This window comes from Cytobacillus praedii (assembly GCF_001439605.1).
In the GTDB taxonomy this organism is placed as follows: domain Bacteria; phylum Bacillota; class Bacilli; order Bacillales; family Cytobacillaceae; genus Cytobacillus; species Cytobacillus praedii.
This window is the reverse complement of sequence record NZ_LMBX01000004.1, coordinates 90,677-148,347: the sequence shown is the minus strand read 5'-3', so window position 1 is coordinate 148,347 and position 57,671 is coordinate 90,677. Positions and strand designations below refer to the sequence as shown.

The 57,671-nt window shown below is 35.5% G+C and carries 62 protein-coding genes, 1 pseudogene, 1 riboswitch and 1 other annotated feature (1 of these 65 cut by a window edge); of the genes and pseudogenes, 23 read left to right on the top strand and 40 right to left on the bottom strand.

The window, feature by feature from the left end:
• From ASU02_RS06205 to ASU02_RS06190, 4 genes are all read right to left on the bottom strand, one after another.
• Positions 1-105, bottom strand: the start of a protein-coding gene (locus ASU02_RS06205) for a helix-turn-helix transcriptional regulator (RefSeq protein WP_057762054.1). Its footprint begins 135 nt before the window's first position; the window shows 105 of its 240 coding nt (coding positions 1-105); the start codon lies at positions 103-105; its stop codon lies beyond the left edge, outside the window.
• A gap of 379 nt (positions 106-484) precedes the next feature.
• Complete coding sequence (locus tag ASU02_RS06200; protein ID WP_232426173.1) at positions 485-1,009, bottom strand: hypothetical protein; 525 nt, start codon at positions 1,007-1,009, stop codon at positions 485-487.
• 5 nt (positions 1,010-1,014) lie between these two features.
• Positions 1,015-1,488: an RNA polymerase sigma factor gene (locus ASU02_RS06195; protein ID WP_057762050.1), complete on the bottom strand. Its 474-nt coding sequence runs from the start codon at positions 1,486-1,488 to the stop codon at positions 1,015-1,017.
• Positions 1,489-1,999: 511 nt separating this feature from the next.
• Positions 2,000-2,884, bottom strand: coding sequence for a LysR family transcriptional regulator (locus ASU02_RS06190; RefSeq protein WP_057762048.1), 885 nt, complete (start codon positions 2,882-2,884; stop codon positions 2,000-2,002).
• Between the two features lie 242 nt (positions 2,885-3,126).
• Between ASU02_RS06190 and ASU02_RS06185 the strand changes: the two genes are divergently transcribed.
• Together ASU02_RS06185 and ASU02_RS06180 are read left to right on the top strand one after the other, a co-directional pair.
• Positions 3,127-3,465, top strand: a complete 339-nt coding sequence (locus ASU02_RS06185; RefSeq protein ID WP_057762046.1) for a VOC family protein — start codon at positions 3,127-3,129, stop codon at positions 3,463-3,465.
• Between the two features lie 218 nt (positions 3,466-3,683).
• Positions 3,684-4,598 carry an NADP-dependent oxidoreductase gene (locus ASU02_RS06180; protein ID WP_057762043.1) on the top strand — a complete coding sequence of 305 codons (915 nt, stop codon included), beginning with the start codon at positions 3,684-3,686 and terminating at the stop codon, positions 4,596-4,598.
• A gap of 413 nt (positions 4,599-5,011) precedes the next feature.
• On the opposite strand, the gene ASU02_RS06170 is transcribed toward ASU02_RS06180, so the two are convergent.
• The 9 genes from ASU02_RS06170 to ASU02_RS06125 form a co-directional block, all read right to left on the bottom strand.
• Positions 5,012-5,452: a CoxG family protein gene (locus ASU02_RS06170; protein ID WP_057762039.1), complete on the bottom strand. Its 441-nt coding sequence runs from the start codon at positions 5,450-5,452 to the stop codon at positions 5,012-5,014.
• 561 nt (positions 5,453-6,013) lie between these two features.
• On the bottom strand, positions 6,014-6,424 hold the full coding sequence (locus ASU02_RS06165; protein ID WP_057762036.1) for a hypothetical protein: 411 nt from the start codon (positions 6,422-6,424) through the stop codon (positions 6,014-6,016).
• Positions 6,421-6,639, bottom strand: coding sequence for a helix-turn-helix transcriptional regulator (locus ASU02_RS06160; RefSeq protein ID WP_057762035.1), 219 nt, complete (start codon positions 6,637-6,639; stop codon positions 6,421-6,423). The genes ASU02_RS06165 and ASU02_RS06160 overlap by 4 nt, the downstream gene beginning before the upstream one ends.
• Before the next feature lie 316 nt (positions 6,640-6,955).
• Positions 6,956-7,243 carry a hypothetical protein gene (locus ASU02_RS06155; protein WP_057762034.1) on the bottom strand — a complete coding sequence of 96 codons (288 nt, stop codon included), beginning with the start codon at positions 7,241-7,243 and terminating at the stop codon, positions 6,956-6,958.
• 232 nt (positions 7,244-7,475) lie between these two features.
• On the bottom strand, positions 7,476-8,531 hold the full coding sequence (locus ASU02_RS06150; RefSeq protein WP_057762033.1) for an alpha/beta hydrolase: 1,056 nt from the start codon (positions 8,529-8,531) through the stop codon (positions 7,476-7,478).
• Between the two features lie 547 nt (positions 8,532-9,078).
• Positions 9,079-9,333 (bottom strand): hypothetical protein, encoded by a 255-nt coding sequence (locus ASU02_RS06145; protein ID WP_057762032.1) that lies wholly within the window; start codon positions 9,331-9,333, stop codon positions 9,079-9,081.
• A gap of 244 nt (positions 9,334-9,577) precedes the next feature.
• Positions 9,578-10,411 (bottom strand): CPBP family intramembrane glutamic endopeptidase, encoded by an 834-nt coding sequence (locus ASU02_RS06140; RefSeq protein ID WP_057762030.1) that lies wholly within the window; start codon positions 10,409-10,411, stop codon positions 9,578-9,580.
• 291 nt (positions 10,412-10,702) lie between these two features.
• Positions 10,703-11,497: a MerR family transcriptional regulator gene (locus ASU02_RS06130; RefSeq protein WP_057762026.1), complete on the bottom strand. Its 795-nt coding sequence runs from the start codon at positions 11,495-11,497 to the stop codon at positions 10,703-10,705.
• Positions 11,498-11,680: 183 nt separating this feature from the next.
• The gene (locus tag ASU02_RS06125; RefSeq protein ID WP_057762024.1) at positions 11,681-12,217 is read right to left on the bottom strand and encodes a GNAT family N-acetyltransferase; all 537 of its coding nucleotides are present in this window, start codon (positions 12,215-12,217) and stop codon (positions 11,681-11,683) included.
• A gap of 643 nt (positions 12,218-12,860) precedes the next feature.
• Between ASU02_RS06125 and ASU02_RS06120 the strand changes: the two genes are divergently transcribed.
• The 3 genes from ASU02_RS06120 to ASU02_RS06110 all read left to right on the top strand — a co-directional run bounded on the left by ASU02_RS06120 (position 12,861) and on the right by ASU02_RS06110 (position 14,130).
• A complete protein-coding gene (locus tag ASU02_RS06120) occupies positions 12,861-13,010 on the top strand; it encodes a hypothetical protein (protein ID WP_157684486.1) in 150 nt (49 codons plus the stop codon).
• A gap of 297 nt (positions 13,011-13,307) precedes the next feature.
• A riboswitch (guanidine-I (ykkC/yxkD leader) is annotated at positions 13,308-13,405 on the top strand.
• 69 nt (positions 13,406-13,474) lie between these two features.
• A complete protein-coding gene (locus tag ASU02_RS06115; RefSeq protein ID WP_057762020.1) occupies positions 13,475-13,816 on the top strand; it encodes a DMT family transporter in 342 nt (113 codons plus the stop codon).
• Positions 13,816-14,130, top strand: a complete 315-nt coding sequence (locus tag ASU02_RS06110) for a DMT family transporter (protein WP_057762018.1) — start codon at positions 13,816-13,818, stop codon at positions 14,128-14,130. The genes ASU02_RS06115 and ASU02_RS06110 overlap by 1 nt, the downstream gene beginning before the upstream one ends.
• A 169-nt stretch (positions 14,131-14,299) precedes the next feature.
• Here the strand turns inward: ASU02_RS06110 and ASU02_RS06105 are convergent, their stop codons facing one another.
• Entirely contained in the window at positions 14,300-14,773 is a 474-nt protein-coding gene (locus ASU02_RS06105; RefSeq protein ID WP_057762016.1) for a GNAT family N-acetyltransferase, read from the bottom strand.
• A 448-nt stretch (positions 14,774-15,221) separates the two neighbouring features.
• Between ASU02_RS06105 and ASU02_RS06100 the strand changes: the two genes are divergently transcribed.
• Together ASU02_RS06100 and ASU02_RS06095 are read left to right on the top strand one after the other, a co-directional pair.
• Complete coding sequence (locus ASU02_RS06100; RefSeq protein WP_057762014.1) at positions 15,222-15,581, top strand: ArsR/SmtB family transcription factor; 360 nt, start codon at positions 15,222-15,224, stop codon at positions 15,579-15,581.
• A gap of 3 nt (positions 15,582-15,584) precedes the next feature.
• Positions 15,585-16,583: an NADP-dependent oxidoreductase gene (locus ASU02_RS06095; RefSeq protein WP_057762012.1), complete on the top strand. Its 999-nt coding sequence runs from the start codon at positions 15,585-15,587 to the stop codon at positions 16,581-16,583.
• Between the two features lie 327 nt (positions 16,584-16,910).
• Here the strand turns inward: ASU02_RS06095 and ASU02_RS06090 are convergent, their stop codons facing one another.
• Both ASU02_RS06090 and blaOXA read right to left on the bottom strand, forming a co-directional pair.
• Complete coding sequence (locus tag ASU02_RS06090; protein WP_057762010.1) at positions 16,911-17,327, bottom strand: VOC family protein; 417 nt, start codon at positions 17,325-17,327, stop codon at positions 16,911-16,913.
• A gap of 299 nt (positions 17,328-17,626) precedes the next feature.
• Positions 17,627-18,397 (bottom strand): class D beta-lactamase, encoded by a 771-nt coding sequence (gene blaOXA / locus ASU02_RS06085; RefSeq protein ID WP_095396690.1) that lies wholly within the window; start codon positions 18,395-18,397, stop codon positions 17,627-17,629.
• A gap of 183 nt (positions 18,398-18,580) precedes the next feature.
• Between blaOXA and ASU02_RS06080 the strand changes: the two genes are divergently transcribed.
• The gene (locus tag ASU02_RS06080; RefSeq protein ID WP_232426172.1) at positions 18,581-19,921 is read left to right on the top strand and encodes an aminotransferase-like domain-containing protein; all 1,341 of its coding nucleotides are present in this window, start codon (positions 18,581-18,583) and stop codon (positions 19,919-19,921) included.
• Between the two features lie 206 nt (positions 19,922-20,127).
• Here ASU02_RS06080 and ASU02_RS06075 read toward each other — a convergent pair whose 3' ends face one another.
• Positions 20,128-21,465: a carboxylesterase family protein gene (locus ASU02_RS06075; RefSeq protein ID WP_057762006.1), complete on the bottom strand. Its 1,338-nt coding sequence runs from the start codon at positions 21,463-21,465 to the stop codon at positions 20,128-20,130.
• Positions 21,466-22,035: 570 nt separating this feature from the next.
• Between ASU02_RS06075 and ASU02_RS06070 the strand changes: the two genes are divergently transcribed.
• Positions 22,036-22,311, top strand: a complete 276-nt coding sequence (locus ASU02_RS06070; protein WP_198317409.1) for a transporter — start codon at positions 22,036-22,038, stop codon at positions 22,309-22,311.
• Positions 22,312-22,385: 74 nt separating this feature from the next.
• On the top strand, positions 22,386-22,877 hold the full coding sequence (locus ASU02_RS06065; protein WP_057762005.1) for a hypothetical protein: 492 nt from the start codon (positions 22,386-22,388) through the stop codon (positions 22,875-22,877).
• Positions 22,878-23,251: 374 nt separating this feature from the next.
• Here the strand turns inward: ASU02_RS06065 and ASU02_RS26330 are convergent, their stop codons facing one another.
• The 4 genes from ASU02_RS26330 to ASU02_RS06050 form a co-directional block, all read right to left on the bottom strand.
• Positions 23,252-23,395, bottom strand: a complete 144-nt coding sequence (locus tag ASU02_RS26330; RefSeq protein ID WP_157684485.1) for a hypothetical protein — start codon at positions 23,393-23,395, stop codon at positions 23,252-23,254.
• Between the two features lie 251 nt (positions 23,396-23,646).
• Complete coding sequence (locus tag ASU02_RS06060) at positions 23,647-23,955, bottom strand: DUF4870 domain-containing protein (protein WP_057762003.1); 309 nt, start codon at positions 23,953-23,955, stop codon at positions 23,647-23,649.
• Positions 23,956-24,671: 716 nt separating this feature from the next.
• Positions 24,672-25,919, bottom strand: a complete 1,248-nt coding sequence (locus ASU02_RS06055) for an MFS transporter (RefSeq protein WP_057762001.1) — start codon at positions 25,917-25,919, stop codon at positions 24,672-24,674.
• Positions 25,920-25,936: 17 nt separating this feature from the next.
• Positions 25,937-26,533, bottom strand: a complete 597-nt coding sequence (locus ASU02_RS06050) for an ArsR/SmtB family transcription factor (protein ID WP_057761999.1) — start codon at positions 26,531-26,533, stop codon at positions 25,937-25,939.
• A gap of 280 nt (positions 26,534-26,813) precedes the next feature.
• Here ASU02_RS06050 and ASU02_RS06045 point away from each other — a divergent pair, with 280 nt between their 5' ends.
• Positions 26,814-27,299 (top strand): DinB family protein, encoded by a 486-nt coding sequence (locus ASU02_RS06045; RefSeq protein WP_057761997.1) that lies wholly within the window; start codon positions 26,814-26,816, stop codon positions 27,297-27,299.
• A 298-nt stretch (positions 27,300-27,597) separates the two neighbouring features.
• On the opposite strand, the gene ASU02_RS06040 is transcribed toward ASU02_RS06045, so the two are convergent.
• The 4 genes from ASU02_RS06040 to ASU02_RS06025 form a co-directional block, all read right to left on the bottom strand.
• Entirely contained in the window at positions 27,598-28,503 is a 906-nt protein-coding gene (locus ASU02_RS06040) for an NAD(P)/FAD-dependent oxidoreductase (protein ID WP_057761995.1), read from the bottom strand.
• A 92-nt stretch (positions 28,504-28,595) separates the two neighbouring features.
• Positions 28,596-28,997: an Rrf2 family transcriptional regulator gene (locus tag ASU02_RS06035; protein ID WP_057761993.1), complete on the bottom strand. Its 402-nt coding sequence runs from the start codon at positions 28,995-28,997 to the stop codon at positions 28,596-28,598.
• A gap of 441 nt (positions 28,998-29,438) precedes the next feature.
• Entirely contained in the window at positions 29,439-30,308 is an 870-nt protein-coding gene (locus ASU02_RS06030) for a PhzF family phenazine biosynthesis protein (protein WP_057761991.1), read from the bottom strand.
• A 412-nt stretch (positions 30,309-30,720) separates the two neighbouring features.
• Complete coding sequence (locus ASU02_RS06025; protein ID WP_057761989.1) at positions 30,721-31,104, bottom strand: MerR family transcriptional regulator; 384 nt, start codon at positions 31,102-31,104, stop codon at positions 30,721-30,723.
• A gap of 231 nt (positions 31,105-31,335) precedes the next feature.
• On the opposite strand from ASU02_RS06025, the gene ASU02_RS06020 reads away from it, so the two are divergent.
• From ASU02_RS06020 to ASU02_RS05995, 6 genes and pseudogenes are all read left to right on the top strand, one after another.
• Positions 31,336-32,091 (top strand): SDR family NAD(P)-dependent oxidoreductase, encoded by a 756-nt coding sequence (locus tag ASU02_RS06020; protein WP_057761987.1) that lies wholly within the window; start codon positions 31,336-31,338, stop codon positions 32,089-32,091.
• Positions 32,092-32,785: 694 nt separating this feature from the next.
• On the top strand, positions 32,786-34,060 hold the full coding sequence (locus ASU02_RS06015; RefSeq protein ID WP_057761986.1) for a right-handed parallel beta-helix repeat-containing protein: 1,275 nt from the start codon (positions 32,786-32,788) through the stop codon (positions 34,058-34,060).
• Positions 34,057-34,593 carry a nitrous oxide reductase accessory protein NosL gene (locus tag ASU02_RS06010; RefSeq protein ID WP_057761984.1) on the top strand — a complete coding sequence of 179 codons (537 nt, stop codon included), beginning with the start codon at positions 34,057-34,059 and terminating at the stop codon, positions 34,591-34,593. Before ASU02_RS06015 ends, ASU02_RS06010 begins: the two co-directional genes overlap by 4 nt.
• Positions 34,594-34,688: 95 nt before the next feature.
• The gene (locus tag ASU02_RS06005) at positions 34,689-35,501 is read left to right on the top strand and encodes an ABC transporter permease (protein ID WP_057761982.1); all 813 of its coding nucleotides are present in this window, start codon (positions 34,689-34,691) and stop codon (positions 35,499-35,501) included.
• Positions 35,498-36,193, top strand: a complete 696-nt coding sequence (locus ASU02_RS06000; RefSeq protein WP_057761980.1) for an ABC transporter ATP-binding protein — start codon at positions 35,498-35,500, stop codon at positions 36,191-36,193. The genes ASU02_RS06005 and ASU02_RS06000 overlap by 4 nt, the downstream gene beginning before the upstream one ends.
• 381 nt (positions 36,194-36,574) lie before the next feature.
• Positions 36,575-37,447 (top strand): annotated as a pseudogene (locus ASU02_RS05995) (arsenic resistance protein).
• Positions 37,448-38,006: 559 nt separating this feature from the next.
• Here the strand turns inward: ASU02_RS05995 and ASU02_RS05990 are convergent.
• Complete coding sequence (locus tag ASU02_RS05990) at positions 38,007-38,522, bottom strand: DinB family protein (protein ID WP_057761978.1); 516 nt, start codon at positions 38,520-38,522, stop codon at positions 38,007-38,009.
• Between the two features lie 228 nt (positions 38,523-38,750).
• On the bottom strand, positions 38,751-39,449 hold the full coding sequence (locus ASU02_RS05985) for an MBL fold metallo-hydrolase (protein ID WP_057761976.1): 699 nt from the start codon (positions 39,447-39,449) through the stop codon (positions 38,751-38,753).
• A 394-nt stretch (positions 39,450-39,843) separates the two neighbouring features.
• Between ASU02_RS05985 and ASU02_RS05980 the strand changes: the two genes are divergently transcribed.
• Positions 39,844-40,758, top strand: coding sequence for a helix-turn-helix transcriptional regulator (locus ASU02_RS05980; RefSeq protein WP_057761974.1), 915 nt, complete (start codon positions 39,844-39,846; stop codon positions 40,756-40,758).
• A 78-nt stretch (positions 40,759-40,836) separates the two neighbouring features.
• Positions 40,837-41,337 (top strand): DinB family protein, encoded by a 501-nt coding sequence (locus ASU02_RS05975; RefSeq protein ID WP_057761972.1) that lies wholly within the window; start codon positions 40,837-40,839, stop codon positions 41,335-41,337.
• A gap of 190 nt (positions 41,338-41,527) precedes the next feature.
• On the opposite strand, the gene ASU02_RS05970 is transcribed toward ASU02_RS05975, so the two are convergent.
• Both ASU02_RS05970 and ASU02_RS05965 read right to left on the bottom strand, forming a co-directional pair.
• A complete protein-coding gene (locus tag ASU02_RS05970) occupies positions 41,528-42,550 on the bottom strand; it encodes a DUF3231 family protein (protein WP_057761970.1) in 1,023 nt (340 codons plus the stop codon).
• Between the two features lie 243 nt (positions 42,551-42,793).
• The gene (locus ASU02_RS05965; protein WP_057761968.1) at positions 42,794-43,648 is read right to left on the bottom strand and encodes a helix-turn-helix transcriptional regulator; all 855 of its coding nucleotides are present in this window, start codon (positions 43,646-43,648) and stop codon (positions 42,794-42,796) included.
• A gap of 122 nt (positions 43,649-43,770) precedes the next feature.
• On the opposite strand from ASU02_RS05965, the gene fabF reads away from it, so the two are divergent.
• Positions 43,771-45,006 carry a beta-ketoacyl-ACP synthase II gene (fabF, locus tag ASU02_RS05960; protein WP_057761966.1) on the top strand — a complete coding sequence of 412 codons (1,236 nt, stop codon included), beginning with the start codon at positions 43,771-43,773 and terminating at the stop codon, positions 45,004-45,006.
• Between the two features lie 241 nt (positions 45,007-45,247).
• On the opposite strand, the gene ASU02_RS05955 is transcribed toward fabF, so the two are convergent.
• Positions 45,248-45,574: an antibiotic biosynthesis monooxygenase family protein gene (locus ASU02_RS05955; protein ID WP_057761964.1), complete on the bottom strand. Its 327-nt coding sequence runs from the start codon at positions 45,572-45,574 to the stop codon at positions 45,248-45,250.
• A gap of 715 nt (positions 45,575-46,289) precedes the next feature.
• Between ASU02_RS05955 and catA (ASU02_RS05950) the strand changes: the two genes are divergently transcribed.
• A complete protein-coding gene (gene catA / locus ASU02_RS05950) occupies positions 46,290-46,940 on the top strand; it encodes a type A chloramphenicol O-acetyltransferase (RefSeq protein ID WP_057761962.1) in 651 nt (216 codons plus the stop codon).
• A gap of 118 nt (positions 46,941-47,058) precedes the next feature.
• Here catA (ASU02_RS05950) and ASU02_RS05945 read toward each other — a convergent pair whose 3' ends face one another.
• From ASU02_RS05945 to ASU02_RS05935, 3 genes are all read right to left on the bottom strand, one after another.
• On the bottom strand, positions 47,059-47,559 hold the full coding sequence (locus ASU02_RS05945; RefSeq protein WP_057761961.1) for a GNAT family N-acetyltransferase: 501 nt from the start codon (positions 47,557-47,559) through the stop codon (positions 47,059-47,061).
• A gap of 47 nt (positions 47,560-47,606) precedes the next feature.
• Positions 47,607-47,833 (bottom strand) — a binding site (T-box leader).
• A 378-nt stretch (positions 47,834-48,211) separates the two neighbouring features.
• Entirely contained in the window at positions 48,212-48,889 is a 678-nt protein-coding gene (locus ASU02_RS05940; protein WP_232426171.1) for an LbetaH domain-containing protein, read from the bottom strand.
• A 269-nt stretch (positions 48,890-49,158) separates the two neighbouring features.
• Positions 49,159-49,641, bottom strand: a complete 483-nt coding sequence (locus ASU02_RS05935; RefSeq protein WP_057761957.1) for a nucleoside deaminase — start codon at positions 49,639-49,641, stop codon at positions 49,159-49,161.
• Between the two features lie 519 nt (positions 49,642-50,160).
• Here ASU02_RS05935 and ASU02_RS05930 point away from each other — a divergent pair.
• Positions 50,161-50,538: a hypothetical protein gene (locus ASU02_RS05930; RefSeq protein WP_057761955.1), complete on the top strand. Its 378-nt coding sequence runs from the start codon at positions 50,161-50,163 to the stop codon at positions 50,536-50,538.
• Between the two features lie 171 nt (positions 50,539-50,709).
• Here ASU02_RS05930 and ant(9) read toward each other — a convergent pair whose 3' ends face one another.
• The 6 genes from ant(9) to ASU02_RS05900 form a co-directional block, all read right to left on the bottom strand.
• The gene (gene ant(9), locus ASU02_RS05925) at positions 50,710-51,495 is read right to left on the bottom strand and encodes an aminoglycoside nucleotidyltransferase ANT(9) (protein WP_057761953.1); all 786 of its coding nucleotides are present in this window, start codon (positions 51,493-51,495) and stop codon (positions 50,710-50,712) included.
• A 142-nt stretch (positions 51,496-51,637) separates the two neighbouring features.
• Positions 51,638-52,222 (bottom strand): TetR/AcrR family transcriptional regulator, encoded by a 585-nt coding sequence (locus tag ASU02_RS05920; protein WP_057761951.1) that lies wholly within the window; start codon positions 52,220-52,222, stop codon positions 51,638-51,640.
• A 6-nt stretch (positions 52,223-52,228) separates the two neighbouring features.
• Complete coding sequence (locus ASU02_RS05915) at positions 52,229-52,981, bottom strand: alpha/beta fold hydrolase (RefSeq protein WP_057761949.1); 753 nt, start codon at positions 52,979-52,981, stop codon at positions 52,229-52,231.
• Between the two features lie 312 nt (positions 52,982-53,293).
• Positions 53,294-53,941, bottom strand: coding sequence for a type A chloramphenicol O-acetyltransferase (gene catA / locus ASU02_RS05910; RefSeq protein ID WP_057761946.1), 648 nt, complete (start codon positions 53,939-53,941; stop codon positions 53,294-53,296).
• Between the two features lie 451 nt (positions 53,942-54,392).
• A complete protein-coding gene (locus ASU02_RS05905) occupies positions 54,393-55,022 on the bottom strand; it encodes a DsbA family protein (RefSeq protein WP_057761944.1) in 630 nt (209 codons plus the stop codon).
• A 35-nt stretch (positions 55,023-55,057) separates the two neighbouring features.
• On the bottom strand, positions 55,058-55,696 hold the full coding sequence (locus ASU02_RS05900) for an NAD(P)-dependent oxidoreductase (protein WP_057761942.1): 639 nt from the start codon (positions 55,694-55,696) through the stop codon (positions 55,058-55,060).
• Positions 55,697-55,911: 215 nt separating this feature from the next.
• Here ASU02_RS05900 and ASU02_RS05895 point away from each other — a divergent pair, with 215 nt between their 5' ends.
• Positions 55,912-56,355: an Rrf2 family transcriptional regulator gene (locus tag ASU02_RS05895; protein ID WP_057762311.1), complete on the top strand. Its 444-nt coding sequence runs from the start codon at positions 55,912-55,914 to the stop codon at positions 56,353-56,355.
• 229 nt (positions 56,356-56,584) lie between these two features.
• Here ASU02_RS05895 and ASU02_RS05890 read toward each other — a convergent pair whose 3' ends face one another.
• Positions 56,585-57,118: a hypothetical protein gene (locus ASU02_RS05890; protein WP_057761940.1), complete on the bottom strand. Its 534-nt coding sequence runs from the start codon at positions 57,116-57,118 to the stop codon at positions 56,585-56,587.
• Positions 57,119-57,671 lie beyond the last annotated feature (553 nt).

The window sequence follows — 57,671 nt, the reverse complement described above, 5'->3', positions numbered from 1 at the left end:
TTTGGAAACTCCGACTTTCTCTGCTAATTCTTGCTGCGACATTCTGGCTAGTACACGATATTCATAAACCTTATTGGATATCGAATCACCAAAATCTTTCTTCATGACCATCACCTCTTGAATCAAATTATAAACTAATTTTTTACAAAAAGTAAAGTAAACTTATACATGATAATTAAATACTTTTATTTCATCTTAAATTACTTTGATTGAAAATGTGTCAGAACGCAAAAAGAACCTGACGAAATTCAAGATTCTGTCAGGTTCACATATCGGTCTGGTGTGATTTTTGGTTTTTGGTGGTGCGTTTTATGATATTCAGTGGTGCAATCTTGTAATAATATTCTTCAATGCTGCTCCAAGATCGCGCCCTATTATGGCGTAACTAACCTGTTATTTCAATCTAAAAATTTCATAGGCATGAAAATTTTATTATTATATGTTCATCTCCCAATAAGTTCGAGAATTTACATTTAACAGCACCTTATCGAATAGAATTCTCGAAGTTCCAGTTAGTATAAATGACTGCAGCAGTAACTGGATCTGCCGTCGTGTCTTCCGTGTAACCGCCTATTAGATTGCCCACTCTGAATGTTGGCTCAAATAACTGTTCTTCCTTAGGAGGTGCTGTTGGACCATCAATCCCCAGCTCTGTTTCATCTGTGACCATTACTTTCATTCCGCTATCCAGCGTAAAGCTCATTCCATCTTCTCCAACTTCTGTTATAACTCCTTCGATATTAAGCATGGCCTTTGCAGCAGGACCTGAATGATCCACCACAATTCTCTCCGTCAAATCTATCGTTTCATTCTTGTTTACATTTGTTAAAGCAACGATAGCAGCTACCGCAATTAGGGCACAAGCTACAAAACCACCAGCCATTAATCTTATTTTTTTCATAAAGACCCTCTTTTCTCCTTTTTCATATTCCATCATCTCTTTTTGCATTTTGCTCTTAAATTCCTCGGAAGCATGAATCTGATTCATTACTTTCTTATAAGCACTCATCACACTTAACTCCCTTCTTCTAAAATATTTTTTAGCTTCATTCGTATCCTTCTCAGCTTTGAGCCTACTGTGTTTACTTTCATCTCTAATAGGTCGGCAATTTCCGCAGTCGTGTAGCCTTCATAATAATGCAAATAAACAATGACCCTCTCATTTTGATTTAGCTCAAAAATTTCCGGGAGAACCATCTGTTCCTCTTTTGCGATAAACGTCATCTCTTCTGTTATCGGTACTGTCTTCTTAACGCGAGAAGACTTAAAATAATCCTTGCATTTATTAAAAGTCACTTTGATGAGCCAAGCCTTTAAATGTGCTTCATTATCGAAAAGCTTTTTCTGTCTCATAAGTGTCATAAAAACCTCTTGAACAATATCCTCAGCCTCAGGCATATTTTTTGTCTGCTGCACAGCGATTCTTATTAAGGTATCACTATAAGTTTGAACAATTTCATGAACATGTAAGCCGGCGAACGTTTTCATACTCAACCTCCTTCACTTCATAATACGATTCATTTTCGTTGATTCGTGCAACATATCATTTTTTTCAAAAAAATTTATTCTATAAAAAATTGAATATATTATTATTCATTTCCGCAGCCAAGCTGTCCACTACAAGGGATAAAAAGCATGCCTGTTTTAGGATCGCTATTCTACACACTCTTTTTGAAGAAAAGATTCTTCCCCCATTAAATGACCCTTTTCATAAAGAAAGACGCTTTCCTTATTCAGAAAAGCGCCCTTTGATTTAAAAGTGTTCAATATGTTTCTGGGATATGCCTGCTTATATTATTGTAAAAAAGTGCCGGCATTATTTCATTTAACTATCTAATAATCTCCAATTTTATCAACTACTAGAAAGGAGTCTACTAGTAATCTATGTAAGAGAAGGTGTGATACGTATGAATTCATCATTGGACTGGATGCTATGCCAAGTATAACCTTTTCCCTCCGCGAGCTTTCGACTCATAAAATTCGAATCGAAATTAAAGGTCTATTGCTTTGGAAATTCAGTAAAGCTCTGAACAAAAAACTCCCGAAACTTATGTTCCGCCACGGACATATAGCGCCCTTTAAGCCAGGCAATTTGGTAAGTACGCTGACAAATAGGATTATCGATAGGCACTAAATGAAAGGATGTCTCTATTTTTTCAATTAAGGTTTCCGGCATAAAAGCAATACCAATTCCCATACGGATGAAATGACCTACTGCAGAATGTTCATCGACTTCACATATAATATTCGGAGAAAATCCTGCTTTTTGGCAAAATTCATCCGTCATTTCGCGGAAGGGATTCCCTTGCTTTATACAAATAAAAGGATCATCAGCCACTTCACTTAAGTCTATGCTGCTTCGATTAGCAAATCGATGTGTATGTGGAACAGCCAGTAAGATTTTTTCAGTGAGAAAGGACAATCCCTCTATCCCAGTCTGCTCAATGGGTGGGAAAGTGATGCAGAAATCAATCTCTCCATTTCGGAGCTGTTGCACCTTTTCCCCCTCTGAGGCTTGATTGATTTGAAGTTTGACATCAGGGTGCAAGGATATAAAGGAACCTATTACATCAGAAAAACATTTATGAGTCGTTGTTGCTAAAAATACACGCCCTTTCTCCATTTCCGCAAGGTCCTCAATTTCTCTTCGGCCCTCTTCCAGCAACATGAGTGCCATTTCAACTTTCTTCAGATACACTTTTCCAAATGAGTTGAGTCGAATATTCCTTCCTTTGCGATCAAATAACGGCACACCCAAATCCTCTTCCAGCCTAGCGATAGTTTTGCTAAGAGCAGGCTGAGCGATGCGAAGCTCTTGCGCAGCCTTCGTCATATGCTCCAACTTAGCGACTTTTAGAAAATAATGCAGCTGCAGCAATTCCATGCTCATCACTCCTTCATTCATATACTAGAGTATATATATAGATATATTAATATGTCTTTTTATTTATTAATCATCAATTATAGAATAAAACATGTAAGCAATAAAAGCTTGCAAAGATTTTAGAGGATTATCCTGTTTTGATTATGAGTATTATTGATTAACCACTTCCAGTTTGGGGAGAGCATTTTTAAAAGAAAATATAGGGAGTAAAAGATTCTAACTATAGAGAGGGAGTGTCACCTTTGAAACTAAACCATATCAATCTAACAGTCACTGACGTTAATGCTGCTCGAGAGTTCTTAGAGAAATATTTCGACCTGCAGACGAAGAGCACGCATGGCGATTCATTCGCTGTACTATTAGACGAAGATGGATTATTGCTCGCTTTAATGAAAGGTACTCAGGTCAGTTACCCAAAGTCCTTTCATATAGGTTTTTCGCAGGAGAGCGAAGAACGGGTGAACGAGATCTATCAACACTTGAAGAATGATGGATTTGATGTAAAACCGCCAAAAAGGGCGCATCGCTGGACATTTTATGTTAAAGCTCCAGGTGGATTTACCGTCGAGGTTCTTAGTTGAATGTAGACATTACATGATCATTCAATAGCAGAACATGTAAATTTCGTAAGCTCAGGATTATATTTAAAAATAAATATGAAGGGACAATTACGCATGAACAGAAATCAGAATATTCAATCCCCTAACCTTATCGAACATAAAAAAGAGATTTTAAATTTTAACTGTCTTGATCATTCCATCTTCAGCTGGAACCCCTCCCTCTTCAGGAATGATATAGCATGAAAGCCGCTGCAATTTCTACCTCTGGTCCTCCAAATGTTTTGCAAATAATGGAGTTTGATACTCCTCATGCTGGTGCGGGGCAAGTCCGGGTCCGAGTTAAAGCTGCTGGAATCCAGCCGTTCGACTTGGCGGTGCGCAGTAGTGGCTGGGCACCACCCGGTTTGACTGTGCGGTATCCACAGATTCTCGGTAACGAGTTCGCAGGAATAATTGATCAGGTCGGGGATAAAGTCACAGACTTCTCTGTCGGCAATGAAGTACTTGGATGGGCTTTACTCGCCTGCTATGCAGAATATGTGGTGGTTAGTGTTGACCAGCTTGTGCATAAGCCACAAAGCATGCCTTGGGAGGAGGCTGGTGCCATAACAGCCTCTGGTCAAACCGCTCACACCGCGTTAAAGGAACTTGGCGTTAACGAAGGAGACACCCTATTGATTCATGCCGCAGCTGGTGGAGTTGGTACATTTGCAGTACAGCTGGCCCGTGCATGGGGAGCAACTGTCATCGGCACCGCCAGTGAACGCAACCACGATTACCTTCGAACGCTAGGTGCGATCCCCGTCACTTACGGAGACAATCTAGCCGAGAGAGTCCGTTCCCTAGCACCCGATGGCGTGGACGCAGCCTTCGATGCCGCTGGGAACGACGCTCTGCACGCATCGTTGGAACTTGTTGAAAATAAAGACCGAATCGGCACTATTGTTGCGTTCGACCTTGCAGAGCAGCTTGGTGTTCGCCCAATACGCAGCCAGAGATCCGTGGATCGTCTCGCTGAACTAGTAGAACTATACTCACAAGGGAAATTGCAGATCCATATTAGGAAGGCATTTCCGCTACACCAGGCAGCGGACGCCCATCGAGAGATTGAGAGTGGCCATGGCCGAGGAAAAGTGGTTCTTACAATTAGCTAAGGCGTACTACGGAAATGGATTTAGGGAAATTATGAAGAGGCTCCTCCCACGATTGGGAGGAAGCCTCTTATTATTTAATTCTTTATCATCCTTACACGATCTAAACAAGAGTAGGTTACAATCTGAGGAGAAGGGTAGCTTAAATCCAGTTTCACCTAACTCTATAGCGATTCTATTATTCTCAGCTGTTCAACAACCTTGCCTGTTTCATGAAGAAAGACGCTTTCCTTATTTCAGAAAAGCGCCCAAGCTGAATATTGTTATTAAAGCAAAGCACCCGTTTTAGGACACTCACTTTCCGCTAATATAAAGTTCCCAGTAAAACTATCATTACATTGGTCACTTCAAAATGTTGCCAGCTTTCCTTTTAGAGAAGGCAACTCCAAAATGATCCGGCTTTCATTCTTTGAAAACTATGAGAATACTGCAATTTTACGTGCGATAGATTCTGTTAAACGTGAGGCTACCTTTGGAACAGCCCATTTAATAATTGGTGTTAACACTGCACCCGATATTCCACCTGCATTGACATTCACAGTACAAGTCATTGTTGTTTTCCCATTCACTTCTTCTGCAGTAAAGTGACCGCTCCCTGTAAAATTATCTGATAAACCTTTTAGTTCAAATTTAATATTTGAAGGTTCATTCCATTCAGTAATATCTACCTGTGCTTTTATTGTTTTTCTAATCCCTTTCACACTGCCTTCAAATGTCCAAATAGATTGCTTGTCATTTATAATTTCATGTTCTTTATAGGCAGGTACTGTCGTTGCCCATTTTTCAAGATCACTGACATAGTCCCAAACTGCTTGTACGTCTACTGGAATTTCTACTGTATGTGTTCCTGTTGCCATTATGATTCCTACTTTCCCTATGTATGAATTGTAAATTTGCTTTCTACAAAATTATTATTACATAAAAAAGGTAAACGCACATCAATTATATATCACTTTCCTTCTCCCTATCCCCTGAATATCGAAATAAATCTATATTCATCTTTTAGCTTTTCTGCGATTTCAATAAATGTAAGGGCAGTACCACTGAGTCCATGGAGACAAAATATAAATGACTTTTGCTTATTCCCCCATTCCGTAATAAATACTTTCATTTCTCAGTGATTGACGTAGTATCTCTCCAAGGTATCAACTCCTGATTTTTTAGCTATTACTAAATATCTTTTAGAAACTATTTATTCCTTCCCTAACCATCTATGAAGCTTTATATCATATTTCCATTAGATAACTTCCTAATGAATCAACATATCTGCATATCACAAACTATCGATACATATTCAAATTTCCTTAGATATAGTCTTACGCAATATGGAGCTAAAATAAAAAAATGGCGCTTATCTTGTTCTCAATGATAGCGCCCGATTGCTGATAGGACTTTCTCTACTAAAGCAAATTATTGTATCACAATCTTTTCACTACTAGAGTTCCTAGACCAAGTATTATATACAAACTAAATAGATAAATCATTAATAAGCCTGTTTCAATATATTTGATCCCCATTGCATATACAATAATCAACGCAGCACCACTGCCAAATAAAATAACATAAAGAGAAATCATTAAATACTTCTTTATTAATGACACACTTCGTTCATCAAAATCAGGTACATTTCCGTTTCTTTTTTTCTTTAGCCTAGAAATCGCTAAAAAAATAAGAAACCCTCCAACAGTGCCTATAGTAATTGGAAATAATAACTCATAATCGTAAACTCCAGTTTCCTTGCCAATTAAATAAATAGCCAACAATCCACCTATCAGCATACATCCTATAATTACGATCCAAGAAATAATTTGCAGTCTTTTTACAGTCATTTTATTTCTCCTTTCGTTTCATCTAGATAAAATAATTCTTCAATGGGTACATCAAAATACTTAATAAGCTTCAGTGCTAACTCAAGGCTAGGATTATACTTATTTTTTTCAATCGCATTTATGGTTTGTCTAGTGATTTGTAAATCCTCAGCCATTTGTACTTGTGTAATGCCTTTTTTTAATCGGATTTCTTTGATGTGATTTATTACTTTCAACTGTACACCTCCACAAAACGTAAAGATATCTTTACATATACATTATAATAAAAGCAGTTGTATGTAAAGAAATCTTTACATACAACTGCAAAATATTTCGACTAGGATATTAACATAACTGCCTAAACTTTAACATACATCCTTTATTTAATTGCTCTAGTTAAAAAAATGGCTTTTTTATTTTTAAAAAATGTTTTCCTTATTTCAGAAAAGCTCCCTATTGTTGAATATCGTTAGTGAAATAAAGCCGCCGTTAGTTATACATAAAAACTTACAAAATAATTGCATATTATATAAATGATGTGACAATAAGTCATTATTTCTTACCTTTTCGTTCTAAAAGTATAGGTACTATATTTAGTAAGATAGAAACAATTGTCAAAAACCATAGTGCCCTTTCCATACCAGGTACTACATCCATTAAAGCTGCCCAATCTTCCACTTCTACCCACACCGATACAAGACTGTATTCTGCACAAAGTGTTAATGCTGTAAATGATAGTCCTATCGCCATAGCAAGCTTATAATCCTTTCCCACTCTATACATATAAAGATTTATAAAAGTTGCTACTATTGAAATAACCCCAAATATCATAAATAACATTAGGAACCTCCATATATTTTTATTTTTGTCGTGTAATAATAGACATTAATACGTCAAATCATATTTTATAGTAAATGCTCTTCCTTTCTTATAAAGGGTATTCAACTACTCCTATAAGTGTCTTTATATCACACGCTCTAAAAATCATGCTATCACTCAGGGAATACTCTGATTTATTACTCCTTGTATTTGTTGCTTGTTATATCTTTACTTGACTATCTTCAGACTATTTTTATTTCTTTTTGTATTTAATACCTACGAAAACGATGAGTAAGAACAGCACTCCTAATCCGATAATCATAAGTGGATACATCATGGTACTGTCGTTAGTGTTTTCAGTACGGTTGATTATTCCTTCGGTTTTAGGCGTGGATGTCTGCGCGTCTGTTTTGCCTTCGTCAGGTTTAGGGGTGGATGTCTGCGTTTCAGTTTCGCCTGCATTTTTGTCAAAGGTTTCATTTACAAAACGCATCAAATCGTCTGCCAACTGCCTGCGCTCTTGTTTTTGTTCCTCTGTAGACCCAACCTTGGCGGAATAGCGATCCACATCCGAAAGTAAATCGGTTCCATGTTCATAGCTGGTCAAGAGGTGAAACTCCTTTTGCTCAGAAACGCTGGCGTCATAAAGGGGCTTTACTTCGTCATAGAAATTTCCGACGGGGTCATCGCTCGATACAGCGAAAAAAGCAGGAACGTCTATCTTTGCAACGGCTTCCAATGCGTTTCCCCTTGAATTTTTCGGAGAAGATAATAACGCCAACCCTACCAAGTCGGGAATATGAGGTGCGGCGACAGCCGTGGCGTTACCACCGTCAGACGCCCCCATGCCCAATATTTCAGTGGCGCCTCGCTCTCTTAATACCTGCGCTGCTGCAAGCACATCCAAATCCCAGCGCTGGCTTTCCGATTGAGGGGACGACCCAGACGGGAGAATATTTCTGAATTCCCAAATCATTACCATATACCCCTCATCCACAAGCCGTTCGCCAAAGGGAAGCCAGCTCGAAACCATCCATCCATTTGCGTGGCCAAGCGTGATCCCTTGGTTGCCCTCGCCCAACACATAACCGGACAGCAAAACCCCATCCTCAGTTCGGAATTGGACGGCTTTATCACGGTATTTTTCCGGGAAACGGTATCCCTCCGGCAAATGGTCGTCTGTGGGAACATCCTTCCCAGTCGCTACGATGATGCTTGTTTCATTTTCAGCTTCGGCGTGTGCCAGAGGCGGCAAAAACAATATTCCCACACAAAGCACCATAAGAATACATATAGATGTTTTTTTCAATGAGAATACCTCCGTATATTTATTTCTTGTTGCATATAAATATTACGATAAACATGAACTATGAGTAAGAACAACGTTCCCAATCCGGTAATCAACGGAAATAGATGGTACTTTTCCTAAAACGATAAAAGATGAGAGATCCCTATCATCTGTGTTTAAACCAGCCTGCATTATTTTGTAAGTCCTTAGGTATAGGTTCCTTTAGTGGATGGTTATGTAGGAACTTCCATTTTAACCAATAAAGTGGATTCTGTCTTTTTATTTGTTGTGTAGAAATTATTTGAAGTGAAATTGCTTTTTATGAGTAACGTAAATAAAAGCCTAATTCCTCTTTTATCAAGGAATTAGACTTTTTATCCTCCACAATCTGGCCCTTTTCATGAAGAAAGACGCTTTCCTTATTTCAGAAAAGCGCTCGTTTGTGGAATATGAGAAAAAGCTACAAATAACACCGTAGTTATTGTGCTAAAGTACCTGTTAGTTCAACAAGCACCTTCTCTACTTTTGTTCCATTTGTTCGACCTACGAAGTAAAGGCTTAGTTAAGTTTATTTCCTTTTTCTTTTACCAATCTTCTTCTCATTCCCACGTTTAAAGTTTCCTGTAATTTTAGCCAACAATAACTGGACTTCTATTAGATTATCTTCAACTTGTTTAATTCTTGCTATAAGGCGTTCAGCCTCACTATCCTTTATGATTTTAATTTGTTTACCTTTGTAATAGATTGCTACCGTTCCTTTTTTCGTTGTTTGATAAGTAAAAGGTTCTTCACTTAATCTGTTTCTTTTATCTATTTCGCTCACTACATCATCTCCTGTGTTAAATAAAAAGGTCAAATTAAATGGCCCTTCCAGCTGGAAGGGCATTTATATTCTAATTTCTCTTTTAAACTGGACTTCAATTAGTTAACCATTGTACATTTCTATTTAACTTCTCTACATATTATTAATTTATTTTCATTTCCAATCCCATGGCTCGATATCTACTCCATCCCGATCAACTATCACTTCCAATTGTTTAAGTGTGTAGTTATAGAAACAAACTGTATTAACTCATATAATGCTTTCCATTATTAATATTTGTATCTTCCTTTCCATACAATACTTTCTTGGGGTTAATAACGATGAGAAGAACAGCTGCTGCTAAATATAAAAATGCGTTATACATAATTAAATCGACTAGGTTTTCATTTATTATGCCAATAAAAAAATTAAAGGATTGGTGGATGGCAATGGAGATGATTAAATTCTGATTTAAGTTATAAAATGCGGCTATGATAATCGTAGTGGATAGGATTGAAATCATAAAGAATAGCATATATTTGATTAAATCAATGCCCGTATACCCTGTAGTAAACCAAATAGGCAAATGCCACATGCCCCACCAAAATCCTAGGATGATCGCAGCTTTTAATGGCGAATGCTTTTTTTGAAGCTCAATTTGAGCGAACCCTCTCCACCCTAGTTCTTCTCCTAGTGGCCCTGACAGAAGATTTTTGAAAAAGAAATAGATGAGCATTCCCCATGAAGATTTAGTAAAAATAGGGTCCACTTCACTATTATTAGATACGAAAAACAAAATCAGCAAAAATATGATGACTTGAATCATACTTACCGTAAGAAGCACAGAGAATTTAAGTTTATTCTTGAATTTATCTTTTACAAACTGGATAAAACTCTGCCCCGGATAGATTCTTTTAAATAACACTCCAAAAGCAAAGGTTGAGGACCAAGCTGATATACAGAGCATAATATCAAAGACCCATGCAGGAAATCCTAACATCTTAATAGCTCCAACAAGAAGAAAAAGTGGCCAAAAAATGATATTGGTTAGAAGAATAAAACTTGCTACTGGGTTATTTAGTTTCTTTTCTCTATTCACGTACAAGCCCCCGATTCAAACTAAGTATTTCGTAAATATAATTACACTCATATTTGCGAATACCTTCAGCTTATACCTGGGGGTTACTCACAGGTCAATATATGTCTGCATTATTTTATTCCGCATTAACGAACAGTGAGACTTCCACCTCAAAATTCAGCAAAAGCGAAGATGGCAGGTGGAAATCAACTGCACTTGAAAGCCCGATAAAAATGTTCTTTGAGCTTCAACCCTTAGAAAATATGCAATCATACAAAAATCAGCGGGAGAAGTTCCCCACTGATTAATGTTTCATTTTATAGGTGCATACATTTCTAAAAATACACGTTCGAGTCCATCTTCATAAGTAGTAAGTAATAGATTTATATAAACTACCCCCAAAAGCTCATACCCATTTTCTTTTGCTGCTTTTCTTAAACTAGCCTCCACGTTATCGTCAATATTTTTTCCTCCCGTTGACCATCTTCCATCTTCAATAACGGTATACATACATTTTTGATGAGATACAATTTCACTTTCAATTTTTCTATGATAGTCGTCTACTTTTCTTACAATAATAAACTTATCTTCTAGAACACCTTGATCATTAAATCTGATAACTCTTCTTAAAGAGGTTAGATTAACTGCTTTTTTCAAGCTGTCCATGTTCTCTTTAAGAGCTTCATATTCATCAAATGCATTGAAATGCCCGATTTCTCCTTTAATTTCTAAAGGCTCCATTTCTTTAATTGTGTATTCCCCTAAGAATTGGTTAATTTTTTCGCAATCTTCTTTTACGATCTGAAGCTTTTTTAAAAGAAGCTTTTTATATTCTATTTCTTCTAAAATCTCTTGTTCTTTCTCTTCTAGTAATGATTTTATTCCCTCTATACTCTTGCTTTTTCTTATTTCCTGGATTTTTTTTATTTCAATATCCATCTCTCTATAGAAATTTACTGTGGCTATATCATAGATATCAAAACGATTATATTTTCTATACCCATTCTCAATATTTTGCTTAGGCTTTACTAATTCCTTTTCTTCATAAAATTTCAAGGTATCTCTAGAAACACCTAAAAATTTAGCTACTTGACCAATTGTGTACATCATGCACTCCTTTATCGTTTCCGATAGAATCTAAACCCGCCCATGAACTAGCTGTTCAATAAAAAACTTTTCTTTAGAAAATCAATTTGAACTGCAATAATTCCCTCACGTACTCTCGATTCATAAAAAGCGAAGTGGGAAACCGGATACTGTTTCACCATTACTTTAGCACAATAAGGCAGCTTACGATTTAGAAGAAACCATTAGGTTATGCCATTCCTCCTCTAAAATAGCATAGTAATATTCATCCCACCATTGATCACCATGAGGGATGCATTTTTTAAAATATCCTTCTCTTCTCATGCCGATTTTTTCCATGACACGATAAGATGGAATATTTTCTGGCTGACATGTAGCTATAATTCTATGTAACTTTAAATTCTCAAAACCATATTTTAATATGGCAGAAGCAGCTTCCGAAGCGTATCCTTTATTGTAATACTCAGGGTTAAATACCCACCCGATCTCATATGAATGATCTCCAAAATATTTGAAGAACTCTACATGCCCGATTAAAATATCTTCATCAGCTACTATTACTGGAAATTTCTTAGCTGAATCACCCATATTTCTATTAATTAACTCCTTTGTATCTTTTTCCGTTAAAACACCTTCAGGCATATACTTCATCACACTCTTTTGAGAAGTATACTTATGTACTTCTTTCCAATCGTCTAATTCAAAATTACGTATAATTAATCTTTCTGTTTTTATATACATATTTTTCTCCCTTTAAAAATTCTATTTATCTAATGTCCACCATTCAGCTAATCTCCGCTTTAGTAAGGTGCTATTCCAAGCTCCCCCAGGTGATAGTTGCTTTTGACCATTACAATTATTAAAAGCAATTTAACCTCTAATAAAACCAACTTCTTTTCTAAATATTAACATAAATAACCAATTTCCATAAGTTATTCCATAATCTAGGATGAATGTTTATGGTTTTGTCTTACCTTGTAATTCTTTAATAATAAAATGGGGATTAAATATCAGCTTCGAATGATGATACAAACCATATTAGTATAGGAATGATCAGTGGATATAAAGTGTATTCTTCTAAAAATCATGAAATAGAAACAATTTTTTTCAGAACCAAAGCTCCTGAAAAAGGTAATTACTCATTTAGTATTTTTAGTACAATGGCTGATAGTGTAACCATTGAAAATGGAAGAGTAAACAAAAAAATAAATTAAAAGAAATTTAACCCCTTCCTTTTTGTAAAATATGGATATTAAATCTAATTACGCTATCTTCTTTATATAAAAATACTGAAAACGTATATAAACTTCTAGATGATTATATTTAGAAACAAGTAAACATAGGGTTACGAAAGTTGTCAGTTAGGGCCGACGAGTTAGGTAAGATGTCAACTAGTGAGCTATTTGGGTGTAAAGAGCTTAAGTATAATAAAGACGATATACGGATAATTTATCGAATAGATGAAGATCAGATTGAAATAGTAGATATTTTTGCTACTGTTAATCTTGCAGATGAGGAAGTATTTAAACACTAGAAGCTATTAAAAGGTTAAAACTTAAAGCTAACTAAGTTAAGGGCTTACCTCCTTATAGAGGTGGTCTTTTTTGTTGTACTTGCATCTTTATAAAAAACTAGGATTACTATTTCATTTCAATTCACACAAAAAATGTTTTATAAAAAGGATTGATTAACTTGAAGCGCTTTAATCAACGAAAGTACCCTTTTGTTTAAGGACATTTTTTTCACATACCAGAAAACGTATCTTATTATTAGTAATAATTTTCTCTTGAATTAATATAATATTTGTGTAAAATATAGATCAATTGCATAGTTAAATGTTTTCTAGGGTTCCGCAATTTACTATTGGTCTGGTCCGAGAGAAAACTCACAGCACCTGCTGTGTCACGGAGGGATAAAAGCCTGGGAGTTAACTGTTTATCAGTTTCTCTCAGGCTTTTTTGTTTTTTTGTAAATAATAAAATTGGAGGTGCCATCTAAATGAACACAAACTGGATTAAAGTAATTATTGCTGCTTTTTTTGAAGTATTTTGGGTTATTGGATTGAAACACGCTGATGACTTTTGGACTTGGACTGGGACAGTTATATCAATCATTATCAGTTTCTATGTAATGATTATGGCGGGACGAAAACTTCCTGTAGGAACTGTATATGCAGTTTTTGTGGGATTAGGTACAGCAGGAACTGTTATAGCTGAAATACTTTTCTTTGGAGAACAATTCAAGATGAGTAAAATACTAATGATTTTACTGTTATTAGTGGGTGTAATTGGATTAAAACTAGTTACAAAGGATAAAGTTAAGGAAGGGGCTGAATTTTAATGGCTTGGATTTCTTTAATGTTAGCTGGTTTATTTGAAATGTTTGGGGTTGTGATGATAAATAAACTTCATAAGGAACGTAATTGGAAATCCCTTGTTCTATTAGTTCTTGGATTTGGAGCAAGTTTCATTCTTCTATCTTATGCAATGAAAACACTCCCTATGGGCACAGCTTATGCAATTTGGACGGGGATAGGTGCTTCTGGTGGAGCAATACTAGGAATGCTATTATATGGAGAATCAAAAGATTGGAAAAGGTTAGTCTTTATCGTTATGGTTTTAGGTGCAGCAATTGGGCTTAAACTTGTTTCATAAAATTGGTAAGGTTGTATAGAAGAAGCTTAATACGCTATGAATTTTAGGCTTCTTCTTAAACTAACCTGCACCATAAGTTAAATAACAAATCAAATTACGTTTCTGTCGCCATTACTGGCAGGTTGAGAAATTAACAATCGCACCTGTTCGTTCAATAAGAAACTAGAGTTTAATTTAATTTTTTTACAAATAAAACTCTATCTTGATTTGGTCCGTCATAATCTGTATTTATTGATAGATCATCAATAATTCTATCTCCATCTTCAATTTCAAAACCCATCTTTGTATGAAAGGCAATCGAACCTTTATTGACTGGTGAAGTTACACACCGAACCATACTTCGATTATTTTGCTTTACCACTTTAAAAAATTTTTTGTATAAATGTTTTCCAATATTAAGCTTTCTGTATTCAGGATGAACTCCAACGAAATGAATATACGCCTCATTAGAATGAGTTTGAGAAAGGAATCCTATTAGGAAACCCACAAGTTTACCATCATTTTCTGCAATAAAACTTGTTTGTGTAAAATGCTTGAAGAATAATTTTGGTAGCATATCAGACATATTCCTGCCACCCCACCATACATTGATTAGAGGTGAAATTACATAGTAATCTGAAACTTTAACTGACCGAATTTCCATTTTATCCCCCATTTTTATATAAAAATCTATTTACACAAATATTAACATTAAAGCAAATTTTATTTTACTCCTTATGCAACTAACCTGCTTCTTTAATTTAAGTACATTTCTTCACAATCTCACATAAATATCTAGTTTTTTCAAAGTCTCTATTAAATTGCCCTTTTCATGAATAAAGACCGTTTTCTTATTTTAGAAAAGTGCACTTTAATTGAATACCTACCGTGTAGCAATAAGCTTTGATCCCCTAAATTAACGCCCCCCGTTTAATTACATTTTTTCACAAACTTATTTACAAGAGGGACCTTCAGGAAAATCCTATAAGATGTATTCGTCTCGATTTGCTTTCTCAATATGGCATCTAACATAACAATAGTATATTGTTGTATTCAGCCATATGGTTCATCAACTTAAACCATTAAACTGATTATTGGAGGTATTTTACTGAATGAATAAACAGGACCAACTAAATATGATTAAAGAGGATTTTATTAATTGTCAAAAAGTATTATTGGCAATTGGTGATGAAACCCGTCAATCGATCTTGTTAGTTCTAATGGGGACAGATTGTCAAACAGGATTACGTGTGGGTGAAATCACTGAAAAAACACATCTATCTCGACCTGCTGTATCCCACCATCTTAAGGTTTTACGAGAAGCCGGTATTATTTTGATGCGTAAAGAAGGGACAAAAAACTTTTATTATATTAATGTGCGTACAGAATTAGGTTTATTAAAAACGCTTGTGTTGGATATTGACAAGTTCATGCAGAACTTTTATTTAAATGATGAAATTTTGGAGGGATAAGCAATGCAAGCGATGGTTATTGACAAGTATGGGAAATTCCCCATGCGTTTGGCAGAAATACCCACACCTGAAATTGGTGAAAATGAGGTACTCGCAGAAATTCATGCAACTAGTGTTAATCCTGTTGATTTTAAGATACGCGATGGGAAAGTGAAATTGTTAGTTAAATATAAAATGCCTCTTATTTTAGGGAATGACTTTTCTGGTGTTATTGCAAAGGTTGGCGCAAAAGTGACTCGTTTTAAAGTTGGGGACGAAATATATGCACGTCCACGCAAAAGTAAAATCGGTACTTTTGCTGAATATATCGCTATTCATGAAGATGACATCGCCTTAAAACCTAAAAATTTGAGCTTTGAAGAAGCAGCATCGATTCCGCTGGTTGGGTTAACCTCCTATCAAGCACTAGGAGACATTATGCAACTACAAAAGGGACAAAAGATTTTAATTCAAGCTGGGGCTGGTGGTGTCGGTACCTTTGCTATTCAGCTGGCCAAATTAATGGGTGCCACTGTTGCAACGACCGCAAGCGTTGCTGGGGCGAATTTAGTAAAATCCCTTGGTGCAGACGAAATAATAAATTACAAGACAGAAAAATTTGAAGAGAGTCTGAAAAACTATGATGCCGTATTTGATACACTTGGGGGCGAGATACTCGAAAAATCATTCGAAGTGATAAAAAGCGGAGGAAAAATTGTTTCCGTATCAGGATTACCGAATGCTCGTTTTGGTAAAGAATATGGTTCCGGATTTTTTAAAACGCTGTTGTTTTCAGCTGCAAGTCATAAACTTTCTAAGCTTGAAAAAAAGCATAATGTTCAATATACGTTTTTGTTTATGAAACCAAGTGGAGAACAATTACGTATCATCGCAGACTTTATTGAAACTGGTAAAATCAAACCTATAATTGATCGAGTTTTTCCTTTTGAAGATGCTCAAAAAGCGATGGAATATGCGGAGACAGGAAGGGCGAAAGGAAAAGTAATAGTAAAAATCAAATAGTTGTCAAACGATGCAAAAAATATATCCTGCCTTTCCATTTCTGTTTCTATAAAAATCATTTCTTTTAAATCAATCTTTATAAATGGGAGCTTTTGTATTGTTGTTAAATATGAGGTAACTTTTTAAACGATCTTTATTCTTGAGCAACTAATAAACTTTAATAAACCACTATTTAATGAAGGAACCAAAGCCTAAATTCTCACTTATAATACGGGAATTTAGGCTTTTTTGATGTAATTTCGTTCAAGGTATAAATCCGCATCTCGATATTTATAAACAATTACTAATCTTCCAACATAGCTGGCTGGAGATAGGTGAACCCTATGATTATGCTTTACTGGTTGAACTCAGAACTTCTAAATAATGCTGATTATACATAATGCCGAGGATGTTTCCAAAGGGATCGACTACGGAAGCAGTGATGAACCCCTCTCCACGCTCGGTTGGTGCCTCGTACTCTGTCGCTCCCATTGATATCAACTTCTTGAAAGTTGCTTTTACTTCGTCTACATGCCAGTACACTATTGCACCTGCAGGTCCGTTCGCTGCGCCATTAGGGGCGTAGCTGCTATCGATCAGCCCCAGTTCGTGCTGGTAATCGCCTAGGCGAAACTCTGCATATCCCGGACGTTCAAAGTATGGTTCCATGCCCAATAGCTCGGCGTACCATTTCTTTGCTGCTGCTAGATCATTCGTCCAAAAACTAACTGTGGTCAGTCCTCGTAATGTCTGTGTCTCCCTCATATTTGATTTCCCCCTGAATATTAGTGGTGTGTCTTGAAATTCAACTAATTCTCATCTGCTGATTAACTTCGATTTCCTTTAGATGAATCCCTTCTTGTATTCTAGTAAATGACCTGTTAGCTACGTCAGATTCTATGGAAAACTTGTTCACATCGATCGACTTAAAGCAATGAAAAAAGTTCTTCGGTGGGAAGATCTTTTTAGCTGCTAACTATTTCTCGCTTCTGTTTCTCATCCATTCAATGTAATATTCCCAAGTATTCCAGACATCTGGATTCCATTTTATCAATTACTCATTTCTATTTTTCTCTTCCTTCCCTGATAATCTCCTTCTCCTTCAGTACTTCCACGGCAATATTCTTTGCTTCTGTTCCAGATCCATCAATATTGACTGCAAATACCCATGTTTCTTTATCATTCTCTACAAAACCAATGTACCATCCTAATCCCATATCCGACAGCCTTGTCCCTGTTTTCCCGTGAAGGGTAAAGCTGTCCTGTTCGTCTTGAATCATCATCCTTTTTACTGTTTTCTGATTCTTTTCATTAAATGGGAGCTCTTCTTCTACAAGATTTTCCATGAAATCTGCTTGTTCCAAAGCTGAAATTTTCAAGGTGCTATCGAGCCAGAACTTATCAATCCTCCCTGTTATATCACCGTTTCCATAACCCATTTGATTGATATAATTTATCATCATATTCTCACCAATATCTCTTGCCATGTCTTGATAATACCAGATGGCTGACTCCCTCATTGCGGAAGCTAATGAGTGATCCCGATTCCAGTTTTCGAACTCCCTAATAACTCCATCCCATCGTTTCACTTCATACTCGTCTCTTACTGCACCTGTTTCCAAGCCGATTAATGAATTTGGCACTTTAAAAGTTGATTCAGGAGTAAGCCTTTTTGTGCTTCTTTCACTGTTGTATACATAAATATTGTCGTTTTTTAAATTCTTAAGTACCATTGTTCCGTCTTTTCCATTGAATAATCCTTCAATCATTAGTCTCTTTGTTTTTTGAACTTCTGCATTCGTTTCTGTTGATAGCCCTGTGAAAACCAGAATCATAGAAAAAAAGAGCAGTGCTGCTAATTGATAGATTTTTTTAGTTGAACCTTTCATAGTAAATGCCTCCTTATTTACTGAATTTGTATAGCCCTTCTGTTAATTTATATTATATGGGAATCTTTTCTACGAAAAGATGTTAAAAATGCCATCTGTACCCATACAGAAAGAAGTGAGGGAGATATTTTGGAGACAAAATACAAAGAAATCATGAGAGAGATGCTTAATCGTATTTCAGACGGCCACTTTAAGCCTGGGGATAAATTGCCATCTATCCACTCACTGTCAGAGGACTTCGGCTGCAGTTTAAACACAATTGTAAAAGCATACAATGAGATGGAAAAGGAGCACAGAATCTATTCAGTTCCTAAAAGCGGTTACTATCTCCTTGGCAGCCGCCAATCTGAAAGTAGTGCTTCTGAAGAGATCATTGATTTTTCATCTGCTGGTCCCGACCGATGGAATATGCCTTACCGAGACTACCAGCATTGTATGAACCAGGCGATTGAACTCTATAAAGAAGAAATGTTCCAATACTCTGAACCGCTTGGATTACAAAGTCTTCGATATCAGCTTGCTCAGCAGCTGCAGGATCTGCAGGTATTTACCTCTTCAAAAAGGATATGTGTTGTATCAGGCTCTCAGCAAGCACTTGATCTTTTAGTCTCACTCCCATTCCCAAATGGAAAAGAAGAGATCTGTGTTGAACAGCCAACCCATTTTAGTTTTATCGATTCAATTACTTCCCGCAGCTTGAAAGCTGTCGGCATCGAAATCAGCCAGTATGGCATTGACCTCAATTATTTAGAAAAAGTATTTAAGGAAAGAAGCATCAAATTCTTTTATACAGTCTCAAGGTTCCAGAACCCAACAGGCTATAGCTACACAAATGAGGAAAAAAAGAAAATCGTGAAATTGGCACAGAAATATGATGTGTACATAATCGAAGATGATTATATGGGTGATCTCGATACAAAAGGAAAGGCAGATCCTATGTTTGCTTACGACCCATCCGGGAGAGTGATTTATACCAAGAGCTTCTCAAAGGTCTTATTGCCTGGCTTAAGATTGGGAATGGCCGTCTTGCCTGAAGAACTGCTGAGAGATTTTTCAAGGGCAAAATTTGCAGCTGACGTGCATACACCTGTCCTGACTCAGGGTGCTCTTGAAATCTACTTAAGCAGTGGAATGTATCACGCACATATTCAAAAGCTTAGACGCCAATATAAGAAAAAAGGCACCATACTCAAACAGACCTATCTCGACCACCTCCCTTCCAATGCCTCATTTACAGGCGGTGACTCCGGTTTCTACTCGATGATTAAACTTCCTAGCGGAATGAAAGCAAAGCAGCTTGTGGAACATCTCAAAAAGAAGAATGTACTCGTTCAGGATGCAACAAATATGTATCTCCCTGAGTATAAGAAGGAGAATCGAATACGTCTAAGCGTATCACAGGTGGAGGATCGGAAAATCCCGATTGGAGTGAAGAAGATTGGGGAAGGGATACGAGATTTACAGCGTTAAGAAAAAACAAATATAAAAAAGCTCGATTTCTCGGTGATGCCAACGAGAAATTGAACTTTTTTCGTTTCTCCAGAATCGAGCTCGTTTGTTAAAGATCAGTGGCTGCTTAAGATAGCTCGTACTTATTGAACTCTTACACCCTTTACTTCATCTATCCTATCGGCCTAAGCCGCGTTAATCGGATTCCAAGTCTATTTGCCTATGTCTTAAATGCTTTCAATCTTAATTAGCCCTTGGACATTAGTATCATGTACTTTTCCTGTTCGAGCAAATTCTCCCCATATTTTACGAAGTGCCTGTCCCTGACGTTTGTATTCCTCCCAAGAAGTACCTTCAAGTAAAGGCGAATGTTCCCAAAGGTCTCTGTCTTCGAACAGTAGAGGTATTTCAGTGGCGTGACCTCCTGCGAACTTGTTTCCAGAAGGACCCCAAGTGATTGTGTACTTGTACCCCCGTCCTCCTCCGACAGAATGTCTCTCGGCAAACTCTTTGACCCCTGAACCGTAAATTTTACTAGTTAACCACTTTACCACAGCCCACGATATAAATTTCCCAAAAATAAAGACAGATGTCATTCTTTGCAAATTCGGGATTAGGGGAATAAAAGGGGCAACTTCACGGTTGTTACAACCTACCATTACCTCAACACGCGATGCAACATTCTCCCATGCTTCATCTACATTTTCTTCGTTTGGGAGAGGAAAGTGTCCATATTGAACTCCAAATGGCATAGATGATTTTAATCCAAAGGACTTTCCTTTTTCTATTATACGAGACTGAGCTGCTGCCACATCCTCTATGAAGCCATCAATGGATGTCCGGGTAGCTTCTTCAAGCATCGCATTAGTCATTTCATTACGCTCACGCAATATACCAAACGGGGCACTTTGAATAATCGCTCGTTTAAACAATTCATCTGTTCCTTTTGAAATCATCAGATGTGCAACTGCATCTCCTCCAGCAGATTCACCAAATACAGTAACATTTTCTGGATTCCCACCGAAGCAAGAAATGTTTTGTTTTATCCACCGCAACGCTTCAATCTGGTCAAGTAAACCTAGATTTGCAGGTGTTCCTTTCTCGCTGCCTAGATAACCAAACAAACCCAATCGGTATGTAACTGTAACGACAATAATATGTTGTTCTCGTACCAAAGCCGCTGGATTATACATTGGGTGGTCTCCTGCCCCTGTTACGTAAGAACCACCATGTATCCAAACCATTACTGGCAAAGAGTCAATAGGTTTTGCATTCAGTGGAGCCGTTACAGAAAGACGTTGGCAGTGTTCATCCAACTCCATTTCCCTAGTGAGCTCGTTTAAGAATTGCCCTGTATATTCATCTGTTGGCTGCGGACATGCAGGAGACCACATTGTTGCATCAATTATTCCATCTATCGGGGGCTCAGCTACAGGCACCGTATACCTTTTTGAACTAGCATATTTGATACCTGTTGCCCTTACAACTTCATTTTCATTGTCTTCCCAACCAACAATAGTTCCACAAGGACACTTCCATGATGGACAATGAGTAGTTTCATTCATTCCCTTTCAACTCCTAATAATCTGGCTATCTATAAGAAAAAACACTATATAAGTTAACCTGATTCGTTAGTTCAACAAGAAAAAGTACTGTCGGCAACGATCACTTTTGCTCCTTTAAAATTTTCTTCTTGTCTTCTGGTTTCACCATCATAAATTATTCTCTCTAAGGTCTTAAAGAATTGTCACTCTCTGCATCTTTATAGCCAAATACTTACTCACCATTTACTCTTGTTCCATTAGCAGAAATATTCCCCCCAAAAAAATTAAAGGAATAAAAAAAGCAAACACTTCATTATAAAACCACCAAGTTATGTTATTTCCTATATATTCTCCTCTAAAGGAATTTATCCTTGTTCAACTCCCTCAGTTTAATAAGAATATCTCTCGCATGCTAAACCGCCCCATTTGGTATATAAAAAAAGCTGCCTGAATTGACAGCTGATCTTTAGCATAAGGCCCCATTAGTTAAAGTACATTCCTTCACAATCTTTAATTTTTCACGTTAGATAACCTCTTTACCTCTTCTCAACATATAATGTTGTGACCCTAACTAAAAGGAGTGAAAATCACATGAGATATTTCCAGCGCCAAGGGACAATGAGTCCACAATCCCCTCCTCCAACATTCATACCACCAAAACCTTCTGTGTCGTATATCGTCGACTGTTTATATCAAAACACTTATGTATGGCTTATAAATGGCAGTCAATTTTGGTTTTACCCTACTCGTGTGGAATATGGAGAAGTCTCTGGATATAGATGGAACGGTGCTTTCTGGCAATTCTATGGTATTGACCCTAGACTTATAGATGCTGTTGCCTGCACTCCTATCCCTACATTATACTAAAATCCTTCAAAGCCTTATCACGAATAATCTCAAAGTAAAAGATCGTCCCTATCTTTTTATTTTGGAGGTAATGTATGACGAATTTTTATTCATTTCATGGAACAGTCACGGTGATTAGTGAGTTTTTCACAGGTCAAAATGGTAAAAAAGAGGGCTGTTATAAATTATTTACAATAGAAAATGAATTGGGATCAATAGTAAATTTCGTAGTTTCACCCTCAACTTACTTCGTTGACCATGAAATGGTCAGAGTAGGAGATCACGTAACAGGATATTATGATGGCGATTTACCTGCTATTCTTATTTACCCTCCACAATATCAAGCACTCGTCATGGTAAAAGATAACCCATATCAGAAAGTAAAAGTTGATTATTTTAATAACCAATTGGTGAGCAGTGATGGACAATTACAATTAAATTTATCTCCCTATACCCAAATAATATTAACCAATGGGCAACTCTTTTCAAGATATCCAGCGAACCGAGATTTAATTGTTTTTTATCGACCTTCCACAAGAAGTATCCCTGCTCAAACCACACCCTATCGTATAATCGTTTTGTGTTGAGTGCTTTATTATTTCAACTAGCAATAAAAATAGGTATTTAAAACTCGTTCAGTTTTTGGCGAGTTTTTTATTATAATTCGTTCTTTCCATAACCCAATAAAATTTATATTGCCTTTTCAACTAAAGTACCTGATAGCTCAATAATGAGTTTCTTTAGAAGTAATCACGGATATCAAGTGATAGCTGGGAGAAATCATTTTCATTTGAATAATGCGAACAGGATACAAAAAAAAAGCCGGCTCGGCGTTCCGGGATGCCAAGGACCACCTGGATTTTTTTACCTTCCTGCGGATCTCATGTACCGGTTCCTTATAAGGAGATAGTCGGCCCGGTGCACTACTTATTAGTACAGCAGTTCACCATACCGGAAATCTTCAATCTGTTTCCGTACTAACTGCTGGGGGAATTAGTTGGATATGATCTCCTTTATCGTTGCAGGTAAAAATTCCTTTGAACATTTCGGGCATGGCATGCAATTTTTCTTGATATTCTTCCTCCATTAAAATGGCCCTTTTCATGAAGAAAGACGCTCTCCTAATTTTTCGGAAAAGCGCCTGTTAATTGAATAACTAACATTTATATCACCTTAATTACAAAACTCCAAGAAAAAGTGGTGGTTTTTTTTTACTAAAGGATTTTTTCAAGGAGCATTATATCCCACACTTTTTTGCTTTGTTTCACAACTATTTGATTTTTAATTAATTTCCCTTTAGCACTACAAGACTCCGCATACCCCATCGCTTTTTAGCATCTTTAGATTCATTTTGATTTAATCAAACCATGATCCAATAATCGGATATCGAAAAGGACGTTCATTAATTGCCTTAACAATTCCAACAATCGGAGCAACTATAGCAATTATTCCAAAAATAATGAGGAATGGAATCCCGATTAATATCCAAGAAAAAAAAGCAGACACAGAAATTAAAATACCGATCACAATATGAAATATCATAGCCTGTAATGATAGGCTTTTAATTTCTCGATCTGAGCTAATAAAATATGTGATAATGGGAACTAGTATAGGTGCAAACCAAGTACTAGCATGAATTAATATTTTAAGGCCTTTATTTTCCATTTAAATTTTTCTCCTTTTTGTATGATAATATTAACCAAACCTTTATTTATTAATCATTATAAAGATTTGGTTAGAATATTACATCAGACTATGAACTAAATCGATATACGACCGTGGTCGTAGTCCGAGTCAAAATTTCAGGATGCAAAACTCTTTTACATTTTCGAGCTACTGAGACTACTCCAAAATTTGGCCTATAAGAAAAAGACACACCTTTTAATATGCCTGCCTCGATTTCGGTTGAAATTTCAAGAATATTTACTATAAAGAATGTGAAACAGGAGTATTATTGCACTTCTTAAACTATTCTTTTCTTTCGTAAAGAAGCCTTATTCAACAATAGCGCCTGATTGTTGAAGATCATTATTGAACTAAAGCACCCAATTAGTAAAATTTAAAACCGACATTAAGTTTCCTTGTTTTGTGTATTTTTAAAATATATAGTTTGATTAAAAATCTTCACATTAACCGTGATTTAATCGCAAATAAAAACACTCCATTTTGAAAAAAAGATTGATCAAAATTGAGTGTTCCCTTGTGAATATATAAACAAATATTTATAAAAAAGTTCGATCAGCTAACTCCCCCTATAGCTTAAATACATTCTTCACAAGTATTAAACTCATTCTCATTTATTATAGAAAAATCGCTCCTATAATCTAACAAAAAAAGCAGGATTTCAAAACCCCACAAAACCAAATATAAAAATTCAGGTACTATATTTCTTCTTTAATGACTTTCGAGTTTGAAAGAAATACAAAAGAAATTATTATAATTCCTATACCACAAATCATCATAATATTGGATATACCAAAATTTAAAACCAGAGCTAGAGAAACGAAGGCATAAGATAAAGGAACCAATCCATTAGAGAATGCACTTACAAGACTCATAACCCTTCCAATTTTATCTTTCTGACTTTTTTCTTGGATAGAAGTTACTAACATCACATTAATAAAAGATGAAAGAGAACCCATTAGGATTAATAAAAGCACCCCCTGCCAAATTTCCTCTATTTGCCCTAGAAACGTAAGCAATATACCTAATGCACTTATCATAAATAGTATAGCTAACCCCTTTTTTTTCTTAATGGTTAATACTCCTATAGTTAATGCTCCTGCAAGCATACCAACTTGATATGAGCTTTGAAGAAAGCTTAAATCTAACGCATTTCCCTGAAGTAATTTATCTACAATAAGTGGAATTCCCATTAATAAAGGGCCAAAGAATAAAAAATTGATAATAATTAGAATTAACAACATACTTTTCAGAGATTGCATACTTCTAACATATTTAATTCCTTCTTTTAGCTCTGAGATGGTTGACATATTTTTTAATTTTTTATTTTCTTGCTCATTTATAAAAAGAGAGAAAAGAAATGTTATAAATAGTAATAGTGCTACGAATAGAAACAAATGGATAAAAGATCCTACAGCAAGAATTAATCCTCCAATCATTGGACCGGAAACCATTGCTATTTGATTTGAACTCTGTATCAATGAATTAGCTCGTATCAGCCCTTCTTTTGGAACCAAAATTGGAAGTAATGATGTGTTAGCGGGAGAGAAGAAGGCATCAAGGATACCAAATATTAATGCAAACCCTACTAATGGCCAAATTTCTAACCAACTCATTCTAAGGAATAAAATCATCACAAGTACTATTAAGAATCTTATCAAGCTTGAAATAAACATAATTTGTGACTTTTTTAATTTATCAGCCCAAACACCACCTATAATCATAAAAAGAATTCTTGGAATCATAGTTGCCATCATTACAATTCCAAGTGAAGCTTCTTTATTTAATTCGGTAATGATATACCACTGCTCAGCAAATAAATATGTGGATAATGACAGAAAAGACGCTGTACTAGATAACCATAAAAGTATAAATGGTCGATTTCTTAACAATTCTACAAAATAAAACTTGTGATTAGATGCATCTAACACTTTTTGGTTTTCCAATTAGATTCCTCCATTAACTATTTGGTGTTTTTGTTAAATAGTGGTTCCTCTATCTGGAAGGCTGTTGTCATTAAGTAATAAAGTTGTTTATCTGCATTATCAGAATCATCATCTAATAGAGAATCTAATAAATTTCTATATTGACGAGTAAACTCTAAAAATCTTTCTTTACTTAAGGAGAATTCTCTTTGGATAGACATATTTAACCATTCTTCTACATTAGATGAGTTTAATTCAAATGACTCTTCGGGTGCTGTTAACACTCTTGTTTTAGCTCTGTTTATAACCTCTAAAAATGATTGTCTAGTTGCCTCTTTTGATTCAACATAACTAAGTAAATGATCAGACGGAATAAAACCTCTGGCCACTGCTTGATAATATTTTAGGATGTTCCCTCCCCTTTCTTCTTTTTTCACCAGCTTTATTATCCCGTGTTTTTCTAATTCCCTTAGATGATAAAGGATTTTAGCTCTAGAAAGATTTAATTCATTCGCAAGCATATGTCCGGTATGAGGTTGTTCTACCAAATAAATAAGCATCTTTGTTCTAAGAGGATCACTTATTGCTTTTAATTGGTCGTATGTTTCGATAATTAATATAGGTTTTTGACTCATTTTCCATTCTCCTTTTTAACCGGTTAAATTTATTTAACTGTATTGTATATGTTTATTTTAAAAATGTAAATATACAACATATTTTTTTTATTTCGAAAACAATTTTGTATTAGAATATGCCCCTTTAGATTAGGGATCACGCTAATTATTTCTTATTAAACAAACCTGCTCCGTTAGTTGAATAACAAAATCAGTCATAAATGGTGTGTAATTAAAAGATTATTTCCACTGAATTAAGAATATAAAGGAATAAAAATCTGAAAAATTGGAGAGTGAAAACATGATTCATGATATAAAGGAATATGTAAAATATTTAGATGGGATTCATAAACGAACGATGCAATATGTGAAAGTAATACCTAATGAACTCCTGGACTGGAAGCCTTCAGAAGATAAATTTTCTACTGGTGATTTATTGCGACATATCGCATCTTCTCGATTGATGTTTCTAGGTATATTTGAACACGGTTCGTGGAAATACACGGGACATGATACTGGTAAGGGAGCTTCTCTTGAGGATATTTCCAATTATATAGAGGCATGCCAGATTAAACTAACAGAGGGTCTATTAAAAGTTGGCAGCGATGCATTGACAAAAAAAGTCTTAACCCTTCATGGTCATGAAGTTAGTGTTTGGAGAATACTTATGGCACTTCCAGAACATGAAATCCATCATCGTGGACAAATCTCTACTTATTTGCAAATAAACAAAATTGAACCTCCTCAAATTTTCGGATTAAAAATTGAGCAAGTTAAAACATTATAATTTTTAGAAAGAGCTTTGGACATCGTCGTATATCCAAAGCTTTAATTTTATGCATTGTTACCATAAACTGCACCGTTAGTTTGAGTACAATCTTTCACAAACAACATACTATCATTACCATAAGTATTCATTTTCCTTGATATTCTTCCTCCATTAAATGGCCCTTTTCATAAAGAAAGACGCTATCTTTATTTCAGAATAGCGCCAGATTGTTGAAGTTCAAAGGCTGTTGAAGATGGCTCTTCCTTTTTTACCTTTCAAACTAGCTGTGAATAAGTAAAGGTTATTATTACTATGATCAAAAACGTTCCATAGTTAAATCAGTGTTTACGGAAACTGCAGCTTTATTACCATCTGCAGCAGAGATCATTAATGAGGAAGGTCCGGATTTTTCAGTTTCTCCAGCAATATATATATTTTTTTGTGTTGTTCTACCAACACCATCTGTTACAACTGTTCCATTTTCATGCACTTCACATCCAAGCTTCTCAGCAAATTGATTGGGGCGATAAAAAGATGGAACAACAAACCCACCTGATCTTATGATAGTTTCTCCTGATACAAATTCAATTTCTTGTAGATGACCGTCATCACCTATTAAGTTTTTTATCGGCTCCGATTTTATTTTGATACTTCGTTTGTGTAACTCTTGAACTCCTTCATTAGATAGTTCAACGCCATTTGTTATGACAACTAAATCCTTCGACCAGTTATAAATTATTTTAGCCATATGCAGTACATGCTCTTCTGTTTCTGCCATAACAATTAATGGCTTATCCCTTAGTTCCCAACCATCACAATATGGGCAGCTAAAAAGGCTTTTTCCATAATAATTTCTTACATTTGGAATAGAAAATACCTCTTGAATACCAGTGGCTAATATAATCTTTTCAGCAACAAATTCCCGACCATCCGAGGTTTTGGCGATAAATAGTTCATTACCAAAATTTTTGGTTATTTCAGTAACAGTTTTTTTAAAGTAGGATACAGAAGGATAATTTTTCAACTCAGTTAATCCAATCTCTTTAAACTCTTGTGGTTTAATGCCATCTCGAGTAATAAATCCATGTGACTCATGTGTGACTCTATTCCTATTTGTGCCATTGTCAAATACAGCAATTTTCCTTCTAGCTCTTCCTAAAGTTAAACTTGAGCTTAATCCAGCTGGTCCTGCTCCAACAATAATACAATCATAAATATTCATTTCTCAATCCACCCTTTACTTTTTAATAATTAACGACTAATTAACGACTTTATTACTCTTTAATATCTATAACAGGGGTAAAAAAGCGTGACTTATGGAGCCACTGCCATTTGTTTTGCTATATCAACTATATTTTGGTGTTTTAATTCATTCAACATCTTTTCTTCTGCAGAGATCATGACCTTTTGTATCAAACACTCAGGATTATGAGTTAAACAATAGTCAAAAAAGGATGTTGGACCTTCAATTGCCTGAATAATATCTAAAAAAGATATACGCTCCCAATTAGGTCTTAACTTATACCCACCATTAGCACCGGAAATTGATTCTACCATTCCAGCCTTAACAAGCTTAGTCAATATTTTGGACAAATACGTAGTAGAAACCTCTTGACGTTCAGCAAGTTGATGCACACCTACATGTCTCTCAGGAGTATCAACTGCTAGAAATAACATCGTATGAAGTGCATAATTCGTCGCTTTTGAATATTTCATCTTAATAGTTCTCCTCGATTAAAGATATTGTGAATCCACTATATCTACTTATTTATTTTAAGTCAAGCTAATTGCAATTTCTAACTACCATATATAAAGCCCTATTCTGTACCTATAATTGTTAATCAACAAACTGGCCCGATTACTGAAAAAGGCACAATTCTTCAAGAATTGCACCCGATTGTTGAAGATGATTATTGATCTAAAGCCCCCTTTAGTTTAAGTACATTTTTTTCACTAACTCACGTCGTAAAGGTTGAGGAAAAATTATATACCCCAAAGTTTATTAGAGTTTCCTTGCAATCAAATCGGTTTTAAAATGCGGATGCGGGATCTATCCAACATAATATCCTTAAAAAACTCTTCTTTGCCTAATCAAGAGCTCATTAGTATGTAGGGATTAAAATTTTATTTATATTTCAATATGATACATAGCAGAAATTATATTTCCACTTCTTTTTCCGATAAATTCAATACCTTTCCACCAACTTTGACTCCAATTACTTCTTGTTCTTCAACCCTTAATTCAACTTTTATCTCTGAAGGCCTTTTCATTAAATAACCCTGTTCCATAACAAATTGATGATCTCGTCTCTTATTGATTTTTCCGTACTTAGATAGATAACAAGCAAGGGCACCATTGGAGGTACCAGTAGCAGACTCTTCACAAATTCCATATAGAGGGGCAAAATTCCTGCAGTAAGCATTGGAGCCAAAGAGAGATTCCAGTGTAAAAACATGATATCCTACAGTATTATATTTACTGCTAATTCGGGATACTTCTTCAAAATTTGGTTTAATTGCATTTAGGATTTTGATATTTTTAACAGGTACAAGTATGTCCCTGAGGCCAGTTGAAACGATTTGCACTGGCAGTTCATCTATCATTTCATATTCTGTAATGTTCAAAGAATCAGCTATTTCCTTTTTATTTACTATTTCATAAAAACTTGGAGAGTTTTGTTCCATCATAATAGATGAATCTACCTTTACTTCTACACTTAAAATTCCTGCCTTTGTTTCTTGAAGAAATACTCCTGGCTTAATAAAACCTTTACTTAAGAGCACATAAAATGTTGCTATTGTAGCGTGTCCGCAAAGGTCTACCTCTTCTTCAGGGGTAAAAAATCTCACTTTAAAATGTGCTGATTCTGACTTCATGACAAAGGCAGTCTCACTAAAACCAATTTCACCTGCAATACTTTTCATACTTTCATCAGATAAAGAATCGGCATCAATTACAACTCCGGCTGGATTGCCTCCTTCTAATGTTTTTGCAAATGAATTTACTGTAAATACTTTTACTTTCATATTTTTATTCTCCTAAGCAATGGATAAGGTGATTCTTGATTATCGTTAACTTTTAGCCCCGTAAAAATATCTAATTGATTACCTAATTAAGAGAACATTAAATGCCATCACTCTACTTATCATTAAAGTAAGAAGCTTGGTTAAGCCTGCCGGAACGATAACAAACATGGTTGAGTTGAAAATAGCCTTTGAGATAGGATTGGCTGGCTCCACTGCAGTATCTCGTAAACAAATAGTTTTCTAAGCTTTTGAATCCCGGTACAGTATTTCTTCTAAGATTGGTGGTTATTTTCACTTGGTACACTCCTAATCAGGAATCGGTCTGTAATTGACGTTATAGGTATAGCTATTCAGAAATATATGTATAAGTCAAATACAAAGTCGCTAATTTAGGATTTTATATTTGGCAGAGTCAAAATTTGATGTTTGTTCGTTCAATCTGAGATTCTATTACATCATAAAGAGCAAGTTTATAGTTTATTTTATCCAAGTTAAAATATAGGTCTCTTATGCTTTTCTCAATTTCCTTTTTATGATGGAGCATCATCATTTTTCGTTCCGAAATCGTCGATTCCCCTTCTTTATACAAGTATACATACTTCTGAATTTTAGCAATCGGCATTCCTGTCGCTCTAAGAGCCGTAACAAATTGAATCCAGCTTAAATCACCTTCGTCATATAACCGCTTCCCATTTTCATTTCTCTTCACATGTGGAAGGAGTCCCTCCTTTTCGTAATATCGAAGTGTGGGAGCCGCTATTCCTGTCAATTCAGTAACTTCCCCTATGGTCAACATATGTAAAGCTCATCTCCTCATATTAAAGTGAACTTTAAATGATTTATTATCATACCTAATAAAAAAATCCTAATTTACGCTATAAAAAATGACGAAGATATGATTAAATCAAATATTTCACTGTTTTATTATACACTTTCTTTTTCAGCGAAAAACCCTTGACTTAAAGTAAACTTTATAATCTATGATAACAAGGTAATTAAAAATGAGCTTTGAAAGGATGAAGTTACAATGAAAAATATCTCAATCGTAACAGGTGGTAGCCGTGGACTTGGCCGCAATACTGCCATCAGTATTGCCCGTCATGGCGGTGATGTCATCTTAACCTATCGCAGCCAAGCAGAAGAAGCAAAGTCAGTTGTTGCTGAGATCGAATCTCTAGGTCGTAAAGCAGTAGCATTAGAACTTGATGTTGGAAACATTGCCAGTTTTACGGCCTTTGTTGAGAAAGTTCGGTCAACTCTTCGGTCTACTTGGGATTGCGACACTTTCAATCATCTTGTAAATAATGCCGGTCACGGAGAAATGGTAGACTATACCGAAACTACAGAAGCTCAGTTCGACAACCTGTTTAATGTGCATGTCAAAGGAGTTTTTTTCTTAACACAAGCCCTTCTCCCGCTTATTGCAGATGGCGGTCGAATTGTGAACTTCTCATCGGGTCTCACTCGCGTTTCATTTCCTGGATTCTCTGCCTATTCTGCCGCAAAGGGAGCGGTCGAGATTCTAACGATCTATTTGGCCAAAGAACTTGGTCACCGAGGGATCACGGCTAATACCATTGCACCTGGAGCAATTGAAACCGATTTTCTAGGAGGTTCTGTACGCGACATTCCTGCTTACAATGACACGTTTGCTTCAATGACTGCCCTTGGTCGAGTCGGCGTACCCGATGACATTGGTCCCGCAGTCGCTAACCTTCTTGAATCGGACAACCGCTGGATTAATGGGCAAAGAATCGAAGTATCGGGTGGACAGAGCATCTGATCGCAAACAATAGCAGCAAAAACAATCTTAGGTTTGACAAATATCGATCAAAAGAGCCTTTGACATGATGATTGATTAGGTAAAAATGTCTTAATGGTAATATTCGCAGCTATGGATCATGTCAACTATGTTGGCACTTTGGTACTACATAATAAAGCCATCTTAGATCCTTGGCTGTTTCTGTAAACCGTACAAGTTCTTTTCCTCAACTCAGGACAAGAACTTGTACGGTTTAGACCAAGTTTAAAAGATGACCCTTGATAAACATATAAAAATAATAAAAATATCACTTAAAATTGACTTGCCATCGCCTCGATTTGATCCAGTATCTGTTTTACAAAGACTAAAATATGTTCTGTTAACTTTATTTCGTTAGGAAGTTGATACTCTTACCCCATAAAATAATACATAATCGTAAAAGCCAAACAATTGATAATTTTATATGAATGAAACTCCATAAAATACAAACTTGGAAACTTACAAAAATAAAAAAAGAGTATAATTATCTTTTAAAATTAACAAATGCTATCAAATAGTCCTACTAATAAAAACTGCAAATCTCTAATTGAAACAAAGTCTCACAATTTATCATAGTTAAGAAAATTTGAAGTCTTCATAATTACTACATATTTTTCTCACATTTATTAGATACACTCACAGAGTAAACTAGCATGAAAGCGAGGATGGTACCGCAATGAAAAGTATTATATTTATCATATTTGTCCTCGTTTTAGGTTTTTGCTTGCCTTATGGAGCCGAAGCAACGAGTACATTACAATCGGAAATTGATGCAGCTTCAAAGGGTGCTACCATTGAAATAAAGGAGGGAGAATTTAACGAAACAGTAAGTATCTCTAAACCTATCACCTTAGTAGGGAAGGGAAAAGTACTGCTACGCTCTTGTACAGACGAACCGATTATTGCTATTAGCGGTGAGGGAGTTATTCTTAAGAATATTAAGGTGGAGCACTGCGGAGATGAGAAAAAAGATACTGCCATTTATGTCACTGGTTCTAACCATATTCTAGAGGGAATGGATATTGTAACACGAGGGGTAGGAATAAAACTTGATCGTGCGACGGACGTGAAGATACAAAATAGTATGATTGAAGGTGGAAAGCAAGGGAATGGGATTGATTTATGGAAATCAAAAAAAAATACCATAGCAAATATTAAGATTCTTAATGTCGCTGATGGTATTTATTTAGAACAAAGCAATCAGAATACTTTGTTTAGGAACACGATTCAAAATTCACGTTATGGGATGCATCTTATGTTTTCAGACGATAACATACTTAATGAAAACATGTCTAAAGCTAACGCCACTGGCGCAATGTTGATGGAATCAGATAGAACCGTTGTTAGTAATAATATACTTTCTTCAAATAACAATAATGTTCATTCTCAGGGTTTATTACTTTATACCGTTTCTGACACAAAAGTGACGGAAAATTCAATTATTTCTAATCGTGTGGGCATTTTTATAGAAAATGCTGAACGAAATCAAATAGATAATAATACGATTATGAATAATTTTATAGGGATTCAATTTGAAAATGCGAATGGGAATACTGCTAAAAGAAATTCCTTTGTTGGAAATGTTAATAATGCTCAGGCGATAAAAAGTGCAAATAATCAAATAGATACTAACTATTGGGATGCTGCGAGCAGGGTGGATATTACTGGAGATGGCGTAAGTGAAATTCCTTTTCACGCTGATCCATATTTTTTAACATTGACAACCAATGTACCAGAATTTCAATTGTTTTTTCAATCACCTGGACTGATTTTATTACAAAAGATGCTAAAAAGCCCAGCTGAACAATTGTTAATAGATTCAACTCCACTCATGAATTTGACCAATGAAATGGAGAACCAAAAATCATCAAGTTATCGATTATGGTCCATGAGTATATTAATGATGATAGTAAGTTGCAGTTTATTTATATATGGGAGGAAAAGAAGATGAAAAAAAGATATTTTAGTTTATTAATAATTTCTGGAATCATATTGTTTCTCGCAGCGTGTGGAAAGGAAGAAGTTCAGCCTGTTGCTATTAATGAAGAAACTGATAAATGTGAAGTATGTAATATGGCTGTAGTTGATAATCAGTTTGCCACACAAGTTGTTCTTGAAAATGGAAAATCTATGGTATTTGATGATATTGGCTGTATGTATGAATGGTTTGATAGCAATAAAAATGAAAAAATCGCTGGAGAATTTGTCCGTGATTATCATAATAAAGCGTGGATTTCAGTGAATGACGCTACATATATATATAATCAATCCGTAAAAACTCCGATGGCTTACAATGTCATCTCGTTTAAAGATAAGGCTACAGCAGAAGATTTTCTAAAAGAAAATGAAGACAGCACTCTTATGACTGCTGATGATTTAGCAGAGCATGAATGGAAACAAAACAAAGATATGATGAACATGGGTGATATGGAAAATCATTCCCATGGAGACGCTGAAGATAGCGAGAGTAAAGATTCTCATTAAATTATAGGGCCGGATCCGTTTTCGGACGGTCCTTTTTCATCAATTTATGGTGGTATAAGTATCTGTGGACCAATCGTTCGAAAAGAGGAATGAAAATGTGGAATATTTGGCGCTCGGAACTGCGCATGACTGTACGGCAGCAATCGTATTATTCTTTTTTAATTTTATGGGTTACTGTATTGTCACTTTTATTTTTATTGCAAAGCAGTGCCCCTTCCCTTACAGGGTATACCAATATGACTGGAACTGTAGTCAATGTTGCTCTTTATATCGTACCTCTCTTTATGCTAATTATTGGTTCTTTTTCTATCGCTAATGAAATAGAAAATGGGCAATGGCGATTGTTGAATACGTACCCATTATCTACATTATCTTATATATCTGGAAAAATTGGCGGGCAATTCATGGCTCAGGTAATTGTGTTTACATTTAGTTATGGAATTAGCTTGGCGATCGGACTACTAAGCGGAAATGGTTTTCAAGAAAAATGGCTATTATCAATTTATTTTTTTACAATTAGTCTCATTTTTTTCTTTCTAATTATTGGTGTAACAGTTGGATGTGTTGTCTCTACCAGATGGCAGGCATTATCTGTTTCAGTCATAATTTGGTTTTTTCTAATTATGATTTGGCCGACTGCATTAGTTGGTGTCTTAGGTTTAGTTCCATATTCATGGATTGCACCATTAATGAAATTTGCCCTATTTGCCAATCCTGCAGAATTCACTCGGGTTACATTGGTCGTATCTCTGGATGCGGGTAGCGTATTTGGGCAATCGTATGATACACTTGTTACTTTTTTAGAGTCTCCTTTTAGTTTGGTTGTTTACATACTATACTTTATAGGTTTCTTGATACTGACATTGCTATTTTCGATGTTCATGCTGGAAAGGAGGAAAAAGCGATGACAGAATTAAAAGTAGTTTCAGTATCAAAGGTATACAAGAAAAAGACGGCCTTATATCCTTGTTCTTTGCAGGCAACCAAGGGAAAGTGCGTTGTCTTATGTGGTGGAAATGGAGCAGGGAAAAGTACATTGCTTAAAATTATAGCTGGCATTCTTTTTCCATCAAGTGGAACAATTTCAATAAATGGGCTAGAAATGAATTCCAGCCGTGAAACTTATTTAGCTCAAATAGGTTTTATGCCTGATGATTTTAATGCACAAGAAATGATGACTGTTGAAGAGTTTCTTCATTTTTATGGATCTTTAAGAAGAGTAGGAAAAGACAGAATAAGTGAAGTAATGGATCTAATCGGTCTAGTTGACAAGAAACGTGAATTAGTCAAAAGCCTTTCTAAAGGTATGCGACAGCGTTTATTATTTGGTCAATCTATTTTAGCCAATCCCACAGTATTGTTGTTAGACGAACCTACTAATGGGTTAGATCCCTATTGGGTAAATCAGTTTGTCGAGATTCTAAATCAGTTGAAAAAAAGTGGTACGATTATTGTTTTCTCTACTCATATGATGGATGTAGCAGCCGAGGTAAGCGATGTCATTTTATTTATGAAACAAGGGAATATCATACAGACCATTACGAATAAAAACAATATAGAGGAAACAACAATGAAATTAATGAAGCTTCATCGTCAATGAAATGGCAACTATCAGACAATATAATTATTTATCCATAGTTATCTTTAAGAATGATGGAATAGGATATTACTATATTTGAAATGAATTGGTTATTATAAATATTTGAGGGTGCGCTGTTAATCGCTTACAAATTTCTTTCAATAACAACTACTGTAGCTTTAGAATAAAGATTGATCAAATTAATACTAGTAGCCTTGATAAACAAGCAAAAAGCGTTTCTTGAATAGGGAATACTTACTATATATCCAATTATGATAAAATTATATGTGTTTAACTGGTTATCATCAGGAGTGTTTATACATGGGCTTATTCGAGAAGCTATATACATTTATTATTTTCTTAGCAGTAATAATAAGTATTAGTATAGGATAAGTAGAACTAATACGAGATAATGCGGAAGGATTCATTGTCTCTCTATTAGTAGCTATGCTGTCCATTACTTTCTTACAGATTCCCCTCCAGGAAATAAAGAAAGCTTTTAAAAACATTAAGTTTACATACACTTCGGTGATCATAAACTTTGTTTTGACACCAATTTTAGCATGGCTTCTTGCATTGGTATTTTTAGGCGACAATCCTGCAATATTTATAGGATCTATTATGTTGATGGTTACACCTTGTACTGATTGGTATTTAATCTTCACGAGGATATCAAAGGGGAATGTTGCATTATCAACAGCTATCTTACCTCTAAATCTTATCTTACAGGTTATTTTGTTGCCTATTTAACTTTTAATTTTCGGAGGAAAGACAGGAGTTATCGCATTTTCATTTCTGATAAAAAGTATTTTAATTGCTTGATTCTTACCTTTTGTTTTAGCTTTTCTAACAAAAACGGTCTTGAGAAACAAGCAACAGTTTAGAGACAATCTTATCTTTAATCTCAGCATGTTACCTATTATTTTTCTTAGTCTCGCCATCGTTGCGATGTTTGCTTCTCAAGGACAACTATTGCTAGATAACTTAGATTTAATGTGGAAAATTACCATTCCGATACTTTTATTTTTCATTATTAATTTTATTGTTGGTCAAAAGGTTGGACAGCTTATGAAGTTTCCATACAAAGACAGAGCAAGTCTAAGTTTAACTACTCTAGCAAGAAATTCCCCTATCGCATTGGCAATTGCTATGACCGAATTTCCTGATCAACCTATAATAGCTTTAACACTCGTTATAGGACCATTATTGGAATTGCCTATTCTTGTTATCAGTACTCAGCTTTTATTATATATTTCTGAAGGTAAAATGGCATAAAAACAATCCAAAGCACACATCAGATTTATAATGTGTGCTTTCTCATTACAATATTTACCTTCTATAGCCTGAATTCATTTTCCTTCACAATCTCCATCTATTTAAAATAAAAATTCTATTTTTTCTAAATGATCCTCAACAATATAGCCCTTTTCATGAAGTAAGATGCTTTCCTTATTTCAGAAAAGCCTCCTTTAATGAACACGATAAATTTAATACACCGTTAGCTGAATGAAACTCCTAAATTAATTACTAATTGTAGCACCTATTTTCATACTGCTTATTCTATTAAATGGCCCGATTGTTGAATAAGAAAAAATCCTGAATGAACACAGGATTTTTTAATCAATCTTTATTTTAAATAATCGCTCTTTGCTTAAGCAGCTAATCCTTTTATAAAACTGCATACAAGCAGTGCCCTTCAATCTTTTTTTAACAGAAAGCGTAAAAAAACTCCATTTTAAATAAAGATTAGTCAAAATGGAGTTACTCTCTTTATATCTAAGTATGAGATCTTTATAAAAATTTTGACCACAAAATCCATCTTATGCTCCTAAATTTAGTGTTTCACTTCTAAGAGTAATTTTATCTCTTTTATTTGATCAATATGTCGCTGTTCATGCAAATATATCTGTTCAATCCATTGATCAAGAGGTAATTCACCTAAGGCAGGATGCTTCACTGATTTTCCTTCCAATATGGCTTTATCTTCAATAGTATTTAGAAATGCCAGCAATTTTTTCCTCGAATCATTTAACAAATCAATTATTTGCGGAACTTCAAATGGGGCTACATCTGGTTCAACGATTTTTGGAGCTTTAATCTTTTTCGTTCGATCCAATAATGTAAGGTGAATATTTTTCCGTTCTGTGCTAGTACGATCATTGTCTTTTAATCCCCATACAATAGCCTTTATAGTTGCCTCTTCCACTAAAACTAAGTGATGGCAAACTTGTGCTATACTCCACATATCCATATCTGGCTTACTATTAAGTTCAGTATCACTTAATATAGTAATTTCCTTTACTAGGTTATTTCTCGTTTCAGACAGATTGTCATTTACCAATTTATTCATGAGATTTCCCCCTTCATCAGATTTCTATTCTGCTTTTATTACTATTATAAGTGCTGCTTTAAAATAAAATTTGATTAAAACGGGATCATTCTTTGTAAAATACTCTACATTTTTTATAAAAAAGATTAATCATTTATTTCAAAAAAGCGCCCTATAATGGCGTAACTAAAATATAATAAATACGTTAATCCTTAAAGCATTCATTAATTGAAAAAGAGTTTCGTTTAACTATTCAAACTCAAGCAAGTCAGAAATAAATTCTTTTACTTTACCTTTTAAAACTACACCGTGCCCCGTACATAAATACTCAACATCGTAGTTGGCAATTTTTTTTAACCCTTCCATAAATAATTTAAAATTGTGCTGTTCTCTCATTTCCTCGTTTTGAGACCATTCTGAAACAAACTGCTTATATTTTCCCCTCTCCTCAACACCTGTATCTACAACATCTCCGCTCAATTGTTCTCCAAAAAAACAGATATGGTCTCCGCAAAATAACACTTTACTTCCAGGATGATATAGTAAAACAGAACCTTTAGTATGGTGTCCGATGAGAACACATTCCAAGTCATTTCCTGTTGGACCGTTATCTGGGAGTTTCCTATTTAATTTGTTTCTACTGTTTTCTGGAATTAATTCTAAATCCTGATTATGAATATAGCCTTCAATATCACTTAAATATTGAATGGCTCCAATATGGTCTTTGTGGCCATGTGTGGCAATAAAATGTGTTATATCACTTTTGAAAATTCCTTTCTTTTTTAATGCAGAAAACAGGAAGTGAGAATGCTCTTCCTTCCCTGAATCAATAAGAGTAATATTATTATGCTCAAGCAGCAAATAGCAGTTATTATAAGAGTTCCAAGATTGGTCCCACACTAAAAAAGCGTATACATTTTTAGCTACTTGTTCCAAATATGTTTTCACTTTATTCCCCCCATAGTCTGCAATTTTTATATATTTATTTCGCTCGATTCTTTATTAATACCTTCTTCCACTATAGTTTAAGTATCAAATCGCGCCCGATCGTTGAACAAAATCTAAAAAATTCATACCTATTGTCATGTATAAAATGAATCTGGTTACTTTCACTCACGATAATAAACCTTAATGATTTTTTATTTCAAATACATGAATTAACAGTTACACTATGTACACATATTCATTATAGAAAGGATCCGTTCAAAAATGGCAGGCATGAATTTCATTAGGATTAAAACAAGGCTGGATGAGTATATTGGAAATGCATGAGAAAATAAAAGGTACGGTCAGTGGAATGACAAAGACCGCTTAATCAATGATTGAGGGAAGGAAATTAGAATTGAAATTAGAACGTTTGATATCCATCATATTCAAGCTCTTAAATAATGAAATTTTGTCAGCTTCTAGTTTAGCTGATGAATTCCAAGTATCATCTCGGACCATTTATAGAGACATCGACACTATTTGTGCTGCCGGAATACCAGTCGTTTCTTATCAAGGTACGAACGGCGGTTTCGGTATCATAAAAGGATACAAATTTGATAAAAGCTTAATAGGTTCCTATGACATATTGAATCTAATCACGGTATTAAGCAGTTTATCGCGTATTTTTGAAGATAAGGAAGTTGAACAAACGATAGAAAGATTAAAAACGCTGGATACAAGCGGCAGCAGTAGTTCTTTATTAGTTGACTTGGAAAGCCATAAAACAGAACCGGCATCATTAATTGATCTGCGAAAAGCTATACAGGAAAAAAGGGTCATCCGCTTTGATTATGTAAGTAAAAAAAATGAACTTACATCACGTGAATTGGAGCCTGTTCACCTTCATTATAAGTTTCGCAGCTGGTATGTATATGGTTATTGCAGAGAACGTAAGAATTATAGAGAATTTAGAGTATCACGTATGTTGAGTATTATTCTGACACAAGAACAGTTTCTGCAAACTCACGAAATGAAAGATGATTCTTCTTGTTCTGATTTTGAGCTAGAGGGATTTGAGGATGTGGTGATCCGGGTGAATCCCAATTCCTTAGCAGAAGTATTAGACCAATTCCAAAATTCATCAAAGGTCTTTAACAGCGATGGAAGTATGACACTTACAATTTCTGTTTACCAGCCGCTGCATGCTGGATGGCTTAAATCTATACTTTTAAGCTTTGGCAGCGGGGTTAAAGTTTTAAAGCCTGTGGAACTGCAATCCATTTTATTAGATGAGGCAAAAAAAATAATGAAAGTTTATAAAGATGTATGACAGGCTGCTGTCATATATCTTTTTTTATAATACAAATATCAACTGTTACAAAAACAGAATTTAAGGAGTAGATATTTAATGAACCATGCAAAAAATATGTATAAGTACCATGTTTGGGCAAATAAGGTGTTATTAGAAAGAATAAAAGAATTACCAAGTAATGTCCTATATGAAGAGGTTTGTAGTTCATATTCAACGATTGCTCTAACGTTTAGTCACATGTATGTGGTAGATGTCATGTGGTTAAAGGTACTTAAAGGAATGGATATGCAAGAAGCATTGGCAACTTCCATGGCTCTCCAAGAAAAGTCTAATTTATATTCCGCAGATGAGTTCGTTAAATATTATGAGGAATTAGCTTCACAGTATGAAGATTGGATCAATAATCAAAACGATATAGAACAAAAAATTCATTTGAATAATCCTTGGACCGGTGCCAGGGAAACAGCTTACTCGGAGATTTTATTTCATGTTGCGAATCATGGTACCTATCATCGAGGGAACATAACGACTATGTTAAGACAACAGGGACACGCTTCGACAATGAATGACTTCGCTTTATATTGGTACCAGAGTTAAGACAAATTGTACCTGCAATTTAATAATCACTTCTATCGATTATCACAAAAACTGTTCTTCAATTAAACGACCTGGTCTATAGTTTAACAGGGCAGACACAAAAAAGCCGATTCCTTAGTTTTAGGAATTCGGCTTTTTAAGTTGAAATTTCGTTACTGGTTTAACCATTCTGTATAAAGGATGAGTATGGCTAATTATGCCTTTCTTCCGCACTTGGCGGGTGTTCAAACCAGCCTCTCTCAATCATAATTTTTGCTGCATCTTGAACAAAATTTGCATTTTTCAATAACGCATTACTATGCTTTAGTGCTATATCATGTCTTCCATTGACTGCTGCCGCATTTCCAAAAGATCTTAACTTAATTGTAAACATATCCATCTTATGAAAGAGCATTAACTTATCTGAAAACGGAGAAAAAGTAGATGATGTTACTAAGTCATTAAGAGAAGATGGGGCTGGCAAATTTTCGTTCTCTAACATTTTCACATCTTTTTCAATATTTTTTTTGGTAATGTCTTTTCCTCTTTCAAATAACTTTCGAATCTCTTCATCCCTTACTACTTGAGCAAATGCAGTGATTAGTGCCTTGCTCGTTGTATTATTTTCAATGATATCGTAAAAATGAGTAATTTCTAACGCGTGCATTGGTCGTACATCCCCAAAAAATCCATTTAAAAAATCCTTATGAACAAATGTCACTTTTTCAGGAATTGGTATTAATGGAGGCTTTATGATCAGCCCTTTATACATTAATATTTCTTTAATTTGACCCATTAAATCCATAGTTGAATCCATACAGTATCTGAAAAATTCTTCTACATCTTTCCTATATACTAGTGGAAAAGCAACGTTGTAAATGCTCATTCCAGCTTTTGCCGTATATTTTAAATAATGGACATAAAATTCATCTTGAAATAAACGAGGTGCTTGAATATTTACATCAGCATCAGTAAAACCATGAGGAATAGGGACGTTCTCTTTCGTGAAAATATCAGTAATTATTTTCAAAAATTCTTCGCTTAGCAATAAGGCATTTTCCAATAAAGCTTTAATATCCTCATCTTCAACATGGTGCAGATAATAACTCAATATGCATTTCCCCATACTGTTTCCCATATAGGTAGCCCAAAGTTTCCCCAATTCTGACGATGTTAGTTTTTCTGTAGTGTTTGTTTTATCTGTATGTAAATTTATTGGTTTAATCTTTTGCATGATACAACCTTCATTCCCTTTTTTTCATAGTATTTCCTCCTTATTCGATTACATGTACGAAGATTTTTATCTGTTTTGAAATAAAGTTTGGAGGTCAATAGATGAATGAATAGGACTCCTTCTTATCAGCAAAGGCTTCAGAAGTATGCAAAAACAGCTAACCCCAATGAACCACATCTTCATTACATTATCATGAAAGATAATTATATTCTTTCATGATGATGATTATTTCAAAAATATACTTCATTCATTTTCAGCTGAAACCCTCTTCATTAATCTCTTTAATTTATTTTCTGTATCCGTTTCCTCTACTGGTGTATAGATACTGAACCGTAAATCCATATCCCCTTGAACTTGAAGAGAAGTTAAATTAAACAACATTTTGCCTGCTTTGGCATGTCTAAATTCAATGATCATTTCTGGAGCTTTACTTACTTGACTTTCTTGCCATAAATCCTGGAATTCTGAATGTGAATGACTCATTTCTTTAATAAATTGGCTATACCATTCATCGCCTAAATAGTGTCCATAATAGGTACGAAAAATAGCAAGAAACCCTTTCGCAAAATGCTCCCAATTAACGGCCAATGCTTTAAATTCTTTTCTAGAGAACACTAAACGAATCAAATTTCGTTGATCATTTGGTATTTGTTCAAAATCTAGAAATACATGAGCAGCAGCAGGATTCCAGCCCACAATTTGACAATGCCGATCTGTAATGATAGTCGGACAATAGGTTAATTCAGTTAGAATTCGCTTTAAGGAAGGGCTAAGTTCTGATTGCTCTTTTTTCGGATGGGTTAATTCTGATTTTGCTTCTAATGCCAGGTTATATAAGTAATCTCTTTCATCATTATTTAATTGTAAAGCTGTAGAAATACAATCTAGTACAATTGAAGAAACCTTGATATCTCTTCCTTGCTCTAGCCATGTATACCAAGTGGTACTTACACCTGCTAATTGTGCAACCTCTTCTCTGCGTAACCCTGGTGTCCTTCTCCGTATGCCAGCAGGCAAACCAATAGACTCTGGCTTAATTTGGGCACGTTTATTTTTCAAGAATGTCGACAAAGCTTCCAGCCTCGTATTTTCATTCATTTTAAAACTCCTCATCTTATCAATTTATCCTAGTAGTAATTATACCAGGATAAACTCTCCCTTGTAATAGGATAAAAGAAAGGTAAAATACAAGATAATAATTGATATGGGAGGGATTGGAATTGGAAAGAGTTGTGATTACCGGTATGGGGGTTATGTCTCCTTTAGGAAACAGCATCCAAACATTTTGGAACAATCTGATTAACGGGGTATCTGGAATATCCACTATTGATACATTTGATGTTACGAATCATAAGACAAAAATTGCAGGGATCATTCAAGATTTTGATGCAGAAGGAATTCTAGGAAAGAGTGAAGCTAGACGGTTAGATCGTTTTTCTCAGTTTGCATTAGCTGCAGCTGAACAAGCTTGGGCAGATTCTAAATTAGACTCTAATCATATAGACGCTGAAAGGTTAGGCGTATATGTAGGTTCCGGTATAGGTGGAATTGAAACCTTAATTGAAAATATTGATGCGCTTAGACAGAAAGGTCCAAGAAGAGTCAGCCCAAGCCTAGTACCTGCTATGATATCTAATGCTGCGGCTGCACAGATTAGTATCAAATGGAATGCCATGGGACCCTCTATGTCGCCTGTTTCTGCTTGCGCAATTGGAAATACTTCAATTGGAGAAGCATTTAGACTCATTCGTTCCGGAGAAGTTGACGTTATGTTCGCTGGAGGAACAGAGGCAGCTATCACAGACTTATCAGTAGCAAGCTTTGGTAATGCCACAGCTTTATCAACAAGAAACGATGATCCCACTAAAGCTAGTCGTCCATTTGATGAAAGCCGAGATGGATTTGTCATGTCAGAAGGAGCTGGAATTCTTATCTTAGAATCGTTATCCCATGCTTTACACAGAGAGGCAAAGATTTATGCAGAAATCATTGGATATGGTGCAAGTTCAGACGCACATCATATCGTAGCTACACATCCGGAAGGTAAAGGGGCTTATCTGGCAATGAGATCCGCTTTAAAAAATGCCAATCTATTACCTGATGAAATTGATGTGATTAGTGCCCATGCAACAAGTACAAAAGTGGGAGACATCTCTGAAACAATGGCCATTAAGCAGTTGTTTGGAAAACAAGCTTATCAGATTCCAGTAACAGCTAATAAATCTATGCTTGGACATATGTTAGGGGCAGCTGGTGGAGTTGAAGCAATTGCCTTAGCAATGAGCTTAAAGAACGGGATCATTCCTCCAACCATTAACCTAGAAAATCCTGATCCATTATGTGATCTAGATTATGTATCCTCTGTTGCTCGCCAAGTGAAAATAAATACAGGTCTATCTAACTCATTTGGCTTCGGAGGTCATAATGCAGCTATTGTTTTAAAGAAATACAAATGAATAAACTTTCTCTCGTCAATCTAACCGTTTCCTCTAGCAACGGTTAGATTGATTCAATTAATGTTGAAGAACGTTTTTTCACTAAAGCACCCTTTATATGAGTCAGCATAATCAATATTAATTATGAAAAGATTTGATTGTTAAAATCTCATATCCTTTACATATATTCAGTGTAATTATTGATTTATAGATTAAACATATTTGGTATCTTGTTAAATAAACTCAGATAGAGGTCGAAATATCACATTTCAAAAAAGTTATCTCTTTCTACTTTACAAACCCTGATTGCGAAGTTTTTGTACCATTCATTTTTCCCTCTATCTTGTGCAACTTGATGTGCTGAATGTTCCTTCCATTTCCTTATCGCATCTAAAGATTCCCAGTATGAAACTGTAATTCCCAATCCCTCATCACGGGCACTTTCTACCCCTAAGAAACCTTTCTGCTGAGACGCTAACTCTACCATTTTTTCAGACATTTTCCCATAACCATTGTCACCTTCAGTACGTTGTGAAGCAAATATCACCGCATAGTATGGCGGTTGAGGAGTTCTTGCCATTCCACTCATTTTAGTTCCTCCAATATGTATAATTTAAAGGCATTCCTAAATTAGAAATTATAACATAATCTTATGTTTCCTTTATGAGTCGCTCCTGTTCACAAAAATCTATCTTCAACTAGCATGCCTTGAGAGCGAAACAAGAAAAAACACCTTTCTAGTGCCAAACGGGAGAATAGTTCGTGGATGAGCGCTTAATTCTCTCAAGTATCAAAATGATAAGGTTCAAGTAACTATTTAACTCCCCCCAATCGGTTCGGTCACATTATTTGCATACTTATAATTATTGGCGATCTCCTCTCCTTGGCTTTTGATCTTGTCCGCCGCAAAAGGGGACTCTAGCACACGAAGATCTGATCGTGGCTGATATGATTGCAGCTGAAGGGGAAATGGTTTTCAAGGAGGAGCAAGATCATTCAAGCAAAATTTTACCAAATGCTTCGATAGTTTAAGTGCATTTCTTCATAAACACGATCCTTTCATTACATAAGTGTTCAATTTTTTCATGAGGATAGACGGTTGCCTTTGCAGAAAAATCGCCAGTTTGTGGAACAACACGCCGAAAGCCATATTATATAAAAACACAGGTTAGTTTAATTATTAAGCGACTAAATAATTTGTTATACTTGATTTATCTAAGTAAAGGAATGATGCTCATGAAAAAAACTGACAAAGCAGCCTTCTAAAATTTTTTAGTTTTTAAATTTTAGGAGGCGTTGAGAAGATGGAATTTATTAAAATTGATTTAAATAATTGGGAAAGAAAAGAAATTTTTAATCATTTCTTGAACCAGCAAACGAGCTTTAGCATCACCAGAAACATTGATATTACTGAACTATATAAAGTGACAAAAGACAAAGGATATAAATTCTATCCTGTATTCATCTTTTTAGTTACGTATGTAGTAAATTCACATAAAAGTTTTAGAATGAACTTTAATTCAGAGGGAGAGTTTGGATACTGGGATAAGCTAATTCCTATGTATACGATCTTTGATAAGAAATCAGAGTTGTTTTCAGCTATTTCTACTAATATAGATGAAGATTTTAAAAAGTTTTATGACAACTACGTTTCCGATGCTGAACTATACAATGGTACAGGAAAAATGTTTCCTAAAACACCCATCCCTGAAAATGCCGTTAATATTTCTATGATTCCATGGACTCCCTTTACTGGTTTTAACTTAAACTTGAATAATAACCCAAATTACTTATTACCAATAGTTACTGCAGGTGGATTCATCAATCAAAACAGTGATATTTATTTACCTTTATCTTTACAGGTTCATCATTCTGTCTGTGATGGTTACCATGCAGCTCTTTTTATGGATAAATTTCAGACCCTTGCAGATAAGTACCGATCGGTGCTTGAGTAAATGGTAAAAAAAACACCGACTATCATTTAGTCGGTGCTTTTTACTAAACTGCGTTGTTACTTGAAGAAAAAAACAGCCTTCGTTATTGATGAATCGCACCATTTAGTTGAATAACGATTTAATATAGCTTGGACATATAATATTGATCTAAAATTTTCCCATTTACTATAATTGAATTTCTCTTTACTCCTTCTACTTCAAAACCCATTTTCTTATATAGTGCAATACCTGCAAAATTTTCAATAACTACCGTAAGTTCTATACGTAAAATATTATTCGTTATAGCCCATCTATCTAAGCTTTGAAATAGCTTTGTTCCTATTCCTCGTCCGGTGTATTCTTCCAAAATGCCTATAATTACATAAGCTGTGTGTTTTGTTCTGATTGTATCTCCACCAATTACAGCTAAATAACCGACTAATAGTTTATCTTCGTCTTCAGCAACAAATATGGCTGAGTTTTTCTTTTTCCCTATTTGTTCTACCCATTTCTTTATTTGTTCAGGAGTTCCCTTTCTTTCTCCAGGCTCCATAAGCATATATTCTGCTTCGTTTTCAACTTGCTTCATAAGTTCAGTAAAGGTATAAGCATCATCCGTTTTAATCTCTCTAATTACCATTCAATTTCCCCCCAAAACGTATTTAAATATAAAAAGCCTATCATCTCTAAAGAGACGATAGGCTTGACCTAACGTGGTACCAACTCTTCTTTGGCTTGTAAAAAACAAGAATAACAAACCACCTCAATACGTTATAACGGAAATCCTCCGTTTAGACCTACTATCAGTCTAACCACTCATAGGCGAGTTGGGGAACTTTATTGACTGCCTTTCAGCATACTAGCAGCTCTCTGAACAATAAACTTTCCTTAATACTCCTAATCACTGTGTTTATATCATTTCATTTAATCCAAGGTAACAAATTCTTAATATTTCGTCAATACACTTTTCTTCAACTACCGCACTTTTTTACTTAATACCTATTACTTAATCATTTAATTTTTCCGTAATATGTTAGTCCAAAATGTGATACTAAAAGGAAATTAAGCGCTAATCTTTAATACAGGAAAAGCGACGGATTGTAGAAGATTAATAAAAGATAATCACTACTAAAATGATTTCTTTTTGTGCTAACGCCTCCGTTACTTTAAGTACATTTTTTTACGATACATCCTCATTAAAATAAAAAAGCTGCCTGAATGACAGCTTCGAATTTCTATTAAGAGTCCAGTACGGAAAAAGCTCGTACGAGTATACCTTCCACATTTAATTGTTAGTCATAGGCCATTCCACAGGAGCAGCGATTTTTCCCAAATAACAAATGATAAGATGCGGGGAATTCCTGATTGACACGTTGAACTTCACGTGCAAACTCCTTACTATCCTCTGGTACTCGAGAAAGTGCGTTAGCTTTCTCTTGAGAATCAATATTAGCTCCAGGCGGGACAAACCTATTTGGTGGAATTCGAACACCATTTGTTACGACTGCATTATAAGAAATATATGAGCCTTTCCCGACAATGGCATTATAAACAATGGCGTTAAAACCAACAAATACTTTGTCTCCAACATAACAAGGACCATGGACAAGGGCCCCATGAGCGATGGATACTTGATTTCCAATGAATATAGAATACCCTTTTCCTCCAACTGAAATCCTTTTATTTAATAAACCATGTAAAATAACTCCATCCTGGATATTTGTATCTGAACCTATATAGAAAGGGGTTCCTTCATCCGCACGAATACTTACATTAGGAGCTACATAAACATTGTTTTTAATGGTAACATCACCTATAACACTGGAAAATTGACTTATAAATGCTGTTTTGTTTATTTTAGGATAACGTTGAACAGGATTAAATGAAGTGATTGGGTTGGGACTAATAAATGGTTCAAAACAGTGAGAATGGTTATGAGAAGAGAAGTTCGTTCCTTTTTTTTCTGCCAAGAAATCACCTCCTTCACAATCTATTGGCATATCATTATTTTATGCAAACAGATTGCGTGTGGAATGGACAATCATTCACGAAAAAATGATGTAGGGCAGAGATCCACCGAGGGAATGTAAGAGGCAAAAAAACAGCATTGGATTTTACCGATCAATGCTGTTTTTTTAATATTTTATTAACGATAGATATTAATGTATCTAGTATTATAGGCTTTTATTATTATATGGATAACCTTATGACAGCTCTACCTGTCAAGCTCGTGTTAAGCTTAACCTCTCTTTGCGTAAAACTGACGATGGAGTTGATGTACTTCCTCCACTAGTTCAGGAACAGGTCCCTCTACGGTGCTATCAATAATTACATCTTGAATGGGTAAATTCCGAACACGCGATGGAGCAGCACCTAATTCAGTTAACCATTGTCCCAACTGTTCAGATGAACTTGCATAAACGATTCGGCCTAAACCAGCCCAACCGTGAGCCGCAGCACACATAGGGCAATGTTCCCCAGAGGTATATACTGTTGCCTTGCTTCTTTCTTCAGGTACCATGTTAGTAGCTGCCCATCGCGCTATAGCAAATTCTGGGTGTTGGGTATGGTCTCCGTCCGCCACGTGGTTATGATCTTCAAAAAGCACTTTTCCATCGGCTGAAACAAGTACTGAACCGAATGGCTCGTCACCTTTCTCCAGAGCAATTTTTGCTAATTCAACACAACGTCGCAAGTGCTTCAAATCTGTATCACTTATCATATTTTAATCCTCCTCATCTATTTTATTTTTTGCATCAACCTTTTGATAAAGTTTCCTATTTCATACGTTAAGCAAACCAAACATGACAATGCCTATTAACTAAACTACTTACATCTAGTATAAGTAGAAACCTTTACAATCTCAATTTTAGCATGTATATCAATAAACTTATTGAATAGTGTTCAAGAATATGGCCCGATAGCTAAATATCTTATTCGAAATATAAGGCATTTTGATAAAGTGGAAACCTGAACCAGCATACATTTTTGCAGTAGAGAAACGTGGCAATTTAAGTGGCTGTGGGAGATAATAAATATAACCCATGTGAGGTAAGCGGATGACACGGCATCGGATGCCTTCAATTAATTTTTTATGTATATAACGTCAAGGATAGCGTCTGAGTGTGAAAAAACATTGAAATACATATAACAAAAATGCTTTATACAATAAAGTGCATGCTTAGTAGAATTTTTTCACATTCATTATCGTTCATTTATGGAGAAGAGAGGCAAATGGATTATGGAGAATTTAACAGTAGAAGAAAAGCTGCAGTCGGTTGAAGCGTTTAAGTCGATTATTCGTAAATCGGAAAAGGCGCTTACCCATATGAAAACCGGTGCGCCACAGACGAGGTTGCTTGAGAAGCGAATAAAGGCAGCTCAGATTGGTGTAGATACACTTCTTGCACGTTGGGAAGGTCAGAAATTGGATGTCAGCAAAACAGATTTGATTAACGCAAAAAAGGAGTTAGAGGGCTTGCTGTTGACACTTCCTTCATTTCTTGAGAAATCAAAAGCAGGCAGTGGGCAGCGGACCTACATTACAAGAAGGATAAATGCTTTTAAAGTGGCAGTATTCTATATAGGCGATTTGATTGAAAAATTCGAACAAGAATAATCAAAAGAACGATTGCACATTTTGAGTGGCAATATGGTTCGATTATCCGGTGGCCCTTAAATGGAAAATAAGCGCTTACCTTTGGTAACAGGAAAGCGCTTTATTCTATATATGTATAATTAATCCTCTTTAGTCAAACTATCGTCTCCATCATAAATAAAAAATTAATGCTTAGATAGGAAGATAAGACTCTATAGAATTTTTCATATGATTGACTAGTGCTTTCACTTCGGACTCCTTTCCTTCCCACTTATCAGCATATTCTCCTCGATAAGCTTTTCTGGCTAAATCAAGTAAAGCCGCATGTTCAGGAGGCAGCAGAGGGATAGCCCATTCTGCAGCCACATCTTTAGGAGAGATTTCACCAACAGCCACTGTTAGCCACATTCGGGCAAGAGTTAAAATCACGTTTCGTTCGTCACCCTTCGTACCCTCTATTAACCCAGGCAAAGACTCCTTAATTGCTTGCCGAATATCTGCCATCGGCACGGGGTCAAGTATATCTAAAGCCTGTGGACCAAAAAGGGAAACACTATGCTTTCTTACTTTTGCTAAAACAATAGCCAAATCAGGGTCATATGCTGGTTCCTGGATTTGCCCTTTCTCAAACTCATCCCTCAGCCATTCACCATAGATAAATTCATTTTTGGGCGGATATTTCCACGGGACAACCTCTCTCTGATTGATAATTGTGACTTCAAGTGGTCGAACAGACGCTGTATTTCCTATCTTTCCAGATATAAGCATCAGCCTATCTGTCAGTTTTCTTCGAGTTTCTTTAGTTAAACTTTGATTGACAACAACTAGAACATCTACATCACTGTTCATGCGCAAGCCGCCAATTACGGCAGAACCAAATAGATAGATGCCAACTACTGTTCTGCCAAGCAGCTCCTCTATCATTTTTAATGCTTGAATCGCTTCCTCGGGAAATTTTATGTTTTTCGGATCTCCCATCAACTTACAACCTCCTCTCATCTAAAATAAATGACGTCGTCTAAAATGAAGATTGATCGCTATACATTGTTCCAGGATAGCTCCCGATAGTTGAAGATCCTTCGTTAAACTTTAGTAAGATCAGTCCCATTTAAACGATAGACTAGATGCAAAACTCCCTTATTATCTGCTGCTTTAGTTCTTCTGCTGGAAACTTCTGTGGATAGGTAGAGATCATCAACATAATCCCTTGCAGCACAGATGAAAAATACAATGATCTTTGCCTCGGCTCCTTTTCCCCCATTTTTTCAAAAATTTCACATTGCAGCTCGAACTGTCTCGCATTTTCCCCGATAAGGAGATGACTGTATTTAATCAACTCTTCATCAGCCTCTGGCAGTGTTTGCAGGTGCAGATAGAACCGATGGATTTCCGGATTTTTGTGGATCGTATCAATGGCACCATTGACAATATATTTAATCTGCTCACCTGGTTTCTCCAATTCGGCTGCTTTTTCCATTACCTCAACCACTTCACTTCTCCTTGCCTCGACCATTTCAGAAAGCAGCTCTTCTTTTCCTTTGTAATAGCTATAGAGTAATCCTTTCGAAATGCCCGCATGTTTGGCTATAGCGCTTATAGAAGTAGCGTAATATCCCTGTTTCATAAATAACTCGATAGCTGCAGCGCGAATTTTTTCTTTGGATGCTTGGCGAATACGGTCATTCTCTTCGGGTGTACGTGGCATGAATATTCAAACCTCCATAAATGCATTGATTTCTTGGTATAAATCTTTGGAATGAGTAAGCGGCAGCAGATGATCGGCATCCTCTATTTCAACGAAATGTACAGTTGAAATCTTACGGAAACAATCGGCAACCCGAAGATTATCTGCCAAGTCTTTTTTGCCGATCATAAATAATGTTTCAGGATTCAATTCTCCTAATTTTTCATATGCTTTCGGCTGAGGCCATGTCATGCAGAAATCAGCGGGCCAATTAAGCATGCGCCCAAAATGATGGGTGAGCATTTGAACAATTAGATCCTTGTGAGGACTATCGATAACGACTTGATATGTTGGTGAATGAAGGGCAACTTCTACCATCTTATCTATATCTGGGACAACCTCGGATACTTTACTATGATATTGTTCAAACTCTTTTGAATACGGAAAACCAGTCAAGGAAGGAGCAATTAATACAAGTTTTGATACTCTTTCAGGGTAAGTCAGAGCGAAATCGGTTGCAATCTGTCCTCCCATGGAATGGCCGATAATTGTTGCCTGATTAAGTTCTAGGTAATCCATTAGTGCCCGTACATCTTCAACATAGTTTACATGTTTTAAAGGGGATGGTGATTTCCCAGCACCACGGCCATCAAAAGCAATCACTTTGTAATTTTTAGATAAAAGAGGCACTAAACATGTCCATAGCCTCAAATCAGTCCCGCCGCTATGGATAAGAACAACAGGATGACCATTGCCAGTAATTTCATAATGTAAATCCAATGCAATCCCTCCATTTTCACCAAATTTCCAATTTTATTTTATTATTGAATGAACGGTTAGTCAATAGAAAAAACAACTAATTTTGAATAATCTAAAATATCTTGTTGATCATAGTAATTACTGTTCCAATGAATAAACTTGATAAAAAGTTGGGATTGCACGGTGAATTTTTCATTTTCAAATATGGCTCCACTAACTGGTTCTAAGATTTCGCCCTTTAATGGAATAGCAAAATAGACACTAAATCCTACAGTAAATATAAAAAAGGAACTGCTTCATGCAGTTCCCCTTAATATTCGGCAAAATGACCAGTTAAACCCAGTTTTCATTCTCATCAGCAAACTTTTGCAATTCATTCATAAAAATACTTGCGTGGTAACCATCACAAACAGCATGATGAATTTGTAATGAGACAGCCAACCATATTTCATTATATTTTTGTAAATACTTCCCACCAGTAATTATTGGTAATAGATAATCTCCATTATTATTAATATTTAAATTAAATGCTGTAAATGAGCTCCAAGGAATCATAGATATCGGAATATTATTGTCTGGTATAGGTGTTTTGGGAAATAAACGACCCGTCCCATTATATTTCCCTATATCCTTTTCATATTGAGAATGAAATTCTGTAAAATCAACTATATTTGGTGACCAGATGCTAGAAAATGTGTGCGTATTCTTATCAAATATTGTATAGGAAGGACCCATCTCTTTCCAATAACCTAAACTAACTTCTGAATTGAAACTCGTTCTAAATTCTCGGTGGGAATTAACTATTTTTGTTACCATAAAAATAAACGCTGGGTATAACTTATAATTCTTTCTCTTTAGGTTCTCCATAAGATTAGTTATATTAAGGTCATTTGTTATACTAAATGTTGTTTGTTGCTGTAAATAGTATTCAAAGTATTCTTTTCGATACCAGTTGTCACGATTAATAATATTGAACTTCATATTTACGCCTCCTAATATAAATTACTTTTATCTCAGGAGGCCATATCCACTGCTTTTTCCATTAAGTTCATCCTTTTCTACCCTAAATTTTTGCTGCAATTTCCAACAATTTCTAACTAGAGTCAACTACTTTCTTATACAATACTGTACGATTGTGTAATACAAATTATGTCAGATCAAGGTGTTCAACTCAATTTTTTCAATACGGAATTGCTTCCGAATGTTGTAAATCAGTGGCTGCTGAAGATGGCTGGCACTTATTGAATTCTAGCACCTGTTCGTCTAAGTGCAATATTCCCTAACATTCAACTTGGGATGAATGATGTAATAGTATAGAAATACTTCTTTGTTGAGTCTAATTGGCATTGTATAATTCTTATATTAAAAACCGACCTTTCTAATAGAATACGGTCGGTTTAAGTTAAAATCAATTATGTTGTTTAAGAAATCGTTATGAAATGATACTTGACAAACGCCCCTCAATCTTCTCAGGAGTCATAATGCCTCCACCAAGCACGATAAATTCGTCACCTTTCTGCAGAAGCAATGTTTGGTAGCTTTGAATACCAAGCTGCTGAACCTTCGCAAAGTCTGCGTGGGCATCTTCGGTGGAAACCTTGTCCTCAAATCGTGCCAAAACTGCCTCAGGATCAATATTATTAGCAGCAGCAATTTCTTGGTAAGTTGCTGGGTCACTGAGACTCTTACCTTTGTAATAAAATGCATGTTGCATGGACGAGGCTAAATAATAGGCACGTTCTGGTGCGAAGAAACGCAATGCAGAAAAGCCTTTTGCCGCCGCCTCGGAGTCCATAGTATAAGTACCTTCTTCCAATAACGTTTGGTAAGGGGTGCCAAACTCTGCTCCAGTTAGCTGGCTGATTCTTTTATTTACTTCTGGAATGTGCGGGTAAGAAGCTATTGGTAGCTTTTTATGCCCTATAAATAGACCTCCAGACAAAATAGTCATAGGCAGTTCAGGGTGATTCTCATGAAAGACTAGAATGCTCTTTGAGAACCCGTAACACCAGCCACAGTATGCATCCCACACATAGATAAGAGAAAGTTCTTTTGGATTCATAATAAAAAATCTCCTTCAAGATCTGTCAACACTTTTTACTCTGTTTCGCCAACAACTGTAAAGCGTTCGTTTAAGTGCTGTGGATTTTCAATTTCATCTAAAACTGCAATGGCGTAATCCGCATAACTGATATAGCTTTCACCTTTTGAATTTACAAGAAGATGATCTTTTCCTGACTTATAAGATCCAGTTCTTTTTCCTTCCACATCAAATACGGCAGAAGGACTGATAAATGTCCATGTAATATCAGTTGTTGTCTGTAATTCTTGTAAATTCCGTCCTTGACCTTTTGCAGTTGGTTTAACAAAATCCGGAAATTCAGGTGTATCAATTAACTGAACAGTTTTATTTTCATCTACATAAAGACTTCCTGCACCACCGACAATGATTCCTCTTGTATTAGTTCCTTTTAAAGCCTCAATTAAAGCATGACCAGCATCGACATGTGCTTGCTCTACACCAAGTGGAGCACCGAAAGCATTTACAACTACCTCAAACTGCTTAACGTCCTCTTGTGTAAGATCTAATATATTTTTTTCGATCACCGCAACATTCGTATCTTTGAGTTTTGACTTATCCCTCACGATAGCTGTAACTTGATGTCCCCGACCAACTGCTTCTTGCAAAATAAGACTACCTACTTTCCCACTTGCACCAATAATTCCAATTTCCATTTTATAGCCCTCCTGCATTGATAAAATTAGTTGTAATTAATTCAATTACCTGTAATCATTGTAGTTACAAGTTGATTGAATGTCAACAAAATAAAAAAACATTTTTCATTATGAATAATCTTTTAAGTTATAATATACTTGTAATCGAATGAATTACATGATGAACGAATTAATTTATTTTCTCGTAAAAAAGTAAGGAAGGATGGTGAATGAAGATGTCCATCAGCAGCAGATTTTCCGTTGGAATTCATATATTAACTCTTATCGAAATAAATAAAGATGGAGTAAGTTCATCTGAATATTTAGCTGGAAGTGTTAACACGAACCCAGCCGTGATCAGAAAAATTATGGGGATGCTAAAAAAAGCAGGACTAATAAAAGTACAACCTGGTATTGCAGGAGCAGAACTAGCAAAGGATTTATCGGATATTACATTGCTTGATGTTTATAAAGCCGTTAATGTTGTCAAGGACAACGAACTGTTTAGCATTCATGAAAATCCAAATCCTGATTGTACCGTCGGAAGGAATATTCAAAATACAATTGAACCACTTTTTTTCAGTGCTCAAGGTGCATTGGAGAAGGTTCTCGAAAATGTAACCATTGAAGATGTAGTTAAGGATGTTTTTGAAAAAGAAAAACTACATGTTAAACGTTAAATGTAAGGAATTAGTAAAAGACATTCTTCTTTTCTGGAATGTCTTTTTTGTATTACCAAACCTTTAATAAACTAAGTCTTAATGTGTTAACCTGCCGTTAGCTTAAGTATATATCTTCACAATCTCCATTTCTCTTACTAATCTTTACTAAAAAATCTGGCCCGCAAAACCAAGCAAAATTAAAAAGCCCTCTTCGTTTTTGTTAAGGGCTTAGTTATTCCATTAAGCATTAATTATCTCTATCTGGATCGATTTCACCAGTGATTTGAGTAAAGCCATTATACCCTTCAACGTTAAGGAGCAAATTGCCTTCATCATCTACTTTAGCAATATCTATCAAAGCAACTATTTTTTTGGGATTTATAGTATCTAAGTAAAAAATGCTATTTTCTATTTTTGTTTCTCCATCTTTAAGATAATATTGCATATACATGCTTAAGTCTGAACTAGATAGATCCATACTTTTACTTATTAATTTAGAACTCTGTCCTGGTTTTAATTGTTTGATTTCACCTATCTCTTGGAAATTAATGTCTAGTAAATGACCAAATGAAAATGTAAGATTTGAGATATCCTGTTGGCTTGAATTCTTAACCTCTATTGTCACTCCTGTATCGTATTTTCTATACTCGCCCTGTGTATCAATCATTATAAAGTAGGATATTCCGTAGGATATTACGTATAAAACTCCATAAAATAAGATGCCAATCAATATCAAGCTTGTTAAAATAACCAATATAACTCTCATTATTTTTGTGGCCAAAGATTTATCTCCTCTAAGATAAAAGCCCTTCACAATCGAGTGGGGCTTCCACTGCTTGTGTTAGTTGAATAAGAATAGACGTATATTCCACAATTGCACTCTTTATTTGAATAGCGGTCAGCTCTAAAAGCTCGAATTACAGATAATGGACTAACAGACATTCTAAAGTAACCTTTTTTTAAAATAAAAATACAGATAATTGTGTATCACGGTCATTAAATCCATGCAATGATTCCTACAAAAGAGAGAAACAGCATTTCACGGTAATCAAAGCACAGCTATGATGCCCGCATAAGTGAAAAACTGCATTTCACGGTAATCAAAGCACAGCTATGATGCCCACAAAAGTGAAAAACACCATTTCACGGTAATCATAAACCAACTATGATGCCCGCATAAGTGAAAAACACCATTTCACGGTAACCAAAGCGCAGCTATGATGCCCGCATAAGTGAAAAACACCATTTCACGGTAATCAAAGCGCAGCTATGATGCCCACAAAAGTGAAAAATAGTATTTCACGGTAATCAAAGTACAGCTATGATGCCCGCAT

Excerpts from the sequence above, each read along its gene's own strand:
- ASU02_RS06200 (WP_232426173.1), bottom strand. The coding sequence starts at position 1,009 with ATGAGTGCTTATAAGAAAGTAATGAATCAGATTCATGCTTCCGAGGAA.
- ASU02_RS06195 (WP_057762050.1), bottom strand. The coding sequence starts at position 1,488 with ATGAAAACGTTCGCCGGCTTACATGTTCATGAAATTGTTCAAACTTAT.
- ASU02_RS06190 (WP_057762048.1), bottom strand. The coding sequence starts at position 2,884 with ATGGAATTGCTGCAGCTGCATTATTTTCTAAAAGTCGCTAAGTTGGAG.
- ASU02_RS06180 (WP_057762043.1), top strand. The coding sequence starts at position 3,684 with ATGAAAGCCGCTGCAATTTCTACCTCTGGTCCTCCAAATGTTTTGCAA.
- ASU02_RS06170 (WP_057762039.1), bottom strand. The coding sequence starts at position 5,452 with ATGGCAACAGGAACACATACAGTAGAAATTCCAGTAGACGTACAAGCA.
- ASU02_RS06165 (WP_057762036.1), bottom strand. The coding sequence starts at position 6,424 with ATGACTGTAAAAAGACTGCAAATTATTTCTTGGATCGTAATTATAGGA.
- ASU02_RS06155 (WP_057762034.1), bottom strand. The coding sequence starts at position 7,243 with ATGTTATTTATGATATTTGGGGTTATTTCAATAGTAGCAACTTTTATA.
- ASU02_RS06130 (WP_057762026.1), bottom strand. The coding sequence starts at position 11,497 with ATGTACACAATTGGTCAAGTAGCTAAATTTTTAGGTGTTTCTAGAGAT.
- ASU02_RS06125 (WP_057762024.1), bottom strand. The coding sequence starts at position 12,217 with ATGTATATAAAAACAGAAAGATTAATTATACGTAATTTTGAATTAGAC.
- ASU02_RS06120 (WP_157684486.1), top strand. The coding sequence starts at position 12,861 with ATGTCAACTAGTGAGCTATTTGGGTGTAAAGAGCTTAAGTATAATAAA.
- ASU02_RS06115 (WP_057762020.1), top strand. The coding sequence starts at position 13,475 with ATGAACACAAACTGGATTAAAGTAATTATTGCTGCTTTTTTTGAAGTA.
- ASU02_RS06110 (WP_057762018.1), top strand. The coding sequence starts at position 13,816 with ATGGCTTGGATTTCTTTAATGTTAGCTGGTTTATTTGAAATGTTTGGG.
- ASU02_RS06105 (WP_057762016.1), bottom strand. The coding sequence starts at position 14,773 with ATGGAAATTCGGTCAGTTAAAGTTTCAGATTACTATGTAATTTCACCT.
- ASU02_RS06100 (WP_057762014.1), top strand. The coding sequence starts at position 15,222 with ATGAATAAACAGGACCAACTAAATATGATTAAAGAGGATTTTATTAAT.
- ASU02_RS06095 (WP_057762012.1), top strand. The coding sequence starts at position 15,585 with ATGCAAGCGATGGTTATTGACAAGTATGGGAAATTCCCCATGCGTTTG.
- ASU02_RS06090 (WP_057762010.1), bottom strand. The coding sequence starts at position 17,327 with ATGAGGGAGACACAGACATTACGAGGACTGACCACAGTTAGTTTTTGG.
- blaOXA (WP_095396690.1), bottom strand. The coding sequence starts at position 18,397 with ATGATTCTGGTTTTCACAGGGCTATCAACAGAAACGAATGCAGAAGTT.
- ASU02_RS06075 (WP_057762006.1), bottom strand. The coding sequence starts at position 21,465 with ATGAATGAAACTACTCATTGTCCATCATGGAAGTGTCCTTGTGGAACT.
- ASU02_RS06070 (WP_198317409.1), top strand. The coding sequence starts at position 22,036 with ATGAGATATTTCCAGCGCCAAGGGACAATGAGTCCACAATCCCCTCCT.
- ASU02_RS06065 (WP_057762005.1), top strand. The coding sequence starts at position 22,386 with ATGACGAATTTTTATTCATTTCATGGAACAGTCACGGTGATTAGTGAG.
- ASU02_RS26330 (WP_157684485.1), bottom strand. The coding sequence starts at position 23,395 with ATGAAAAGGGCCATTTTAATGGAGGAAGAATATCAAGAAAAATTGCAT.
- ASU02_RS06060 (WP_057762003.1), bottom strand. The coding sequence starts at position 23,955 with ATGGAAAATAAAGGCCTTAAAATATTAATTCATGCTAGTACTTGGTTT.
- ASU02_RS06050 (WP_057761999.1), bottom strand. The coding sequence starts at position 26,533 with ATGAGTCAAAAACCTATATTAATTATCGAAACATACGACCAATTAAAA.
- ASU02_RS06045 (WP_057761997.1), top strand. The coding sequence starts at position 26,814 with ATGATTCATGATATAAAGGAATATGTAAAATATTTAGATGGGATTCAT.
- ASU02_RS06040 (WP_057761995.1), bottom strand. The coding sequence starts at position 28,503 with ATGAATATTTATGATTGTATTATTGTTGGAGCAGGACCAGCTGGATTA.
- ASU02_RS06035 (WP_057761993.1), bottom strand. The coding sequence starts at position 28,997 with ATGAAATATTCAAAAGCGACGAATTATGCACTTCATACGATGTTATTT.
- ASU02_RS06030 (WP_057761991.1), bottom strand. The coding sequence starts at position 30,308 with ATGAAAGTAAAAGTATTTACAGTAAATTCATTTGCAAAAACATTAGAA.
- ASU02_RS06025 (WP_057761989.1), bottom strand. The coding sequence starts at position 31,104 with ATGTTGACCATAGGGGAAGTTACTGAATTGACAGGAATAGCGGCTCCC.
- ASU02_RS06020 (WP_057761987.1), top strand. The coding sequence starts at position 31,336 with ATGAAAAATATCTCAATCGTAACAGGTGGTAGCCGTGGACTTGGCCGC.
- ASU02_RS06015 (WP_057761986.1), top strand. The coding sequence starts at position 32,786 with ATGAAAAGTATTATATTTATCATATTTGTCCTCGTTTTAGGTTTTTGC.
- ASU02_RS06010 (WP_057761984.1), top strand. The coding sequence starts at position 34,057 with ATGAAAAAAAGATATTTTAGTTTATTAATAATTTCTGGAATCATATTG.
- ASU02_RS06005 (WP_057761982.1), top strand. The coding sequence starts at position 34,689 with ATGTGGAATATTTGGCGCTCGGAACTGCGCATGACTGTACGGCAGCAA.
- ASU02_RS06000 (WP_057761980.1), top strand. The coding sequence starts at position 35,498 with ATGACAGAATTAAAAGTAGTTTCAGTATCAAAGGTATACAAGAAAAAG.
- ASU02_RS05990 (WP_057761978.1), bottom strand. The coding sequence starts at position 38,522 with ATGAATAAATTGGTAAATGACAATCTGTCTGAAACGAGAAATAACCTA.
- ASU02_RS05975 (WP_057761972.1), top strand. The coding sequence starts at position 40,837 with ATGAACCATGCAAAAAATATGTATAAGTACCATGTTTGGGCAAATAAG.
- ASU02_RS05970 (WP_057761970.1), bottom strand. The coding sequence starts at position 42,550 with ATGCAAAAGATTAAACCAATAAATTTACATACAGATAAAACAAACACT.
- ASU02_RS05965 (WP_057761968.1), bottom strand. The coding sequence starts at position 43,648 with ATGAATGAAAATACGAGGCTGGAAGCTTTGTCGACATTCTTGAAAAAT.
- ASU02_RS05955 (WP_057761964.1), bottom strand. The coding sequence starts at position 45,574 with ATGAGTGGAATGGCAAGAACTCCTCAACCGCCATACTATGCGGTGATA.
- catA (WP_057761962.1), top strand. The coding sequence starts at position 46,290 with ATGGAATTTATTAAAATTGATTTAAATAATTGGGAAAGAAAAGAAATT.
- ASU02_RS05945 (WP_057761961.1), bottom strand. The coding sequence starts at position 47,559 with ATGGTAATTAGAGAGATTAAAACGGATGATGCTTATACCTTTACTGAA.
- ASU02_RS05935 (WP_057761957.1), bottom strand. The coding sequence starts at position 49,641 with ATGATAAGTGATACAGATTTGAAGCACTTGCGACGTTGTGTTGAATTA.
- ASU02_RS05930 (WP_057761955.1), top strand. The coding sequence starts at position 50,161 with ATGGAGAATTTAACAGTAGAAGAAAAGCTGCAGTCGGTTGAAGCGTTT.
- ASU02_RS05920 (WP_057761951.1), bottom strand. The coding sequence starts at position 52,222 with ATGCCACGTACACCCGAAGAGAATGACCGTATTCGCCAAGCATCCAAA.
- catA (WP_057761946.1), bottom strand. The coding sequence starts at position 53,941 with ATGAAGTTCAATATTATTAATCGTGACAACTGGTATCGAAAAGAATAC.
- ASU02_RS05905 (WP_057761944.1), bottom strand. The coding sequence starts at position 55,022 with ATGAATCCAAAAGAACTTTCTCTTATCTATGTGTGGGATGCATACTGT.
- ASU02_RS05900 (WP_057761942.1), bottom strand. The coding sequence starts at position 55,696 with ATGGAAATTGGAATTATTGGTGCAAGTGGGAAAGTAGGTAGTCTTATT.
- ASU02_RS05895 (WP_057762311.1), top strand. The coding sequence starts at position 55,912 with ATGTCCATCAGCAGCAGATTTTCCGTTGGAATTCATATATTAACTCTT.